Origin of the sequence: Amycolatopsis orientalis DSM 43388 (assembly GCF_000411975.1) — a bacterium.
GTDB classification, from domain to species: Bacteria; Actinomycetota; Actinomycetes; order Mycobacteriales; family Pseudonocardiaceae; genus Amycolatopsis; species Amycolatopsis orientalis_D.
Genome location: NZ_ASXG01000073.1, coordinates 1 through 57300, shown reverse-complemented (window position 1 = coordinate 57300; position 57300 = coordinate 1). Strand labels below are relative to the sequence as shown.

Below are 57300 nucleotides of genomic sequence, written 5' to 3'. Positions count from 1 at the left end.
TGACCGCTCCTTCATCCGCTGTGGTGGAATCATCTTCACCCACGAAGAAGCGGCGCGTCAATCTTATTTTCCAGGAGAGTATTTCCGGGCGGCCTTTCCCGGGAAGCCGGATCGTGCTGTAATGGGCGAGTGCACTTCAACCCTTACGGCGGCGCGGGCGCGCAAGTAGCCGCCGACCTGGCGAGTCTCTCCCAGCGCGACGGCGTCACGGCCGCCGAGGTGCGGGCCGCGGGGCAGGCCCGGGACATGGTGCTGCCGCGCATCACCGCGGACGAGGCGGCGCGGGTTCTCGCCTGGGGGCGGCGGCTGCACGAGGTGTTCGTCGCGGAGACGACCGCCGAACGGATCGCTCTCCTGAACGAGCTGCTGGCCGTCGCCGCGTGCCGGCCGAACATCGCCAGCCACGACGGGAAAGCGCCGCATCTGCATTACTCCAGCGAAGGCGCGGGCGTCGTCGAGCGGTTCTACGCCTACACCGCGGGCGGGCTCGCGCATCTGGTGTGCGAGGAGCCGCACCGCCTCGGCGTCTGTGCGCGCGAAGGGTGCGGCGTCGCGTTCGTGGACACGTCGCGCAACGGACGGCGGCGGTTCTGCTCCACCCGCTGCGGCACGCGGGTCAACGTCGCCGACCATCGCGCGCGGCAGCTCGCGGGCTAGCCGGTCACTCGATCGCGTGCGCGGCTTCCCCGAACGAATGCAGCTCGGGGTACTTCGGCGCGATCGTGTCGCCGGACGATTCGCCGCGCAGGCGGCGGCCGATCCACGGCAGAGCGTGTTCCCGGCCCCAGCGGAGATTCGCGGCGCGCTGTTCCCGCGCGGACATGCGAGGGCGCGGACCCAGCGCGGCGTGCGCCACGCCGTGCTGCACGCCCAGCACGTCGAGGACGGCGATGGCGATTTCGGTGTGCCCGGCGGCATTGAGGTGCAGCCGGTCCGCGGACCACATGCGCCGGTCGCGCAGCTGACGCATCGACCACATGTCCACCAGCAGCGTCTCGTGCCGGGCCGCGATTCCGCGCACGTGCTCGTTGTAGATCGCGACCCGGCCGCGGATCTGCCGGAACAGCGCGTCCTCCACCCCGTCGACGCCGGTGAACAGCAGCACCTGCGCCCCGGCCGCGCGGAACCGGGCCACCGCGCGCTCGTAGGAGTCGGCGAGGCCGTCGATGTCGACCCGCGGCCGCATGAGGTCGTTGCCACCCGCGTAGACCGTGACCAGATCCGGTTTCATCGCCAGCGCCGGTTCGACCTGTTCGTTCAGCACCTGCGGCAGCAGCTTGCCGCGCACCGCCAGATTGGCGTACCGGAACCCCGGCTCCCCCGCGGCCAGCACCTCGGCGACCCGGTCGGCCCACCCGCGCACCCCGTTGCGCGCGGACGGATCGTCGTCCCCGACGCCTTCGGTGAACGAATCGCCAATACAGACTAAGCGGTTGGTCATTGCTTCAGTTTAGGCCCGGCGGCGCCGGCTCAGGCGCGGAGGCCGTCGAACAGGATCGCGATCGTGCGATCGCGCAGCTCCCGGTCGGATCCGACGTGCTCGGCCGCTTTCGCGGTGCCGATGATCACCGGGATCAGCTCGGTCGTGGTGAGGTCGCGCCGCACCGCGCCGCTGTCCTGGGCGCGGCGCAGCAGCACGCCGAGGGATTCGCGGAGCCGCTCCCCGATCACCGAACCCGTGCTGGGGACGCACACGCCGGCCGCGGTGAGCGCTTCGAAGTAGGCGTTCTTGGCGCTGGACATCTCGATCCAGCTGGTGAGGAAGGTGAAGAAGGCGGCTCCGGCGTCTTCGGCGTTCTGCGCGACGACAGCGTCCGCCTCGTCGACGAACCGGTGCAGGCGCGCGTAAAGGACGGCCTCCAGGAGCGCTTCTTTCGTGGGGAAGTGCCGGAATACCGTGCCGATGCCCACACCGGCCTCGCGCGCGACCTCCTCGGTCGGCGCGCCGGTGCCCTTCGCCGCGAAGACCGTCTCGGCGGCTTCGAGCACTTTCGCGCGGTTTCGCCGCGCGTCGGCGCGCAGCGGTTTGTCCTCCGTCACCGTTGCGATGGTAGTCGCGCGTCCTGGCCGCGCGGCGCCCGATCCAGGTCCGTGCGGTGCGGCGGAAGGTCGGAAACAACCCGTCCGGAGCAAGCGTCCGGAATCGTCAAACTTGTGCTGGTCGTTCACACTGTAGTGTGACGACCGTCACGAGAGGTGCACGACCATGACTCTAGGCGACAACGAAGTCACCCAGTCAGTTCAGGCGTCCTCCGGCGACCGCCGGGTGCAGGTACGCCGGGCGGCTCTGGCCGGTTCGATCGGAACCACCATCGAGTGGTACGACTTCTTCCTTTACAACACCGCCGCGGCGCTGGTCTTTCCCCATCTGTTCTTCCCCGCCTCGTCCTCCTACGCCGGGGTTATGCAGTCGTTCGCCACCTACGCGGTCGGCTTCGCGGCCCGCCCGATCGGCGCGGCGATCTTCGGTCATTGGGGCGACCGTCTCGGCCGCAAGGCGACGCTCATCGTGACGCTGCTGCTGATGGGCCTGTCCTCGGCGGTCGTCGGCCTGCTGCCCGGGGCGGCGACAATCGGCATCGCCGCCCCGCTGATCCTAGTGCTGCTGCGCTTGGTGCAGGGCATCGCGATCGGCGGCGAGTGGAGCGGATCGGTGCTGCTCGCGATGGAATGGGGCGACCAGCGACGGCGCGGGCTGCTGGCGAGTTTCGCGCAGGTCGGCGTACCGGTCGGGCTCGTGCTCGGCACCGGCGGGATGACGCTGCTGTCCGCGACGCTGTCGCCGGACGCGTTCTCCTCGTGGGGCTGGCGGATCCCGTTCCTGCTGAGCCTGGTTCTCGTGGCGATCGGTCTGGTGATCCGGCTGCGGATCCTGGAAACGCCGATGTTCGCCGCGGCGGTCGCGGCCAAGCGAACCTCGAAGGCGCCGGTGAAGGACGTCGTGCGGCGCCACTGGCGGGAAATCCTGCTGTCGGCCGGGTTGCGCTTCAGCGAGCAAATGCCGTTCTACCTGTTCACCAGCTACGTCCTCGTGTACGTCGTGCAGCGGCCGGGGTTCAGCAAAACGTTCGTGCTCAACGCGGTTCTGGTCGGCGCCGCTGCGGAACTGCTGCTGATCCCGCTGTTCTCCCAGTTCTCCGACCGCATCGGGCGCAAGCAGGTGTATCTGACCGGCGCGGTGCTGACCGGGGTGCTCGCGTTCCCGTACTTCACCGTGCTGACCCACAGCGGCCACGCGATGATCTTCCTGGCGATCATCGTCTCGCTCGTCGCGCACTCGATGCAGTACGGCCCGCAGGCGGCGCTGATCGGCGAGAGTTTCCCGACGCATCTGCGCTACGGCGGCGCGGGCTTGGGCTACCAGCTGGCGTCGGTCTTCGCCGGCGGTCCCGCTCCCCTGCTGGCGACCTGGTTGCTGCACACCACCGGCACGCCGTATTCGATCTCGATCTACATCGTCGCTTCGGTCGTGGTGACCGTGCTGTGCGTGCTCGCGCTGCCTGACCGTTCGAAGGCCAACATCGACGACGTCGGCGTGTACGCCCGCTGACCGCACGAAAACGGGGCTGCTACGCCGAAAACCGGCGTAGCAGCCCCGTGGTGTGAAGCGATCAGCGCTGCGGCGGAGGTCCGCCCTGCGGTCCGCCGAACGGGCCCTGCTGCGGGAACGGACCGCTTCCCGGTCCGGGTCCCTGCGGGCCGCCGAACTGCTGCGGCGGCGGTCCCTGGTACGGCCCGCCCTGCGGCGGCCCGGCCGGGGGCTGCGGCTGCGGCAACGACTGCTGCTGGGCAGGCGGCGGCGTGCTGGGCTGCGGCCGTTCCGGCGGCGCGGGCGGCTCTTCTTCCCGCACCGGCTCGGGGGTCTCCGGTTTCGCCGTCGCCCCGCCGATCGCCCGGCGGGACTCGCCGGTCGAAGCTCCGAGCGGTCCCTCGACCTCCTTGCGCGCCACGGCTTCCGCCGCGGCCACCGCTTCGGCGACCTTCGGGTCGCTGCTGGTGTCGAACCAGCTGGCGACCTCTTCGTCCTCGAGGTCGGGCTTGGCCGGGGTGTCGTCCTTCGGCGGCTCGTACCGGAACACGCCGTCGTCGCCGGGAGCGCCGAGCGCGCGGGCGAAGCCTTCGAGGGCCTTGCCGTAGTCGCTCGGGATCATCCAGACCTTGTTCGCGTCGCCCTGCGCCATCTGCGGCAGGGTCTGCAGGTACTGGTAGGCGAGGACTTCCGGCGTCGGGCGGCCGGCCTTGATCGCCGCGAACACCTTCTCGATCGCCTTCGCCTGGCCCTGCGCCTGCAGGTAGCGGGCGGCCCGTTCACCCTGTGCGCGCAGGATCCGCGACTGCCGTTCCGCCTCGGCGGCGAGGATCGCGGCCTGCTTCTGGCCTTCCGCGGCCAGGATCTGGCTCTGCTTCTGGCCTTCGGCCGTCTTGATCGACGATTCCCGCTGGCCTTCCGCGGTGAGGATCATCGCGCGCTTCTCCCGGTCGGCGCGCATCTGCTTCTCCATCGAGTCCTGAATGGAGGGCGGCGGCTCGATCGCCTTCAGCTCGACGCGGGCGACGCGGATGCCCCACCGGCCGGTGGCCTCGTCGAGCACGCCGCGCAGCTGGCTGTTGATGGCGTCGCGGGAGGTCAGCGTCTCTTCCAGGCTCATGCCGCCGACCACGTTGCGGAGCGTGGTGGTGGTGAGCTGCTCGACGCCGATGATGTAGTTGGAGATCTCGTACACCGCGGCGCGCGAGTCGGTGACCTGGAAGTACACGACGGTGTCGATGTTCACCGTCAGGTTGTCCTCGGTGATCACCGGCTGCGGCGGGAACGAGACGACCTGCTCGCGCAGGTCGATCCGCGCGCGCACCTTGTCCAGGAACGGGACGAGGAAGGTCAGGCCGGGCGAAGCGACCGTGCGGAACCGGCCGAGCCGCTCGATCACCGCCGACTGGGCCTGTGGCACCACCATGATCGCCTTGACCACGGTGATGATGACGAACAGAGCCAGCAGCGCGACCACGACGATCGCTATTGTCGACAAGAGCGTTTCCCCTTACCTAGTACCGTTTTTCCTCGGACGGCGCCTCACGAGACGATGTCCACCACGGCCGTGGCGCCGGAGATCTCGACGACCGTGACGCTGGTGCCCGGGGCGATCGGCGGCTGGGATTCGTGCACGGCGCGCGCCGACCACACCTCGCCGCCGATTTTGACCTGGCCGGCATCGTAGTCCACAGTGGACACCACGACGGCCCGGGCTCCGACCAGCGCGTCGACGCCGGTGGGGACGCCCGATCCGGCCAGGAAGCGGCGTTTGAGCGCCGGGCGGGCCAGGGCGAGCAGCCCGACCGAGCTGACCGCGAACACCGCGACGTCGAGATAGATGTTGCCGGTCAGCGCTTCCGAGCCGGCTCCGAGCAGCGCGCCGATCCCGAGCATGATCAGCACGAAGTCCCCGGAGATCACCTCCGCGATCATCAGGACGATGCCGACGATCAGCCAGATCAGAGCCGCTGCCATGCCCTCATGCTCTCAGATCGCGGTGGTTCGCACCGGGCAAACTACTCGACGTGACCGACGCGTGACCTTGGATTTTTCCGGCAAAACGGGCACTACGGAGCGTCGTCACCCGGTTCCGTCACGAAGTCGATGAGCCGTTCGACCGCGCCGATCAGCGGCGTTTCGAGATCGCGGAAGCTGCGCACCCCGGCGAGCACGCGCTGCCACCCCTCGTACGGTTCGCCCCAGCCGAGCGCGTCGCAGATGCCGGTCTTCCACTCGACGCCGCGCGGGATCTCCGGCCAGGCGCGGATGCCGACCGACGCCGGTTTCACCGCCTGCCAGACGTCGACGTACGGGTGGCCGGTGACCAGCACGTGCTCGTCGCGGATCTGCCCGACCAGGCGGGATTCCTTGCTGCCTTCGACGAGGTGGTCGACGAGCACGCCGAGGCGGCGGCCGGGTCCGGTTCCGAACTCGGCGATCCGGTCGGCCAGCACGTCGACGCCGTCGAGCGGTTCCACGACGACGCCCTCCACGCGCAGGTCGTGTCCCCAGACGCGTTCGACCAGTTCGGCGTCGTGCTTGCCCTCGACCCAGATCCGGGAGTCGCGCGCGACCCGGGCCTGCAGCCCGTGCACGCGCACCGAGCCGGACGCCGAGACCTGCCTCGCGGGGGCGGCGGCGTTCTTGACCGGCACGAGCGTGACCGGCTTGCCTTCCAGCAGGAACGCGGCGGGCGCGAGCGGGAACACCCGGTGGCGGCCCTTGGCGTCCTCGAGCACGACGAGTTCGCGTTCGATCTTCACCACCGCGCCGCAGTAGCCGCTGGCCGGGTCCTCGACCACGAGCCCGGGCTCGGCGGGGACCTCTGGGATCTTCCGCTTGCGGGGGCCGGAGAGCACGTCGTGATAGCGCACGGTCGGGCACGTTATCGGCGTGGCGGCGGGCAGTCCCGCCGCCACGCCGGGACGGGCGGATCCGCGTGGACGGCTGGCTCGCCTGCCGGGGCGCGTGCTGGCGGCGTTGGGGTCCTCGACGGCCGGTCCTGACCGCGGACTGGTTCAGCTGGCCATCCGCAGCACCGCGTCGGTGAACGGAGTCGGGCCGCCGCGGCGGAGCGGGCCCATCGCGACCAGTGGCGCGAGCGCGACGCACCAGGCGTGCACCCGGTCGCCGTCGAGGTGCGGCAGTTTGGCGATGCCGTCGTCCACGGCGGCGCCGGCGGCCATCGGCAGGACTGCCCAGTCGACCGCGTCGAAGGCCGGGTCTCCGACGCACGGCCGGGGGTCGATCGCGACCGCGCCGCGTTCCGGTCCGGCGTCGAGGACGTTGCCCGGGTGCAGGTCGCCGTGCACCAACGCGATCGGGCCGCTGGCCGCCAGCTTCTCGGACCGGGCCAGTCCGGTGCGCAGCGCGGCGACCGGCAGGTGCGCTTCGGTCGGGGACCCGGCGAGGCGTTGCTCGGCGAGGCCGAACATGAACCGGACGCGCTCGAGCTGCGTCGGGAACGGTCCGGCGGCCGGGACTCCGTGCACCTCGGCGAGCAGTTCGCCGATCTGGTTCCAGGGGACGTCGGCGCCGCGTCCGGTGAACGTGTCGCCGGGTTCGAGGCCTTCGAGCAGCACGGCGCCGTGGTCGAGGTCGGCGTCGAGGATCTGCACGACGCGCGAGAGCCCGGCCCAGGAGCCGAGCGCGGTGGCCTCCGCGGTCGCGATCGCGCGGTCCGGGCAGAGCTTGAGCACCTTCAGCACGCCGTCGCCGTCGCGGCAGAGCAGGGTGCGGCCGGTGTTGCCGGACCGGGCCTCGGACACGGTGAGGCCCCACTGGCGGCAGAGCCGGTCGACGAGCGCGGGCAGCGCGTCGCACCATGCCTGCGCCGCCGGGCCGAAGCGGTCGACGAGCCGGGCCCGGGCGGCCGGGTCCATCAGAGCGTTGTCCATGGGTTCCGCCATCAGAACAGCGGCCAGGGGATCGCGCGCCAGTCGTCGCCGGGCTCGGGGAACACCGCCTCGGCGAGCAGATAGTCGGTGCGCTGCGAGAGCGCCCGGATCTCGAAGCCGGTCAGGTGTTCGCCGAGTTCCGCGCCGAGGCGGCCGTCGAGGTCCGCGCGGAGCTTCCGCAGTTTCTCGACCGCCTCCTCGGGCAGTTCCTCGCCGATCCAGCCCCACAGCACGGTGCGCAGCTTCGGGTCGGTGTGCAGGCAGATGCCGTGGTCCACGCCGTAGACGCGGCCGTCGACGCCGGCCAGCAGGTGCCCGCCCTTGCGGTCGGTGTTGTTGACCACGATGTCGAGGACCGCCAGTTCGCGCAGGTCCGGGTGGTCGGCGTGGACGAGCACCGCCGGTTCGCCGAGCCGGTCGTGCGCGTGCAGCACGGTGCGCCAGCCTTCGGGGACCTCGTCCGGCGCGCAGACGTCGACCACTTCGGCGTCCTCGTCGGTCTCGACCCACAGCTGGACCATGCCCGGTCCGAACGGGCCGTCGCGCAGCACGGTCGGCGGGATCGCGCCGAGGCCGCAGGCGTCGGAGATCATCGCGGTCGCGACCTCGCGGCCGGCGAGGGTGCCGTCCGGGAAGTCCCACAGCGGCCGCTCCCCCGACACCGGCTTGTACACGACGCGGCCGGTGACGCCGTCGAGTTCGATCGCGCAGAACAGCGTCACGTTGGAGGCGTCGACCAGCCTGCCCTCGACGTCGAGCCGGCCGCGGGAGACGAAATCGCGGGCGGCGGGGTCGGCCGGCCCTGGCGCGGTGCTCGCCACGGCCGCCCTCAGTCCTCGGTCACGTCGACGTCGCGCCGGTACCCGTTCTGCCGCGGGCAGATGTGCCCGGCCGGGTCGAGCGGTTCGCCGCACAGCGGGCACGGCTTGCGGCCGGCGTTCACGACGCGGTCGGCGCGTTCGGCGAAGGCGCGGGCGGCGACCGGGGTGAGGAACACGCGGACCGCGTCCGGGCCCTCCTCGGTGTCGTCGAGCACGACGGTCTCGTCGATTTCGCCCTCGGTGATCGCGAGCAGTTCCACGACGACCGCGCCCGAGTCGGCGTCCCAGCCCAGCCCCATCGTGCCGACCCGGAACTCCTCCTCGACGGGCACCGTGAGCGGGTCCACGTCGACCTCGTCGTCGGGGGCGTGGGCGGGCACGTCGGCCCCGAACCGGCTGGCGACCTCCTCCAGGAGCGACCCGAGCCGCTCCGCGAGGACGACGACCTGCTGTTTTTCGATCGTGACGCTGATCGTCCGCACGTCCTCCGTCGCCTGGAGGTAGAAGGTGCGGTCGCCGGGCTCGCCGACCGTGCCGGCCACGAACCGGTCGGGCTTGCGGAAGACGTGGATTACGCGTGACATAGCATCTTCGACCCTAGGCCACGGCGCCATGATCGGCATCCGCCGCCCCGGGTACAGGGGAGTTCGCGCGCGTTTCCTGCGCGGTGCGTGCGGATCCGGACACGCAGCGGATCCTCGTTACGCTTTCCGGGTGCCTCGCATCTCTCCTCATGGAACCTGGACCTCTCCCGTCACCGCGGCCGACGCCGCGGCTGCCGGCGGCGGCGCGCAATGGCTCGCCGCGGTCGACGGCGCGCTCTGGTGGGCGGAGGCGCGGCCGGCCGAAGGCGGCCGGGTCGCGCTCGTGCGCGCGCTTCCCGACGGCGGCGTCGAGGACGTGCTGCCCGCGCCGTGGAACGTCCGGAACCGGGTGCACGAGTACGGCGGCCGGCCGTGGCTGGCGGTCGACGGCGTCGTGGTGTTCACGCACTGGGCCGACCAGCGGGTCTACGCCCTGAAGGACGGCGAGGTCACCGCTTTGACGCCGGAACCGGCTACGCCGCAAGGTGTCCGGTACGGCGACCTCCGGCCCGGCCGCGAGGGCGAGGTGTGGGCGGTGCGCGAGCGCAGCACCGGGCCGCGGCGCACGGACATCTCCCGCGAGCTGGTCGCGATCCCGCTGGACGGCTCCGCCGAACGAGTGCTTGCCGAGGGGCACCGGTTCTTCACCGCGCCGCAGCTGTCGCCGGACGGCGCGCACGCCGCGTGGCTCGCCTGGGACCACCCGGCGATGCCGTGGGACGGGACCGAGCTGTTCGTCGCGCCGGTGGCGGCCGACGGCTCGTTCGGGGAGGCGCGGGTGCTCGCGGGCGGGCCGGAGGTCGCGGTGTGCCAGGTGGCGTGGGAGACCGCGGACCGGCTGCTCGCGCTCGCCGACCCGGACGGCTGGTGGAACCTGCACCGGGTCGGGCTCGACGGTTCGGCCGTCAATCTCGCGCCGGTCGAGCGGGAGCTGGGCGGGCCGATGTGGAAGCTCGGCACGAGCTGGTTTGCTCCGCTGGGCGGCGGGAAACACGCGGTCCTCGACTCCGGCAAGCTGGCGGTTCTCGACGAGAGCGACGGTTCCGTCACGCGCGTCGACACCGAACTGACCGTGTGGTCGGCGAGCGGGCTGGTCCCGACGGCGGACGGGATCGCCGGGATCGCGGGCGGGCCCCGGCACGAGAGCGCGGTCGTGGTGCTGGACCCGGACACCGGGAAGTGGCGCGCCCTGACTCCGCAGCCGGCCTCGCTTCCGCCCGCGGAGTACCTGCCGATCCCGCAGGAGCGCGTGTTCACCGGGCCGGACGGCGCGGAGATCCCGGCGTACGTGTTCCCGCCGGCCAACCCGGACTTCGTCGCGCCGGAAGGCGAACTGCCGCCGTACGTGGTGCACGTCCACGGCGGGCCGACCGGGCACAGCGACGAATCGCTCGACCTGGACTTCGCGTACTTCACCAGCCGCGGCATCGGCGTCGTCGCGATCAACTACGGCGGCTCGACCGGGTACGGACGCGCGTTCCGCGAACGGCTGCGGGAGCAGTGGGGCGTGGTGGACGTGCGCGACTGCGCGGCGGTCGCCGAAGCACTGGTCGCGGAAGGGATCGCCGACCGCGCCCGGCTCGGCATCCGAGGCGGCAGCGCGGGCGGCTTCACCTCGGCCGCGTCGATCACGATGACCCGCACGTACGCGGCGGCGACGGTGAAGTTCCCGATCCTCGACTTCACCGGCTGGACCGGAGAGGGCGGCGAGACGCACGACTTCGAGTCGCAGTACCTGGTCAGCATGGTCGGCCCGTATCCGGAAGCCGCGGAGCGGTACCGGGAGCGCTCGCCGATGACGCACGTCGGGTCGTTGGCCGGTCCGGTGCTGTTCCTGCAGGGCCTGGAGGACGAGATCTGCCCGCCGGAGCAGGCGGACCGGTTCGTCGCCGAGATCGACGGAAGCGGGATCCCGCACGCGTATCTGCGGTTCGAGGGCGAGCAGCACGGGTTCCGGAAGGCGGAGACGATCGTCGCCGCGCTGGAGGCCGAACTTTCCTTCTACGGCCAGGTGTTCGGCTTCGAGACGCCGGACGTGCCGCGGCTGGAGCTGTCCCGATGAGGCCTGCCAGACTTTCCGCCGGGGACACGGTCGCGCTCGTCGCGCCGTCCGGTCCGGTGCCGCAGGATCTGCTCGACGCCGCGTTGCCGGTGCTGCGCGACTGGGGCGTGAAGGTGCGGATCGGCGCGGGGGTGCGCGCTTCGGCCGGGTCCTACCTGTCGGCGCCGGACAAGGCGCGGGCGGCGGAGTTCACCGAGGCGTGGCTGGACCCGGAGGTCCGGTGCGTGCTCGCGGCGCGCGGCGGCTACGGCGCGCAGCGGATGCTCGATCTGGTGGACTGGGCGGCGTTGCGGGCCGCCGGGCCCAAGGTGCTGGCCGGGTCGAGCGACGTGACCGCGCTGCACCGGGCCGTGCACACGCGGCTGGATCTCGCGACGCTGCTTTCGCCGATGCCGGCGAGCGTGCTGTTCGACGAGGCCGCGGCGGAACACTTGCGGCGGACGTTGTTCGAACCGGACCACACCCGGGTGCTGCGGGCCCGGGAGCCGGACGTGATGGTGCCCGGACGCGCGCTGGGCGTGCTGGTGGGCGGGAACCTGTCGCTGCTCGCCTCCGGGATCGGCACGGCCGAGCAGGGTTCCGCGCGCGGCGGGATCGTGCTGCTGGAGGACGTGACCGAGAGCCCGTACCGGATCGACCGGATGGTGACGCAGCTGCTGCGTTCGGGCTGGTTCGACGGCGTGCGCGGGATCGTGCTGGGGTCGTGGGCCGCGTGCGGCGACCCGGCGGAGGTCCGCGAACTGCTGGCGGAACGGTTGTCGCCGCTGGAGGTTCCGGTGCTGAGCGGGTTCGGCTTCGGGCACGTGGCGGGTTCGCCGACGCTGCCGCTCGGGGTTTCGGCCTCGCTGGACACCGAACTGGCCACGCTGACCCTCGACTCCCCCGCGCTGGACTGAGCCCGCATGCGACTGTCCACTGTGGAAACCCGGGCGCGCTTCGCCGCGGCGCGGGTGGCCCGGCTCGCCACAGTGGACAGTCACGGATCCCCGCACCTGGTGCCGGTGACGTTCGCGGTGCGCGACGACACGGTCGTCTTCGCGGTCGACCACAAACCGAAAACCACGACGTCGTTGCGGCGGCTGGCGAATATCGCGGAGAACCCGGCGGTGTCGTTCCTGGTCGACGAGTACGACGAGGACTGGTCGCGATTGTGGTGGGCCCGTGCGGACGGAGTGGCCCGGGTGGCCGCGGATGCCGCGCGAGAGCCGTATGTCGGGTGGTTGGCGGAAAAGTACCCGCAGTACGCGAAGCGGCCGCCGGAGCACGCGGTGGTCGTGACGGAGGTGCGGAAGTGGCGGGGCTGGGCGGGCTCGTAGGGCCGCGCGGCTTTCGACCAGCACTGACGGTGGCGAAAACGGCGCTACATCGGCGGGGTCGTAACGCGAGGCCCGGTACCGGCGATCTTCTCCCGAAATGGGGAGGATCATGCGCATTTCGCTTGCGGTGACCGGTCTTGTCCTGCTGGCAGCGGGCTGTGCGGCCGGGGTTCCCGCGCCTGCTCCGGCACCGAGTTCCGGTCCGCCGTCGAGTTCCGCTGTCTCCGCGACACCGCTGGTCGCGAAAGACCTCACGAAGTATCTGCCGAGCGAAGACGAGTTGACGAAGGCCGGTCTCAGCGGGGGCCGGGCTCGTCTGCCGTACGTCGTCGGCCCGAACACTCCGCTGCACATCGTGCGGGCTTGCGGCTCCGACCAGCCTTGGGATCCCGCCGCGCGGAACGGCGCACAGGCGTACTCCCTCAAGGACACGCTGTCGATCCGGCAACGGCTCGCCGAGTACCAGGGCTACACCGGCGAGCAGGTCGTCTCCGGCCTGGACAAGGCGCTCGCCTGCGGAAAATCGGTGTCCGAGGACCACGACCTGGCGATCGTGACCCGGTTTTCCACGCACGGCAAGGGGCTGCCCGAGGGCTCCGAGCTCACGGTGAAGACCCGCTTCTCGGTTCCCGGCACTGCCGACCCGCAACTCGGGTTCTGCGGGCAGTACGCCGAGGCCCACATGGTCAGCTGCGTCCTGGTCCTCGCCCGCGGCGACCGCGTCCTCGCGGTTACCACCAGCGACAGCCACATGAGCATGCCGAAACAGCAAGCCGAGGTGACGCGGCTGGCTCCCACCTTCCTCGCTGCGTTCGACCAGGGCTGACGGCGGCGAAGCGGCGCTGTGGCCCATTGAGTCATCGGGTCTGCGCTGATCGGCGATTCGGTGGCGGAATTCGGCGCGCATTTCGCGGGCATGCGCCCGGTTCCGACCTCACCGGTGCCGTGGCGCGAGCCTGCGGATGACGCTTGACCGGGTTCGGCAAGACTCTTACCTTTGACCTGCCAGACATCGGATGTACTGCGCCGCCGGCCGATGTGCCCCTTTCGTTCCCTGTTCGGAGAGGACACGCCCTGATGCCGGAATTCCCTGGTTTTTCGCGCCGGACGGCGCTGCGCACGATCGCCGGGTCGGCGCTCGCCGTCCCGTTCCTGACCGGTCCGCCGGCCCGATCCGCCACGGCCGCGAGCCCGTTGTGGCATCCCGATCCGGTGAAGGACGGGCTGAACGCGTTCGAGGGCGTCGAGGCCGATCGAGGCGGTCTGCACCCGGGCCGGAAGTACGTGGTGCCGGAGGGGAATCACTACCGGTTCAGCATCTGGCGCGACGACCGCGACACGACCGGCGGCGGGGATCGGCAGCGGACCGAGACGAAGGGCATGGTGCAGAACGGTTCCGTGCTGAAGATGCGCGACGGCGAGACGTGGACGCTGTCCTACGAGATGTTCATCCCGGCGAGCCTGCACGGGACGAACCGGTTCACGCACATCTTCCAGACGAAGACCCCGGCGACGAACGCCGGTCCGTGGGTGACGCTCGATCTGGTCCGCGACGGCGGCACCGAGCTGATTTCCGCGCGGGCGTACGCGAATCCGGGCTCGCCGTCGATCGCGGCGGCGAAGCTGGCTCCGTTGCGGGAGAAGTGGATCACGGCCGAGTGGACGCTCACTCCGGGTGACGCGGGCGCGGCGGCGTTCGTGCTCCGCAGCGGCGCCGGGGCGGGCGCGCCGATCGCCGCGCAGGGGCGCGAGACCGGGGTGAAGCTGCCGGATCAGGGCGACTACGTGCGGCCGAAGTGGGGCATCTACCGGTCGGTCGAGAGCGATCCGGCGGACATTCTCGACACGTACCTGCTGTTCCGGAATTACCGCGCGGACCGCGGGTAGCCGCGGAGAGCGGTGGTCCCGGCGCGGAACCGGGACCACCGCCTCAGGAGGACTTGGCGGGGGTTTCCGGGAGGAATTCCTCGTCCTTCGGCGTCTTCCGCCACGCGGCGACGAGGCCGAGCGGATCGGGGCGCAGCAGGGACGCGGCGGCGTAGAAGCTGACCACGACGACGATCGCGATGAACCACCAGTCGTAGAGCGCCTGCTCGCCGGTCGGGTAGTACACGAGCGTCACGAACACCGAGATCGCCACGATCGCCGACAGGTTGCGCCGTTCCCACGGGAACGCGGAGATCAGCACGAAGCCCCAGGTGAGGTACCACGGCAGGGTCGGCGGCATGAGGATCGCGACGGCCAGCAGCGTGATCGCGGCGCGGTACACGGCTTCCTTGCCGCCGCCGCGGGCGAGCCACCACTGGCGGACGCCGAACACGACGAGACCGACCATCGCGATGGCGCGGGCGACGGTGACGAACGGCGAGGGCTGGACGTTGGCGATGAGGTGGACGAGGTTGTAGACCGCCTCGCCGATGCCGCTGGGGAAGTTCAGCCAGTTGGTGATGAGCTGCGGGGCCTTGAGGCCGGACCACCAGCCGAGGTTGAGCGAGCCGAGCGAGACCCAGGTGCCGACGACGAACACCGGCAGGAACAGCGCGACCGACGCGGCCCCGGCCTTGAAGAAGTTCTTCGTCTTCGACGGCCCGGCCAGGTCGGCCGCCCACATCCACACCATGAACGGGAGCGCGACGGCGGCGGTCGGCTTGATCAGCATGCCGATGGTGACGAGGACGACCGCGACGACGTGCTTGCGCTCGAGCGCGGCGAGCATCCCGAGGGTGAGGAAGCCGAGCATCATCAGGTCGTTGTGCGGGCCGCCGAAGAGGTGGATGACCATCATCGGGCTGGCGACCGCGACCCACAGCGCGACCGGGAGCTTCCCGCCGAGGTGCTGGACGAGCCGGGGCAGCGCCCACAGCGTCATGCCGAGCCCGACGAGCAGCACGACCCGGGTGAGGATGACGCCGGCGATCATGTGGTCCTGGGTGATCGCGACGATGCCCTTGGAGATCAGCAGGAACAGCGGACCGTACGGGGCGGGCGTAGTCTGCCACAGCGGGTGCACGTTCTGCACGACGTTCGGCAGCACGGCCAGCTCGGCGGGGCCGTTGGCGTACGGGTCGAGCCCGTAGAGCAGCTGCGCGCCCTGGCCGAGGTAGGAGAAGACGTCGCGGGTGAACAGCGGCGGCGACACGAGCAGCGGCGCCATCCAGCACAGCGCGGCGATGAGGATCGGCTTGCTGCCGATGCGCCCGGCGAGCGCGTAGCGGCCGAGCCGGACCCACGCCCACACGACGAGCGCGAAGCCGGTGTAGAGCAGCGCGTTGGCGAGCGCGCGGCCGTGGCCGTAGCGGATCCAGGACAGCGGGCCGTGGCCGAGGACGGGGTCGCGGATGAGGATGCCGCCGGCGCCGAGCGCGGCGAGCATGAGAAGGGCGCTTCCGACCGTGCCCATCGCGATGGTGCGGTAGGGGAAGCGCGCGGGCGTCAGGAACTGCCGGCCGAGACTGCCGGCGTTCGGCTGCGCGTCGTCGATTGTAGTGGCCATTTCGATCCAGAAGATTACCGGGTGCAGTCGGCTGGCCCCGCACGGGCTCCGGGCGCGCTCCGTTCGGCGCGCGCCCGGACGGGACCGCCGTCAGCGGTCGGCCGGAGCCCGCTGCGCGGTGCCCCCGGGGAGCGCCGCGAGCAGCGACTTCGTGTACTCGTGCCGCGGGTCGAGCAGGACTTGTTCGACGGTACCGGTTTCCACGAGTTCGCCGCGGTACATCACCGCGACCCGGTCTGCGATGTTCCAGGCCAGTCCGAGGTCGTGGGTGATGACGAGCGCGGAGAGGCCGAGCTGGCGGCGCAGCCGGAGCAGCAGGGCGAGGATCTCGCCGCGCACCGAGGCGTCCAGCGACGCCACCGGTTCGTCGGCGAGCAGCAGCGACGGTTCGAGCGCCAGCGCTCCGGCGATGACGACGCGCTGGCGCTGGCCGCCGGACAGTTCGTGCGGCAGCCGGTCGAGGTATTTCTCCGGCGGGCGCAGTTCGGCGGCTTCGAGCGCGCGCAGCACGATGTCGCGTTCGCCGCGCAGGCCGTGGATCCGCGGGCCTTCGGCGACCGCCTCGTACACGGTGTGGGCCGGGTTCAGCGCGCTCGTCGGGTCCTGGAGCACGAGCTGCACTTCCCGCCGGTACGCGCGGAGCCCGGCCCCGGCCGAAGGCACCGGTTCGCCCGCGTAGCGGACCGTGCCGGAGTCGGGTTTCTGCAGGCCGAGCAGGGTGCGGGCGAGGGTGGTCTTGCCCGAGCCGGACTGGCCGACCAGCGCGACGATCTCGTCCCGGCGGACCTGGAGGCCGACTCCGTTGACGGCGTGGATCCGCTTGCCCTTGCGGTCACGGAACGTGACGTGCAGGTCCTCGGCGGCGAGCAGCGGCGCGGCGTCGGAGCTGGCGCGTTCCTCCGGTTCCGGGGGCAGCGGCGTGGCGGTGGCCGGGGCGTAGCGCGAGACCGGGTCGCCGACGGTCGGGAACGCGGCGGCGAGCGCTTTGCTGTGTTCGTGCCGCGGCGAGGACATCAGCTCGGCGCTGGGGCGTTCTTCGACGAGTTCGCCGTCGTACATCACCGCGATGCGTTCGCAGGTGGCGGCGAGGACGGACAGGTCGTGGCTGATCATGATCAGCCCGATGCCGCGTTCGGCGACCAGTTTCGACAGCACCGACAGCACCTGGGCCTGCACGATGACGTCGAGCGCCGTCGTCGGTTCGTCGGCGATGACCAGGCGCGGCTCGCAGGCCAGCGCCATCGCGATCATCACGCGCTGCTTCTGCCCGCCGGACAGCTCGTGCGGGTACGCGCTCGCCCGCGAGCGCGGCAGGTCGACCTGTTCGAGCAGTTCCGTGACGCGGGCCTGCACCTGCGCTTCGGACGGCGCCTTGCCTTCGGGCGCGTGCAGCCGGATCGGCTCGGCGATCTGCTCGCCGATGCGGCGGACCGGGTTGAGCGCGTGCATCGCGCCCTGGAACACCACGGACGCTTCGGCCCAGCGGACCGCGCGCAGCCGGCCCCAGCGCATGTCGTTGACGTTCTCGCCGTCGAGCAGGACCTCGCCGGTGATTTTCGCGCTGCGCGGCAGGAGCCGGAGCACGCTCATCGCGACGGTGGACTTGCCGGAGCCGGACTCCCCCGCGACGCCGAGCGTGCCGCCCGCGTCGAGGCGCAGGTCGACGCCGCGGACCGCGGGCACGTCGCCGCCGCCGGTGCGGTAGGTGACGCCGAGGTTTTTCAGTTCGAGCAGCGCGGTCACGAGTGCCGTCCTTTGAGCCGCGGGTTCAGCACGGTTTCCAGCCCGCGGCCGACGAGGGTGAACATCAGGACGACGGCCACGATCGCGATGCCCGGCGGGAGCAGGTTCCACCAGGCGCCGCGGGTGACCGCGCCGTTGTTGAGCGCGGTTTCGAGCATCCCGCCCCAGGAGATCGCGGTGGGGTCGCCGACGCCGAGGAACGACAGGGTGGCGTCGGCGATGACCGCGTTGCCGACCACGAGGGTGGTGTTGGCGAGCACGAGCGGGGCGACGCCGGGCAGCACGTGTTTGGCGATCACGTGCAGGTGGCCGCCGCCGAGCGCGCGGGCGCGTTCGATGTAGGGGCGGGACTCGATGGTGAGCGTCTGGGCGCGGACCAGGCGGGCGGTGCTGGGCCAGGCGGTGACGCCGATGGCGAGCACGATGGTCCAGATCCCGCGCGGCAGCACGGCCGACAGCGCGATCGCCAGCACCAGCGACGGCAGCACCAGGAAGAAATCGGTGAACCGCAGCAGGATCGCCGACACCCAGCCGCCGAAGTGCGCGGCGGTGATGCCGATCAGGGTGCCGATGAACACGCTGAGCACGGTCGCGCAGAACCCGACGAGCAGCGAGATCCGGGTGCCCCACAAGGTCATCAGCAGCACTGAGCGGCCGTCGATGTCGGTGCCGAGCCAGAACTGGCCGTCCGGCGGGCTGAGCGGTTTGCCGGTGACGCGGGTGACGTCGAGGCCGCTCGGGTCGCTGAGCACCGGCAGCAGCACGGCGAGCAGCACGGTGAGCGCGAGCAGGAAGAGCCCGGCGAGCGCGGCTTTCTGCGTCGCGAATTCGTGCCAGGTGCGGGCGATTCCGGCGCGGCGGCGGCGCCACGCGATCGCGCGGGCGCTTTCGGCGGCGGTGGCCGCGGGGGTTGTCATGCGGTACGCACCCTCGGGTCGAGCACGCGGTAGAGCAGCTCCGCGAACAGGTTCATCAGGACGACGGCACCGGCGAGGACGATGAAAACCCCTTGCAGCACCGGCAGGTCCGGGCCGTGCAGCGCGTCGTAGGTGAGCTGGCCGAGCCCGGGCCAGCTGAACACCGCTTCGACGGTGACCGCGCCGGCGACCACCATGCCGAACTGCATGAAGATCAGCGTCACCGTCGGCAGCAGCGCGTTCGGGACCGCGTGCCGGCGCCGGACGAGGTCGTCGCGCAGTCCTTTCGCGCGGGCGGTGGTGAGGTAGTCGGCGTTCATCTCCCCCAGCAGCGACGAGCGCATCACCAGCATGTACTGCGCGTAGAACACCGCGAGCAGCGTCAGGCACGGCAGGAACAGGTGGTGCAGCACGTCGAGGCTCTGGGCGAAGAACCCGGGCCCGGCGTCGGGCGAGTGCATGCCGCGGCTGGGGAACAGCCCGTTCGTCGCGACGAGCAGCAGCAGGCCGAGCCAGAACTGCGGGACCGACCAGAAGGTCAGCGCGACGCCGGTCTGCGCGCGGTCGAAGAAGCTGTCGCGCTTCCACGCCGCGCGGACGCCGAGCCACAGCCCGAGCGCGACGGCCAGGACGGTCGCGCTGCCGACGAGCAGCACGGTCGGCCACAGCCGTTCGCCGATCATGTCCAGCACCGGGCGGCGCTCGATGTAGGACTCGCCGAAGTCGCCGCGGAAGAGCCCGGCGAAGTAGTCGCCGAACTGCGCCAGGATCGGCTTGTCGAGGCCGAGCCGTTCGCGCAGTTCGGCGATCTGGCCGGGGTCGGTGGGGCGTTCGCGGGCCATGAACGCGACCGGGTCGCCGGGCAGCAGCCGGAAGAGGAAGAACCCGAGGACGATCACGAGGAACACGCTGGCCGCGGCTTCGGCGATCTTGGTCAGGACGAACCGGAGGGTCCCGGTGCCGCCTCGGTGCTCGTCGGGGTCGGCGAGCACCGAGGCCTGGTCGGGCGCGAGGGCTTGGCTCACGTTCTCCTACTCCCGGTCGTCGGCGGACTTGCCGCGGCGGGACAGCGCGACGCCGCCGCCCACGAGCACGACGAGCACCACCGCGCCGACGACGATCCACACGACCGGGCTGGAGCCGCTGTCCGACGAGGCGGCCGAGGCGTCGGCCGGGACCGCGCCGTAGACGCCCCAGTAGGCGGTCTGCTCGAGGATCGAGCCCTCCGGCTGCGGCTGCTTGCCGAACGACGAGAACTTGTCCGAGCGGTAGGCCTCGAGCGCGTTGTCGTAGTCGTAGACGACGTTCACCGCCTGGCTGTACAGCCGCGCCTGGGCCTGCTTCACGTAGCCGGCGCGGACGGCCGGGTCGGTTTCGGCGAGCTGCTTGGCGTAGAGCGCGTCGTACTGCGGGTCGCAGAAGAACGTGTCGGTGGTGGCGCCCTTGCCCTCGGCGTTCGGCCGCGCGGCGCAGGTGTGCAGGGCCAGCGAGTAGTCCGGGTCCGGGTTGTTCGCGTAGCCGGAGATCGCGAGGTCGTAGTTGCCCGCGTTGGTGCGGTCGTTCAGCTCGTCGTCGGAGACGAGTTCCTGTTTCACCGAGATGCCGATGTCGTGCAGCCAGCCGGTGAGGTATTGCGCGAGCCGCTGGTCGCCCGCGCGGTTCGCGTGCCCGGTGAGGCGCAGTTCCAGGCGCGCGCCGCCGGGCGCGGTGCGGATGCCGTCCTGGCCCTTCGGATAGCCGGCCGCGTCGAGCGCGGCGTTGGCCGCGGCGAGGTCGAACTTGCGGGCCTCCCCCGGAGCCGGATCCCAGTGGTAGGCCGAGTAGATCGGCGGGATGACGCCGCCGCCGGGCTGGGCGTAGCCGCCGGCGACCTTGTCCACGATCGTCTTGATGTCGATCGACTGCGCGATCGCCTGGCGCACCCGGATGTCCTTGAGCACCGGGTTGCCGTTGCCGATCGGCTTGTTCTCGGAGTTCTCGACGCCGAAGTTGAGGTTGAGCGCGTTGTAGCGGCGGCCGGGGGCCTTGTTCAGCTCGATGTTCGGCTGGCCCTTGAGCGCGTCGAACTGCGTCGGGGTGAGCCGGTTGATCACGTCGACCTCGCCCTGCTTGAGGGCGTTCACCGCGGCCTCGACGTCCTTGAACACCAGCAGCTGCAGCTCGTCGACCTTGGGCGCGCCGCGCCAGTAGTTCTTGTTGGCCTTGAATTTGACGTACTCGTTCTGCTTGTACTCGGTGATCTGGAACGGCCCGTCGTCGACGCCGACGACCGGGATCGTGTCGGTCTTCGGGTCGTTGAGGTCCTTGATCCGCGACCACACGTGCTCGGGCACGATCGGGACGTCGAGCAGGGTCATCGACGACTGCACGGTCTTGGTCTTGATCACCAGCGTGCGGTCGTCCGGCGCGTTCACCGACTCGAAGCTCGCGACGTAGTTGCCGTTCGCGGTGCGCGCGGTGGAGTCGGTGAGCATCCGGTTGAAGGTGAACGCGGCGTCCTTGGCGGTGACCGGCTGCCCGTCGGACCACTTCGCGCCCTGGCGGATCTTGAACGTCCAGGTCAGCTTGTCCGGCGACGTCGACCACGATTCGGCGAGCGCGGGCGCGGCCTCGGCCTTGTCCTGCGACGGGATCGTCAGGAACTCGTAGATGAACCGGCCGACCTGGGTCGACGCGGCGAGCCCGGCGGTGAACGGGTTCAAGTGGTCGATACCAGTGGTCAGCGCCACCCGCAGCACCTTCGGCTGCCCCTGCGGTTGTGCCGCCTGTGCCGCTCCGGTGCCTGCCAACGGCAGAATCGCCAGCGTTCCTGCCGTCAGGACACCGAAAACGCGGCGCAGCGCGTGCCGCCTGTGCTTATTTCGCACTTGAGAACCACCCCATCGTCCATCCCCGACCCCAGAGACGAAAAGTAACCACATACGGCGGGAAGCGCGCAATATGTGACAGCACCGGTGCGTGTCCGATCGTTATGGTCGCGGCGCGGATCACTAGAGTGCCCGGCATGCGGATCCTGATCTCGGCCGACATGGAAGGCGCCACGGGAGTCACCTGGACCGACGACGTCGTGCCCGGGAGCCCGCAGTGGCAGCGGTTCCGGCGCCTGTTCACCGGCGACGTCAACGCGGTGCTGGCCGGCTTGTACGCGGCGGGCGCGACCGATGTGCTCGTCAACGAGGCCCATTCGTCGCAGCGCAACCTGCTGCTGGAAGACCTCGACGAACGCGCGCGGATGCTGACCGGGCGGCACAAGCCGCTGTCGATGATGCAGGGCATCGATTCCGGTGTGGACGGTGTGGTGTTCCTCGGCTACCACGCCGGGGCCGGCTTCGACGGCGTCCTGTCGCACACCTACCTGGAAAACCAGATCACCGGCGTGTGGCTGGACGACGTGCCGGCGAGCGAGGGCAGGCTGAACGCGGCGATGGCCGGCGAGTACGGCGTGCCGGTGCTGCTGGTCAGCGGCGACGACCAGACCTGCGACGACGCCCGCGACTACGCGCCGGACGCGGAATTGGTGCAGGTCAAGGAATGCGTGAGCCGGTACGCGGCGATCTGCCTGCCGCCCGCGCGCACCGCGCGGTTGCTGGAAACGGGCGCGCGCGAGGCGATGGCGCGCGCCGGAAGCGTCGAGCGGACGCCGGGGCGGCACCGGATCGAGGTCGAGTTCGACGCGAGCCATCTGGCCCAGGCGACCGCGGTGATCCCGACCGTGGAGCAGACCGGGACGCGCCGGGTCGCGTTCGAGGCGCCGAGCATGACCGAGGCGATGAAGGCGTTCAAGGTGGTCACGGCCATCGCGGCGGGGGCGGTGCAGGGCATTTATGGCTGAGGTCGACGTCGTTTCGCTGTGCGCGGACCTGATCCGGTTCGACACCACCAACTACGGCGGCGGAGAGGCCGCGGGCGAACGGCTCGCCGCCGAGTACGTCGCCGAATTCCTTGACCGGCACGGGGTTTCCGCGCGGATCCTGGAGTCCGAGCCGCAGCGGGCGAACGTGCTCGCGCGGATCCCGGGCGCCGATCCGACGCTGCCCGCGCTCCTCGTGCAGGGGCATCTGGACGTGGTGCCCGCGGCCGCGGCCGATTGGTCTGTACCGCCGTTCTCCGGCGAGGTGCGCGACGGGTTCCTGTGGGGCCGGGGCGCGGTCGACATGAAGGATTTCTGCGCGATGGTGCTGGCCGCCGTCGCGTCCGGGCTGCGGCCGCGGCGGGATCTCGTGCTGGCGTTCGTGGCCGACGAGGAGGACCGCGGCGACTACGGCGCGCACTGGCTGGTCAAGGAGCACGCGCACCTGTTCGAGGGCTGCGCGGCGGCGATCAGCGAGTCCGGCGGGTACAGCTACCACGTGCCCGCCGCGGACGGCCGGAAGGTGCGGTTGTATCCGGTCGCCACCGCCGAGCGCGGGACCGCGCACCTGCGGCTCACCGCGCGCGGGCGGGCCGGGCATGGGTCGCGGCCGAACGCGGAGAACGCGGTCGTGCGGCTGGTCGGAGCGCTGCAGCGGATCGCGGAGCACCGCTGGCCGGTGCAGCTCACGCCGACCGTGCGGGCGTTCCTGAAGCGGACCGGTGCGGCGCTCGGCGTGCCGGTGGACCTGTCGTCGGGCGACGCGGTCGACGCGACCGTGGCGCGGCTGGGTGCGGCCGGATCGCTGGTGGTGCCGACGGTGCGCAACAGCACCACGCCGACGATGCTCGACGCCGGCTACAAGGTGAACGTCATCCCGTCGACCGCCACCGCGCAGGTCGACGTCCGGGTGCTGCCGGGGACCGAAGACGAACTGTTCGCGGTGGTGGATTCGCTGCTGGGCGAGGGGGTCACGCGGGAGTTCGTCGCGCATCAGCCGCCGGTGCAGGCTCCGGTCGACTCGCCGTGGTTCGACGCGATGGCCGGCGCGCTGCGGGCGGAGGACCCGGAAGCGGTCGTGGTGCCGTACTGCATGGGCGGCGGGACGGACGCGAAGGCGTTCAGCCAGCTGGGAATGGCGTGCTACGGCTTCGCTCCCCTGGCGTTGCCGGAAGGCTTCCCGTACCGGGCCATGGCGCACGGCGTGGACGAACGGGTGCCGGTGGACGGACTCCGATTCGGGACGCGCGTGCTGACGCGGTTCCTGGAGTCCTGCTGAGCGGTCAGGCGTCGACGCGCCGGATCGTCGAGAGCCAGGCGGGAAGGCCGTCCGGCGCGAACCTCGCGACGATCCGGCTGTCCCGCATTGTCTCGATCCGCCAACCGGTTTCGGGATGGAACGGTGCTTCGAATTCGGCGCGGGTGACGGGATGCGGCCCGGATTCGGCTCCCGCGTCGCGGAAGCACAGGATGTGCACCATCGCGCCCGGTCCGGTGACGGACGCGAGGCTGGCGACGTAGGCCTGGCGTTCCCGGGCGTCGAAGGTGTGGAACAGGCCGCAGTCGAGGACCGTGTCGAAGGTCCGGTCCAGATCGGACAGCCGGAACGCGTCGCCGACGAAGAACTCGGCCGCCAGACCGCGGTCGCGGGCCTTCTCTTGTGCCTGCGCGACCGCGGTTTCCGCGACGTCGATGCCCACAATGGACAGTCCGGCGGCAGCGAGGTGCAGCGCGTTCTCCCCGGTGCCGCAGCCGGCGTCGAGCACCCTGCCGCGGAACGCGCCCTCGGCGGCGAGTTCGACGATCGCCGGCTGCGGGCGTCCGAGGTCCCACGGCGCCGGACCGTCCTGATAGGACTCGTCCCACGGACGCCCGGCTTCGCGTTCGTGGCTGGTGGCGGGACGGTCCTCGGGGGTCATCGGGTGAACTCCGCCCACCAGCGGCTGTCGTCGCGGACCCGCCGCAGCGAGGTCAGGGCGACCCCGTCGCGGGCGAAGGATTCGACCTCGGCTTTGCTGAGCGGCCACGGCGGACCCTCCCAGGTGTCGAGGTCGATGCTTTCCTCGGCGACCGCGCCGACGACGAGCGTGCCGCCCGGCGCGACGAATCCGGACACCGAGGCGATGGCCGGGTCGTGGACGTCCTTGGGCATCGACTGGACGGTCATGATCTCCACGACCAGGTCGAACGCGTAGTGGAATTCCGCGGGCGGGGTGAGCAGGTCCGCGGTGCGGTAGGAGACGACGGTGTCCGGGAAGCGGTTGAGCACGGCTTTGATCGCGCTGGGCGAGACGTCGAAGGCGGAGGTCTCGTAGCCGGCCGCGGCGAGGAGTTCGGCGTCGTCGGCCATCCCGCAGCCGACGACGAGCGCGCGCCGGCCGTTGCCGGGCCGCTCGGCGACCCACGCGGCGAGTTCCGGCGAGGGCTCGCCGCGGTACCACGGCAGGACGGCCTCGCCCGCTTCCGCCGCGGCGTACAGGGGCTCGAACCACCCGGTGGGGTCGCCGTTGGCGAGCGCGAGTCCGGCCCGGCGGCGGGCGTCCTCGTCGGGGTCGATGGCGTCGTCTGGCATGGACTCCGTTATACCCGCCGGGCCTGGGCTCCGGTGCGTTCGACTGGCCGAGGGTTGGGCGCTCCGGCTCGGAACGCGCCCCTGCGGCATCGAGCGAAGCCGGCCGCGACGGAGCCGCCACCCGGTTGCCGTAGCGGGGCCGCCGAGGGTTGTCCGTTTCCGGTCAGGTTTGCGGAGCGGCCTTGACATCGATGTCACCCGCGAGTTGAGCTTCCGGGGCCCCGGGATTCCTCCGAGCCCCGGGCCCCCGATCCCCTGACGAACTGGGAGCAATGATGCCCCGAAGCGCCAGACCGTTGCACGCCGTGCTCGCCGCGGCGGTGGCGGCGGCGGGCCTGGTCGTCCTGCCCGCCGCGGCCGGTGCCGCGCCGGGCGAGGCCGCCCCGCCGGACTTCGTTTCGTCGTTCGAGCCGAACGACCCGCAACCGATCCAGGACGCCGTCGACACCGATGCCGCCGGGAAGCCGCGCGCTTCGGGAGTCAACGGCGCGAACGGGACCACCATCCCCGGCGACATCCGGGGCAAGATCACCGACATCACCGCGACCAGCGAGAACACCGGCGGCGGCGAGGTCGCCGCGAACCTGGTCGACGGCAGCACCGCCACGAAGTGGCTCTCGTGGGATCCGACCGCGTCGGTGACGTTCACGCTCTCCGCGCCCACCTCGATCACGCACTACGCGGTCAGTTCGGCCAACGACTTCCCCGGCCGGGACCCGCGGGACTGGACGCTGCAGGGCTCGAACGACGCGCAGCAGTGGACGGATCTGGACAAGCAGTCCGGGCAGTCGTTCGCCAACCGCTTCCAGCAGAACGACTACAAGCTGACCGCGCCGAGCGCCGCCTACACGTATTACCGGCTGAACGTCACGCGCAACAACGGCGACGACATCATGCAGATGTCCGAGCTGCTGCTGGCCAACGACGATCCGGCTCCGCCGCCGCTGCCGAACATGCGAAGCGTCGTCGACTCCGGCCCGACGTCGGGCTACACCAACAAGAACCGCGTCGGGTTCACCGGGAAGAAGGCGTTCCGGTACTCCGGCAGCCAGCCCAGCGCCGGACACGGCTACTCCTACAACAAGATCTACGACGTCGACCTCCCGGTGACCGGGACGACCGAGCTGTCGTACAAGGTGCAGCCGCAGTTCGTCGAGGGCGACCTGAAGTACCCGAGCACGAACGTCGCGGTCGACCTGGACTTCACCGACGGCACGCACCTGCGCGATCTCGGCGCGACCGACCAGTACGGGTTCCCGCTGACGCCGGAGGGCCAGGGCGCGAGCAAGGTCCTCTACGCCAACCAGTGGAACCTCGTGCGCTCGGCGATCGGGCGGGTCGCCGCGGGCAAGACGATCGACCGGATCGCGATCGGCTACGACAACCCGAACGGCCCGGCGCAGTTCGCCGGCTGGCTGGACGATCTGAAGATCTCCGCGACGCCGACGCCGCCGGCCAGCACCCGGCCCAGCGACAACGTGCTCACCACGCGCGGCACCATGGCGAACGGCACGTTCTCGCGCGGCAACAACTTCCCGGCGACCGCGGTGCCGCACGGGTTCAACTTCTGGACGCCGGTGACCGACGCGGGGTCGGCGAGCTGGCTGTACAACTACCACTCGCAGAACAACGCGGACAATCTTCCCGCATTGCAGGCGTTCAGCGTGAGCCACGAGCCGAGCCCGTGGATGGGCGACCGGCAGAGCTTCCAGGTGATGCCGTCAGCCGCCAGCGGGGTGCCGGACGCGAACCGCGACAAGCGGGCGCTGCCGTTCACGCACGACAACGAGGTCGCGCGGGCGCACTACTACGGCGTCACGTTCCAGAACGGGATCAAGACCGAGATCGCGCCGACCGACCACGCGGCGATGATGCGGTTCTCCTTCCCGGGCGCTGATTCGAGCCTGATCTTCGACAACGTCAACAACTCCGGCGGGCTCACGCTCGACCCGGCGCACGGCACGCTGAGCGGGTACTCCGACGCCAAGAGCGGCCTGTCCGCGGGCGCCGGGCGGATGTTCGTGTACGCGACGTTCGACAAGCCCGTCACCGCCGGCGGCAAGCTGACCGGGCAGAACCGGGACAACGTGACCGGTTACCTCCGGTTCGACGCGGGCGCGGACAAGACCGTGACGATGCGGATCGCGACGTCGCTGATCAGCGTGGACCAGGCGAAGAAGAACCTGGAGCAGGAGATCGCCCCGAACGCCGGGTTCGACCAGGTGCGGGACGCGGCGCAGCAGGCGTGGGACAAGCAGCTCGGCGTGATCGAGGTCGAGGGCGCGTCGAAGGACCAGCTGGAGACGCTGTACTCCAACCTGTACCGGCTGTTCCTGTACCCGAACGAGGGTTTCGAGAACGTCGGCACGAAGGAAGCGCCGAAGTACCAGTACGCCAGCCCGGTGTCGCCGAAGACCGGCGCCGACACCGCGACGCGGACCGGGTCGAAGATCGTCGACGGCCAGACCTACGTCAACAACGGGTTCTGGGACACCTACCGCACCACCTGGCCGGCGTATTCGCTGCTCACGCCGGACATGGCGGGCAAGATGGCGGACGGGTTCGTGCAGCAGTACCGCGACGGCGGCTGGATCGCGCGCTGGTCCTCCCCCGGTTACGCGGACCTGATGACCGGCACCAGCTCCGACGTCGCGTTCGCCGACGCGTACCAGAAAGGCGTCACGAACTTCGACGTCAAGTCGGCCTACGACGCGGCGCTCAAGAACGCGACGGTGACGCCGCCGAACTCGGCGGTCGGCCGCAAGGGTCTGGACCAGTCGATTTTCCTCGGCTACACGCCGAATTCGACCGGCGAGGGCTTCTCGTGGGCGATCGAGGGCTACGTCAACGACTTCGGCATCGCGAACATGTCGAAGAAGCTCTACGACACGGCCGCGGCGAACGATCCGCGCAAGGCGGAGTACCTGGAGAACTACCAGTACTTCACGAGCCGGGCGCAGCAGTACGTGAACCTGTTCGACCCGAGCGCCGGGTTCTTCCAGGGCAAGGACGCGAGCGGGAGGTTCACGAAGGACAAGGCGTCCTACGACCCGCGGGTGTGGGGCGGGGACTACACCGAGACCGACGGCTGGAACATGGCCTTCACCGTGCCGCAGGACGGGCAGGGGCTGGCGGATCTCTACGGCGGCAAGGACAAGCTGGGCGCCAAGCTCGACGCGTTCTTCGCCGACCAGGAGACCGCGAACTACCCGGGCAGCTACGGCGGCACGATCCACGAGATGCGGGAGGCGCGGGACGTGCGGATGGGCCAGTACGGCCACTCCAACCAGCCTTCGCACCACATCCTCTACATGTACGACTACGCGGGCCAGCCGGCGAAGACGCAGGCGAAGGTGCGCGAAGCGGTGTCGCGGCTGTACACCGGCAGCGAACTGGGCCAGGGCTATCCGGGCGACGAGGACAACGGCGAGATGTCCGCGTGGTACGTGTTCAGCTCGCTGGGCTTCTACCCGCTGCAGATGGGCAGCCCGAACTACGCGATCGGGTCGCCGCTGTTCACGAAGGCGACCGTGCACCTGCCCGGCGGGGACCTGGTGATCAACGCGCCGAAGAACTCGGCGAAGAACGTCTACGTGCAGGGCCTGAAGGTCAACGGGAAGAACTGGACGTCGACGTCGCTGCCGCACGACGTGCTCGCCCACGGCGCCACGCTCGATTTCGACATGGGCCCGAACCCGTCGGCGTGGGGCACCGGCCCGGACGACGCGCCGAAGTCGATCACCACGGGCGACGCGGCGCCGACGCCGCTGCACGACGAGACCGGGCCGGGGCTGGGCACGCTGTCCACTTCGGACGGTTCGGACGCGTCGGCGTTGCTGGACAACACCTCGCGCACGCAGGCGAAGGTGACCGGTGCGGTGCAGTACCAGCTGAAGTCGACGGACGAGGCGGTCACGCACTACACGCTCACTTCCGGCACCGGAGCGGGCGACGCGAAGAGCTGGACGCTGAAGGGTTCGTATGACGGGAAGAACTGGACGGTCGCCGATCAGCAGACCGACCAGACCTTCCCGTGGCGGCAGCAGACCCGGGCGTTCGCGGTGAAGAACCCGGCGCACTACGCCTACTACCGGCTGGAGATCACCGCGACCACCGGCGGCCCGGCGACCCTGTCGGAGCTCGAGCTGCTGGGCCGTCCGGACGCGTCGTGCACGAAGACGCTGACCGGTGTGCAGAACGGTCCGCTGACCGTGTCGAGCGGGGTGGTCTGCCTGAACGGCGCGACGGTGTCGGGTCCGGTGAACGTGGCGCGCGGCGCTTCGCTGATCGTGCGCGGCGGCCAGATCACCGGCCCGGTCGCGGCGGCGGGTGCGGCACAGGTGGTGCTGAACCGGACGAAGGTGGCCGGCCCGGTGTCGATCACCGGCAGCACCGGTCCGGTGTCGATCGAGCTGACCGACATCTCCGGCCCGGTGAACCTGACCGGCAACCAGGGGCCGCTGATCACGAGCAGCACCGTGGGCGGGCCGCTGGCCTGCACGGGCAACTCCCCCGCCCCGACCGATCACGACCTCGCCAACACCGTCCGCGGTCCGTCCGCCGGGCAGTGCGCGCAGCTCTGATCGATTGTCCGTGAAGGGCTCCTTGAGGGAATCAGATTCCCTCAAGGAGCCCTTCACGGCTTTATTGGGTCGCTCGCGGGTGCGGTCCCGTGAGAGCGTCGGGCGATGAAGATCAACTACGCCTGGCGCGCCGACCTCACCGACGCGCAGCTCGTCGCCCTCACCGAAGCGCACGGCGGGAACGCGGAACCCGGCTGGTGGGACCGGGCGCGGCGGCACAGCCTCGGCTGGGTCAGCGCGCACGACGGCGACGCGCTGGTCGGGTTCGCGAACGTGGCGTGGGACGGCGCGGACCACGCGTTCCTGCTCGACCCGAAGGTGCACGCGGACTGGCAGCACCGCGGCATCGGCGCCGAACTCGTCCGCCGCGCGCGGGACGCCGCCCGGGACGCGGGCTGCGAGTGGCTGCACGTGGACTTCGAACCGCGCCTGCGCCCGTTCTACTTCGACGCCTGCGGGTTCGCCTCCACCGACGCGGGGTTGATCCGGCTCACCGCGAGCTGATCCGGCACGGCCGGTGCGGGAGCGATTACCGTGGGGGCGTGACCACGGCTGCGTTCTTCTCCTCGTTCGAAGCGGGCGATCCGCAGCCGGTCGCCTCTGGAGTGCGGGTGGACAGCGGGCCGCGCCGGTCGCCGACCGCGAAGACCGGCGTCGGGTTCACCGGGGCGAAGGCCTTGCGCTACCGGGCCGGGCCGCCGGTCGTGCTGTTCGAGGTGGACATTCCGGTCACTGACCACAGTGCACTGTCGTATGTGGTCTTCCCGGCGTCGGACGGTCCGTTGCCGAGCTACCGCAGCACGCGCGTCGCGCTCGACGTCGAGTTCGCCGACGGTAGCCGCGCCGCGTTCTCCCCGGATCCGGAGACGCTCTACGTCGACCAATGGAACCTGGTGCGCCGTCCGCTGAAAGCGTTCGAGGGACGGCGGGTGCGGAAGATCCTGCTGGTGACCGCGTTCGACGGCGACGGGACGGGCTGGCTGGACGACGTCCGGATCGCCGAGCATCCGCCGGAGCGCAAGGACCCCGTCGACTGGGTCCGGACGACTCGCGGCACGCATTCCAGCGCCGAGTTCTCGCGCGGCAACACCTTCCCGGCCACCGCGGTGCCGCACGGGTTCAACTTCTGGACCCCGGTCACCGACGCGCGAGCGCTGAACTGGTTCTACTCCTACCACCGGCACAACGACGCCCGGAACGAACCGCGGCTGCAGGCGTTCGGGCTCAGCCACCAGCCGAGCCCGTGGATGGGCGACCGGCACACCTTCCACCTGATGCCCGGCACCGGTCCGGTCGAGTCCGATCGCGTGCGGCGTTCGCTGGAGTTCAGCCACGACGACGAGACCGACCGGCCGCACCATTACCGCGTCCGGTTTCGCGGCGGGATCACCGCCGAGGTCGCGCCGGCCGAGCACGCGGCGATGGTCCGGTTCGCGTTCCCGCCGGGCCGCGGCTGGGTGCTGTTCGACAACGCCCGCAACCGCGGCGGTGTCCGGATCGACGCCGAGCGCGGGATCGTCACCGGGCACACGTGGGTGCGCAGCGGGCTGTCGGCCGGTGCGCGGCGGATGTTCGTCTACGCCGAGGCGGACCAGCGGCCGTCCGGCGGCGGACGGATCCGGCGGCCGTTCTGGCGGACGGTGACCGGGCGCCTGGAGTTCGCCGCGCCCGAGGTCACGCTGCGGATCGCGACGTCGCTGATCAGCCTCGCACAGGCGAAACGCAACCTGGCGCTGGAAATCCCGGCGGGCACGACGTTCGACCGGGTCCGGCAGCGGGCGCGGGAACGCTGGCAGGAGGTGCTCGGCCGGGTCGAACTGGAGGGCGCGTCCGAGGACGAGCTGACCACCTTCTACTCGTGCCTCTACCGGCTGTTCCTGTACCCGAACGTCGCACACGAGAACACGCCGCGCGGCATCCGGCACGCGAGCCCGGTCGTGCGGAGTCTCCGGCCGAGCACCCGGCGGCGCACCGGCGCGAAAGTCGTGGACGGCGAGTTGTACGTCAACAACGGCTTCTGGGACACCTACCGCACCGCATGGCCCGCGTACGCGCTGCTCGCGCCGCGCCAGTGCGGCCGGATGATCGACGGTTTCGTGCAGCAGTACCGCGAAGGCGGCTGGATCGCCCGCTGGTCCTCCCCCGGCTACGCCGACCTGATGACCGGCACCAGCTCCGACGTCGCGTTCGCCGACGCGTACCTGAAGGGCGTCACGAACTTCGACGTCGAGGCCGCCTACGACGCCGCGCTCAAGAACGCCACCGTCACGCCGCCGCGCAAGGGCGTGGGCCGCAAGGGACTCGACCGGTCCGCGTTCCTCGGCTACACGCCGACCTCGACGCGCGGCGGCCTGTCCTGGGCGCTCGAAGGCTGCCTCAACGACTTCGGTCTCGCCAACCTGTCCGACGCGCTCGCCCGGGAAAGCAGCGGCGCGCGAGCCCGCCGGTTCGCCGACAACGCCGTCTACTTCCGCCAGCGCGCCCAGCACTACGCCCACCACTTCGACGCGCGGATCGGCTTCTTCCAGGGCCGCACCCTCGACGGCGGCTGGCGGCGTCCCGCCGCCGGATTCGACCCGACCGAGTGGGGCCCGGATTACGTCGAGACCAACGCCTGGAACACGGCGTTCTCCGTGCCGCACGACGGTCCCGGTCTCGCCGCGCTGCACGGCGGACCGGCGGGTCTCGAGGCGAAGCTCGACGAGTTCTTCCGGCTCCCGGAGACCGGCCACGGCGGCCGGATCCACGAGATGACCGAGGCCAGGGACGTGCGGATGGGCCAGTACGGGCATTCCAACCAGCCCTCGCACCACATCCCGTTCGTCTACGCGTTCGCCGGGGCGCAGGCGAAACTCCAGCGGACCGTCCGCGAGGTGCTGCGCCGGCTGTACCTCGGCGGCGAACTCGGCCAGGGCTACCCCGGGGACGAGGACAACGGGGAAATGTCGGCCTGGTATGTCTTCACCGCCCTCGGTCTCTACCCGCTGACCGTCGGCAGCCCGCGGTACGCGATGTGCGCGCCGCTGTTCCGCTCCGCCACCGTGCACCTCGAGAACGGAAAGGACCTGGTGATCCGAGCACCCCGCGCCGCGACCGCCGACAGCGCGACCGACACGCCGTACGTGCACGGGCTGACAGTCGACGGCGAACCGCACCCTTCGGCCACGCTCGCGCACGCGGTCCTGGCCCGCGGCGCCGTGCTGGAGTTCGACGTCCGCGCCGAACCCGGCGACTGGGGCGCCCAACCGGTCACCCCGGTCGCCCCCGCGCCGCTGAAAGACCTCGCCGGCACCGGCATCGCCGCGCTGACGGACAACACCAGCCGCACCCAAGCCGTCTTCCGCACGCCAACGCCGACCATCGCCTTCACCGCCGACGGCGAGCCGCGTGAAGTCGTCCTCTACACGCTGACCTCCGGCAGCCGCGAAGGCGATCCGCGGGACTGGGTGCTCGAGGGATCCGACGACGGCCGGCAGTGGCGGACCCTGGACGAACGCTCCGGCGAGGTGTTCCGCTGGCGGCGCCAGACCCGGCCGTTCGTGCTCGCCGAACCCGCCGCCTGCCGGCACTACCGGCTGCGGGTCCGCGCCTCGACCCGGCGGCGCGTCGCCCTCGCCCAGTGGGAGCTGCTGGCCCGATGATCACCGATGTGCGCAACGCCTTCCTGGACCGGCTGGCGGCAGCCGACCCCGGTCTCGTCCGGCTGCGGCTCGCCGCGTCGGCGGTGCTCGGCATCGTGCTCGCGGTCCTCGCGCTGCAGCCGCTGCATTTCCCGCTCACCACCACGCTCGTCGCGGCGATCGCGGCGATGATGAGCGCGTTCACCGTCAACGACGCGACCAGCGGCGGCCAGGCCGTCACACTGCTCCTCGCCCTGGTGGTGGGGACCGCGTCGATTACCGCCGCCTGTTTCGGCTCCGCCTACGCGCCGCTCGACAGCGTCGTGTTTGTGCTGCTGATCTTCGTCGCGGTGTACGTCCAGCGGTTCGGCCCGCGCGGCACCGCGCTCGGGTCGATGGCGTTCTTCCTGTTCTTCTTCCCGATGTTCCTGCAAGCGCACCTCGCGCAGGTGCCGCATCTGCTGATCGCGCTGGCGATCGGCGTCGCGGCGAACGCGGTCGTGCGGTTCCTTCTGCTGCGCCGCAACGCCGAAAGCGAGCTGATCCGCTACCGGCAGGCGTTCCGGGCCCGGCTCGGCGCGGCGGTGCGGGCCAGCGAGGCCTACATCTCGTCCGGCGGTTCGGACCGCAGCAACCGGCAGATCCGCACCGCGGTGGAGCGGCTGCACGAGGTGGTCCTGCTGATCGAGGACCACGCCCCGGACGTGGTCGACGACCGCCGCGCCGACCAGCTGCGCCGCCGGGTGATCGAGGTGGAGCTGGCCGTGCAGTGGCTGGTGATCACCGTCCGGCGGACGTGCTCGCGGCCGCTGCCCGAGGGCGTCGCCGACGATCTGGTGGCCCGGCTGGCGCGGTTCCGGTCGCTGATGGAGCGCGACCCGCGCGACCTGCCCCTGATCAGCCAGACCGGCGAGTACAGCCGGATGCTCGTCGAAGGCAGCCGGATCGACGAACGCGCCCACCCCGGCGACGGGGTCCGCCGCGCGATCGCCGAACTGGCCGTCGCGGACGACCGGGCGCAGCGGATCGCGAACCGCCAGGCGGGAGCGGAGCTGCCGGCCGAAGAGGACGAGGAAGACGAACCGACCAAGGCGTTCGCCTACGACAACCAGACGCGCGGCGCGATCCAGGCCGTGCTCGGCGGCGGGCTCGCCGTGCTGGCCGGGCAGCTGATCTCGCCGCAGCGCTGGTACTGGGCGGTGCTGACGGTGTTCGTCGTGTTCATCGGCACGTCCAGCGCGGGCGCGCGGTTCGTGAAGGGCATGCGCCGCACCGGCGGGACCCTGCTGGGCATCGTCGGCGGCGTCGCGCTGGCGCTCCTGGTCAGCGGCAACACCCCGGCGATCCTCGCGCTGCTGCTGGTCTGCGTGTTCGGCATGGTCTACACCGCGCGGGTTTCGCAGTTCCTGATGGCCTTTTTCGTGACCAGCATGCTGGGATTGCTCTACAGCCTGCTCGGCACGTTCAGCATCGAGGTGCTGTGGATCCGGGTCGCCGAGACCGCGGTCGGCGCGGCGTGCGGCCTGCTCGCCGCCGTCGTGGTGCTGCCGGTCCGCACGCGCGCGGTGATGCTCGACGACATCGCGGTCGCGCTCGACGAACTGCACGAGTTCGTGGAGTCGGCCGCGAAGCTGCTGTCCGGCCGCGAGAACGTGAACATCATCGAGATGTCCCGCGACCTCGACCGCGCGGTCGAGCAGGTGCGGCTGACCATCGAACCGCTCACCCACCCGATCAACCTGCGCAGCGCCCGCCGCGACTACGGCTGGCACGTCCTGACCACGTTGGAGGGCATCGCCTTCCGCGCCCGGCACGTGGCCGCCCGCGCCCAGCCCGGCCAGCTCGCCGGACCGGTATCCGAGCGGCTGGACCAGTTCGCCGGCCGGATCATCGCGAACGTCGACCTCGTGCACGAGGCGGTCAGCAACCCGGGCACGCGCACGCGCAAACTCGTCCGCGACGACGGGACGCCGGTCGCCGACCGGATCGACGAGGCCGAGACCCGCGCCGTGCTGTCCAGCCTGAGCCACCTCGACGAGGGCCTCATCGCGCTCGGCCGCGTGCTGGGCGTCGGCGCGCAGGACCCGCCGCGGCACAGCTGACCTACGCGGACGCGGCGTCGAGTACGCGCAGCTCGTCGTCGCTCAGCTCCACGTCGTGCAGCGCGACCAGCGCAGGCACCTGCTCGACGGTGCGCGCGGACGCGATCGGCGCGGTCACCGTCGGCTGCTGCGCGAGCCAGGCCAGCGCGACAGTCGCCATCTCCGCACCGCGCGCCTTCGCGACCTCCTCCAGCGCCGCGAGCACCTTCACGCCGCGCTCGGTGTCCGCGTACCCGCCCGCGAGCCCGGGCAGGTTGCGGATGCTGTCCACCTGCTGGCCAGGACGGTACTTGCCGGTCAGGAACCCGGAGGCGAGACCGAAATACGGCACGCACGCCAGCCCGTGCCGCTGCACGATCCCCCGCCGCTCGCTCTCGTACTCCCGCTCGACCAGGTTGTACTTCGGCTGCAGCGCGACGTATTTAGCCAGCCCCTCTCGATCGGAGAACTCCAGCGACGCGGCCAGCCGCTGCGGGCTGATGTTCGACGCCCCGATCGCCCGCACCTTGCCTTCCCGCACCAGCTCGTCCAGCGCGGCGACGATGTCCTCGACCGGGACCGACTCGTCGTCGAAATGCGTGTAGCACAGATCGATCCGCTCGATCCCCAGCCGTCGCAACGATTCCTCGGCCGCGGCCTTGAAGTTCGCCGGCGCGAGCCCCTTGAACCGCGGGTGGTCGCCGACCTTCGTGGCCACGACCACCTCGTCCCGGTTCCCGCGCGCGGCGAGCCACTTGCCGATGATGCGCTCGGACTGCCCGGCTTCGTTGCCCGGGAAGTGGTACATGTACGAATCCGACGTGTCGAGGAAGTTGCCGCCCGCCTCGGCATAGGCGTCCAGCACCGCGAACAACGCCGGTTCGTCGGCCGTCCAGCCGAACACGTTCCCGCCGAGGCACAACGGGGAGACGGACAGTTCGGAAGAGCCCAGCAGGCGAAGTGCGACCATGATCGCATTCAAGCACTGCCCGGCGCCGCGATGCCCGCGCCGACGAGAGATTCTGCCCGCTCGTACCTTTTCCGGCCGCACCCCTGGCAGGATCTTCCTTCTCGGACAGCTACTGGGGAGGCAGCTGATGAGAAGACCCGCGGTCGGCGACCCGCTGTGGATCGGGCAGTACCGGGTGCTCGCGGAACTGAGCCGGGGCGAGACGACCCGGGTGCTGCTCGGCAGCGGACCCGGCGACCGCCTGGTCGCGCTCACGCTCCCGCTCTCGGCCGAGAACGCCGGATTCCGCGCCGAGACCGCCGCCTTGAGCGCGGTGCTCGAAGCCGACCCGGACGCGTCCACACCGTGGCGTGCTTCGGAATTCCAGCCCGGGCCCACACTGCACGAGGTGTCCGCCCCGCTCCCCGAACCGGCGAGGCTTCGACTGGCCGCCGGAATCTCGGCCGACTTGACCCAGCTCCACAGCGCCGGCGTGGCTCACGGCAACCTGGACGCCTCCCACGTCCGGCTCACCAGCAGTCGAGCAAGGCTCGTCGCCCGCGCGACCGGCACTGCCCCGGCCGACGACCTGCTCGCGCTCGGCACGCTTCTCGCCGGGGAGACCTCGCTGCCCGAGGCACTCCGCCGATGCCTCGCGGAAAACCCGGCAGACCGGCCCACCGCCGCGGAACTCGTCGAAGCACTCGGCCCAGCCGCGGCACCGTGGCCGCCCTCTGTCGACAAGCTCATCGCGGAACACACCGCCGAAACCGCCCAGTTCCTCGACAACCAGCCGGTAACGCCGGACCAGACCGATCCGGTGATCTACCAGGTCTCCGACGCACCAACCGCCTCGCCACGCAGCCCGATCTCGCGTCGGCGGGTCCTGATCGGCGCGCTCGCCCTCGTGATCGCCGGACTCGCCGCCTGGCTCGCCTGGCCGAACTCTCCCGCGCCGGACGCCCTGCCGCCCGCACCGCAGCCGCCGCTCGTCGAATCCGGATTCCTCGTCGCCCACGGGCACCCGGAGGGTCTTCAATTCAGCCACGACGGCCGCCTGCTCGCCACCCTGAACGCCGACTTCACCATCGACGTCCTCGACGTCGGCACGCGCAAACCGGCCGGCCCGCGCCTCGGCCCCTTCCCCCGGGCCCGCCCAGCCGGCCTGACGTTCCGCCCCGACGGCAGCGCCTTGGTGGTCGCATGGATCGACTCCAAGCAGTTCACGGCCCAAACCTGGGACCCGCGAACCGGCCAGGAAATCGGCGCACCCCTCGTGCTCGACGACATCGACTTCGACAGCACCTGGGCCACGCTCAGCCCCGACGGAACCATCGCGGTGGTACCGATGGCCTCCCCGCGCAGACTGGAACTGTGGCGGGTCGCCGACCGTACCCGCGTCGGCAGCATCGAAACGCCGGCCGCCTTCCGGGGTTCGCAGTTCAGCCCGGACGGACACACGCTCGCCGTCTACCAATGGGACGGCCACTCCGCCCACACCAGCCAGGTCGCCCTGTGGGACGCGGCTTCGCTCAAGCCGATGGGCGGCCCCGTCGTCTGGGGCGACGACGAGCAGATCAGCTCCTTCTCTTTCACCCCGGACAGCCGGACGCTGATCACCACCTCCGGCGGCGACGCCCGCAAACCAGTCAAGGTGCAACAGTGGGATGCCGCTACCCGGAAGGAACTCCGGCCGCGCTTTTTCCTGCCGCCAGCGCAGTTCGACGCGCAACCCAGCGACGCCCTGTACACGATGGCCATTGCCGGGCTGGACGACCAGCACCTTCTCGCGCTCTCGGCGGGCAGGCTCGCGGTCGTCGGCCTCGACGGGAAACAGCAGGGCGCGGGCCTGCCCGGAATCGCCTCGCTCGCCGTCAGCCCGGACCGCGGGACCGTCGCCACCGCCTCCGCCTCGTCTGCGGAAACCACCATCCACCTGTGGCGCAAACCCTGACCCGCGTCGCGGGCCGCCGGTTCAGCGGGCGAACGCAGGCGGCGCACCCATCGGGCTGAGGTGCATCCCCGCGATCTGCCAGCCGTCGTCGCCGCGGACGAGGACGTGCGTCGCCCGGAACGTGCCGTCCACGCGCTTGCCCTGATGCGTCGCTTCCTGCTCGTGCACGCCGATCGCGATCGCCGTGTCGCCCCGCACCCGCACGTCGACGTCGCGCCAGTCGAGCCGCTCCGTCACGAGCGCGCCGGACCGATAGCGGTCCAACCACTGCTCCCGGTCGAGCACGAAACCGAGCGGCCCGACGAGCCGGAACTCGTCGGCGACCAGGCCGCCCAGCGTGTCCAGGTCGCCCGCGACCTCCGCGGCAGCCCAGCGTTTCCCCAAGTCAGCGATCTCCGTGGAACTCATGATTCCCTCCAGTGCCAGTCCATGCGACACCACAAACGTTAGAGACCAAACCGTTCGACGTCAAATGATTAGAGTTCGACGATCCTGCGGTACCGTCCTCCCCGTGCCCCGACCCGCCACCCCGCCGCTCGGCGTCCTCCTCGCCCGCACCGCCAAGACCGCGGGCCAGGCATTCGACCGCGCTCTCGCCGAGGTCGGCGGATCGCAGCCGGTCTGGCAGATCCTCATCGCGCTCAAAACGCGCCGGCACGCCAGCCAGCGCGAACTCGCCGACGCCGTCGGCATCCAGGGCGCGACACTCACCCACCACCTCAACGGCATGGAGACCGCGGGCCTGCTCACCCGCACCCGCGACCCGGAAAACCGGCGCGTGCACCAGGTCGAACTCACCGACTACGGCGAGCAGACCTTCCACCGCCTCGCCGACGCCGCGATCGCCCACGACAAGCGGATGCGGCGCGGGTTCACCGACGACGAAATAGCGACCCTGGCGGCATTGCTCACCCGGCTCGCAGACAATGTGACGCGAACGGACCCGTGAGCGTCCGAGGAAACGGGTCCGAGCCGTGCGGCTACCGGGTCGGCGGGCAGGTCTTCCGAGCGAAGCGGTAAACCGTCTGGACGCTGCCGTCGGTCGAGTCCATCGCCAGGAAGCTCGTCCTGGCCGCACGGTTCGTAGACAATCGCGTCCGAGCCCCCCCCAATGAATGGAGCAACGTGTTCACAAATCGTTGACAAAAGCTGTTATGGACAATTGACGAATCAACACAAATGATGCACAAAAATCAACCAGGCAAAACCACCGGCCCGGCGGCTTCGCCCACGCATCGCAGGCGGCCCGAACGTGATCCTGGCTACCGTGACTGGACGCACCCGGACGACGCCCGCCGGTAGGGCTAGCATCCTCGGTACTAGCCAAAGTCGTCTCAAGCTGGAGAAGCGCAATGACCCAAGCCCCTGTCAACGTCACCGTCACCGGTGCGGCCGGCCAGATCGGCTACGCGCTGCTGTTCCGCATCGCGTCCGGTCAGCTGCTCGGCGCCGACACCCCGGTGAAGCTGCGGCTCCTGGAGATCCCCCAGGCGGTCAAGGCGGCTGAGGGCACCGCGATGGAGCTGGACGACGGCGCGTTCCCGCTGCTGGCCGGCATCGACATCTTCGACGACCCGAAGCAGGCCTTCTCCGGCGCGAACATCGGCCTCCTGGTCGGCGCCCGCCCGCGCAGCAAGGGCATGGAGCGCGGCGACCTGCTCGAGGCCAACGGCGGCATCTTCAAGCCCCAGGGCGAGGCCATCAACGCCGGTGCGGCCGACGACATCAAGGTGCTGGTGGTCGGCAACCCGGCCAACACCAACGCCCTGATCGCCCAGTCGCACGCCCCCGACGTGCCCGCCGAGCGCTTCACCGCGATGACCCGCCTCGACCACAACCGCGCGCTGGCCCAGCTGGCCAAGAAGCTCGGCGTCGCGGTGACCGACCTCAAGAAGGTCGCGATCTGGGGCAACCACTCCGCCACCCAGTACCCGTCGGTCCAGCACGCCGAGGTCAACGGCAAGAGCGTCGCCGAGGCCATCAACGACCAGGCGTGGCTCGCCGACACCTTCATCCCGACCGTTGCCAAGCGCGGCGCCGCGATCATCGAGGCCCGCGGCCTGTCCTCGGCCGCGTCCGCCGCCTCCGCCGCGATCGACCACGTCTACACGTGGGTCAACGGCACGCCGGAGGGCGACTGGACCTCGGCCGGCGTCGTCTCCGACGGCTCCTACGGCGTCCCGGAGGGCCTCATCTCCTCCTTCCCGGTCACCGCGAAGAACGGCAAGTACGAGATCGTGCAGGGCCTGGAGATCGACGACTTCTCCCGCCCGCGCATCGACGCCTCCGTGGCCGAACTGGTCGAGGAGCGCGACGCGGTCCGCAAGCTGGGCCTGATCTGAGGTTCGTTGTCCGCGATGGCCGCCCCGGTTTCGGGGCGGCCATCGCTGCTGTTCGGGTCTTTAGCCTTGTTTTGGGGTTGGTTAGCGGTCAGCTAGGAGCCGAACGTGGCTTGCATCTGTCAAACCGGCTGCCGTATAGGTCGTTATACAGTTGAAAGCAGCTCATGCAGCCGGCTGGCGACGGCGAAGTCGGGCACCGTGTGGGCCCCGTCGCGAAGGTCCGCGGCCAGCTGCTCGTAAAGCCGGCCCACATTCGCCGCCTGAACCGGCAGGGCACTCGGATCGCTCACTGGAACCACCGTCCACTCCGGACTTCCGGGCCGCGACCGGCGAAGGTCCAGCCGGCCGATCTGCAGTTGCGCCGCCCAGGGATCGGTCTCCGGCGCGGAAGTCAGCGTGAGACTTCCTTCCGTGCCCGCGATCTCGATCCGAGTCCGGGGCAGCACCGCTTCCCCGTCGTGCAGATGGACCGACACCACTGCCCCACCGTCGAGTTCGGCGTGCGCCAGGAAGTGATCCGGCGCGGTGACGTCGATCCGCTCCCCTGTTTCAGCGACCTGATGAGAGCCGTACCGGATCGAGGTCCGCGCGGTCAATTCCCGGACCGGACCGAGCAGGTGCTGCACCAGATCGAGCGCGTGCCCGCCGAGGACCTCGACCAGCCCGACCCCGGTGCCGCGGTCGTAGGTGTAGGCCGTCCAGCCAGGGACGTCGCGGGTGTTTCCCTTGCTGCGCGAGCTGTAGACGGTCGCGGACTGCACGGTTCCGATCTCCCCGGCGGCGATCATCGAGCGGGCCCGGCGGACGGTCGGCGAGAACCGCGCCTGCAGACCCACCGCCGTGTGCATCCCGGCCCGCTCCCCCGCGTCCGCCAGCGCGGCGGCTTCCTCCGCGGTCGTCGCCAATGGCCACTCGCAGTAGACGTGCTTGCCCGCCTCCAGCGCCGCGGTCACCAGCTCGGCATGCGCGGGCACCTTCACCGTGACGACCACCAGGTCCACGTCCGGATGCTCGGCGAGACTCCGGACGTCCGTGAAGGCGTGTTGTGCTCCAAAGCGGGCGCGTGCCGCTTCGGAGCTGCTGCTGCGCGTGGTCGCGACGGCGGCGAGCGAGAACTCGGGCGACGCGGCGATGGCGGGAAGGTGCGCCCGCACCGCCCAGCCCCGGCCCGGGTTCGCGCCGACGATTCCGACGCCGATCGGCTTGGTCAAGCCCCACCTCCAGTAAACGGGTCACCTTGTTCCGCTTGTGCCCAAGCTACCAGAACCGGAACAAGCTGACCCGCTTCGTTAGACTGCGGGAATGCCGGACTCCGCCGTCGCCGCATTGCTCGCCCAAGGCCGCCCGCGTGCCGACGCCCAACGCAACGTCGAACGACTGGTCGCAGCGGCCCGGGAAGCACTCGACGAGCTGGGGCTCGCGGTCACGACCCGCGACATCGCGCAGCGGGCGGGCGTCGGACTCGGGACGCTATACCGGCGGGTCCCGTCGCTGGACGCACTCCTCGCCGCCATCCTCGTCGACACCATCGACGAGATGACCGGCCGCGCCGCGCACGCCCTCGACTCCCCCGACCCTTGGCAGGGATTCGCCGAGTTCGCCGAGGCCTACGTCCAGCTTCGCGCGTCGAGCTGCGGTCTGCACGACGCCTTGTCCGGCCGCGGCGAACGGCTTGACCTCGACGGACACATCAACCGCCTGCAGAAAGCGGTGCGTCAGCTGGTCCAGCGCGCACAGAAAGCCGGCGTGCTGCGTACCGACCTCGACTGGCGGGATGTCCCGTTCGCGCTCGCCACGGCGATCCCAACGGACCACACGATCGGCCTCGTCCCGGACGACGACCAGTGGCACCGGAACCTCCGAATCATCCTCGACGGCCTGCGCCCGGCACGATCGCCCGCTCCAGCAACCCCTGCAGAACCCGCTGCTCCTTCGGACTGAGCCCGGCCAGCGGCGATTCCCGGGCCAGCAGTTCGAGCAACCGCTCGCGCAGCGATCGCCTGAGGTTCGTCACGCTCCCATCCTAGCAACTCCATCAAGCCAGAATAGTTATAGATTGAATGTTTCTAGCTTGATGCTTTATCGTCGAGGCGGACCGAGGGAAGGAAACGAGATCGTGCTCGACGACCGACTGCGCCGACCCGCGACTCTGCGCTCCGTCCACCTGGGAGCGACAACGGTGACCTACGTGCCGGACGGGGCGGTGCAAGGGAATCCGCACCGCTGGCTACCCGACAGCACAGCCGAGACGTGGGCTACGCACCCCGAGTACTTGGACGACGACGAGTTCCTCGTCGCGAGCATCGGCGGGCTCCTGGTGGAACGGGACAGCCGGGCGTTGCTGATCGACGCCGGATTCGGACCGCAGTCGGTACCCGCCGAGCCCGACGCACCGAACGGCGTGCTGTACGGCGGCGCGTTGCTCGACAACCTGGCCGCGCTCGGGCGCAAACCGGAAGACCTTCAGGCGGTGGCGTTCACGCACCTGCACTCCGACCACATCGACTGGGCAGCGCAGGCGGCATTCACTCAGGCCGAATACCTGATTCCGGTGCCCGAGTGGGAACAACGCGCGCTGTCCGGCGAAACCGAGGCGATGGCACCGCGGGTCCGCATGATCGAGGACGGCCAGGAGGTGTTCCCCCGGCGTCCGGGTGCGCTTCGCCGCCGGGCACACCCCAGGGCACGCCGAGTACGTCATCACCGACGGCGGCCAACGGCTGATCACGTTCGGCGACGCCGTGCATTCGCCGGTGCAGATCGAAAACCCCGGCTGGTCCTGCGGGTACAACCACGATCCGGTCGAGGCGGCCAGCCATCGCCGGAAGCTCGTCGCCGAACTGGCCGAACCCGGCACGATCGGCTTCGGAAATCACTTCGCCGACGTGGTCTTCGGGCACGTCCGCGACGGGCGCTGGCATCCGCTGCACCGCTAGGGTCGGCGCATGGCCCGGCTGATCCACCTCAACGGCCCCAGCGGCATCGGGAAATCCACCGTCGCTCGGCGGTACGCCGATCTTCACCCGGGAGTACTCGATCTCGACGCCGACCAGGTGGTGACGATGATCGGCGGCTGGCGGACCGCGTTCTGGGACACGCTGCCCGCCATGGCGACGGCTCGCCCTCGCCATGGCGGAAACACACCTGGCCGGGCACGACGTCGTCCTGCCGCAGCTGGTGACCCGCGTCGAGCAGGCCGAGCGGTTCGAGGAGGCGGCCCGCGCGGCCGGTGGCGAGTATGTCGAGATCATGCTCGCCGCACCCCGGCCGCAGGCGAAGGCGCGTGTTCGCCGCGCGCGGCGAACACGCGGCGTCCGACGCGATGGCCGAACTGGGCGGTCCGGTCCTGCTCGACCGGATTCACGACCACGTCGCGGAGTACCTGCCGCTCCGTCCACAGTGCACGGTGCTCGACACCGAACACCTCGACCCGGACGAAACGTGCGCGAAGGTCGCGGACGTCGTTGCCCGCCACGCGGCGGCGGAGGCACCGAGTGCACGGACCGGCGACGAGCCTGCCCTCGGCACCTCCTGAGCTCTTTGCCTGGGACCGAAAGTTGGGCTCGAGGCGAGCAAATCGCCTCGAGCCCAACTGTATACGTCGTTATACACTAATCAGCTGACCGAAATGTCGTCCGCATAGATCGGGCTTTGGCCGTACCAGCCGTGGACGTACACCGTCACCGCGCCGGACGAGCCGGTCGTGAACGGGATGGTCAGTTTGGTCCAGCTGGAGTTGGAGGTCCACGAACTGGCTGTCGCTCCCCCGCGGACGCCCGCGTAGGCGTATCCGCCCTGGACCCACGCCGTCAGCGTGTACGCGTGGTTCGGCGCGAGCGTCAGGTTCTGCGCCGCTTCCCCAGTGGTCGACGCCGTCGGCGACACCTGCAGCGCGTGGTTGCCCGAGTGCACTGGCGAGGACACGATCGTCCCGCCGGTCCACGGGCTCAGTGCCCCGGTCTCGAAGTTGCCGTTGACGACGCTGCCGGTCGGGCTGGTTCCGTTGACAGTCAACGTATACGTCGCCGAGTGACTCCCGCCTCCCGCGACCGAGCCGGTGATGGTCAGCGGGTACACGCCGGGCTGCGTCGCGGCGGTCGTCGTGATCGACAGGTTCGCGCTCTCCCCTGCCTTGACCGTCGCCGGGCTGACCGACGCGGTCACGCCACCCGGCGCGCCGCTCACCGAGAGCGAAATCTGTTGCGCGGCACCGGAAGTCACCGCGGTGGTCACCTTGCCGGTCGCCGAACCGCCCGGGTCGACCGAAGCCGAGGCCGGGCTCGCCGACACCGAGAAGTCGTTGCCCGGCTGCGGGGTTCCGCCGGTGAACGGGGCGAAGGTGTGGCTGAAGTACCAGGTGTCCTGCGGAATGCCGGAACAGGTGTCCTGCGCTCCGGTGCCCGGGCAGCTGCCGTTGTCTCGTTGGAGCGCCCAGAACGACAGCAGGTTGATGCCCTTGGACACGGCCCAGTTGTAGACCGCCACCGCGTCCGCCGTGGTGAACGTTTCGGCCGCGCCGAAGTCGTCGATGCCCGGCATCTCGGTGATGCCGACCATCCCCCACAGCTGTTGCTGCGTCTTGTCCGGATACAGCGACGCCAGCTGCGACACCAGTCCGGCCGCGGCCGTCTGGGTGTCCTGCGCCATCTCGTGGCTGGCGTTGTCGTAGTAGTCGAAGGTCATCAGATTGACCACGTCGACCTTGGCCCCGTTGGAAACCGCGTTCCGCAGCACGTCCAGCGCGCTGGCCAGGCCGGTCGTGGTGGTCGGCAGGGTGTAGGAGATCTGCAGCTGGCGCCCGTTGGCCGCGGCCCAGTCCTGGACCTTCTTGATCGCCTTGTTGCGGCGGTCGATGCCGGCCGAGTTGGTCAGCGAGTTGTCCTCGATGTCCATGTCCAGGCGCGGCACGTCGTAGGTGGTGATCAGCGATTCGTACGCGGCCGCGATCTGGTCGACGTTCGCGCAGCTGTCGGCGATCTCGGTGCCGTCGTGGTCCGCGGTGTAGCCGCCGAACGACGGGATCACGTCCCCGCCGCGCGAGCGGATGGTGCGGAAGTCCGCGCCGAACGTCGAATCCGCCACCGGCATGCCGGCGTCGCCGTTCCAGAGCACGGTGCACGAACCCGACGACGCGGTCTGCAGGAACGCCATCGTCAGATGCTTGACGCCGGCCTCCTGGGCCATCGCCGCCGGGCTCTGCCCGTTCCAGGACTCGAAGTAGGGCGCGAACACGTGGTTCGGCAGCGGGGTCGCGGCGTGCGCGGGCGCCGCAGTGACGACCAGCACCCCGAGCGGAGCCGCCGCGGCGGCCAGGACAGCGGACAATCGGGACAAGCGGCTTCTTCGTCGCATGCGGGCTCCAGTGCCGGGAAAAGGGGGCCGTGCGGCGCGGCGGCGCACGGCCGGAACCTTCCCAGAATTGGACTGGACCAGTCACCTGTCAAGGTCTAGACCACTAATGCGGCCGAACGGCCGGGTCGGATCGTCGGGCGCCGCTGGGGGCTGGCGGACCACCAGCCCCCAGCGGATCAGCCCACCTGCTCCTTCGCCGGAGCCGGCGCGCCGAGCGAAAGCTTCGTCGACCGGGTGGTCAGCGAGATCGCCGCGGCGGCCAGCGTCGACACCGCCAGGAAGCCGAACGCCGCGGCGAACCCGAACCGGTCCGCCAGCCAGCCCATCACCAGCGGCGCGAGCACGCCGGCGAGCTGGCCGCCGGTGTTGACCAGGCCCATCCCCGCGCCGACGAGGTCGCGCGGCAGCACCCGCAGCGGGAGTCCGACGATGCCGATCGAGGCGAGGCCGCTGATGAACATCGCGACCGTCTGCAGCACGGTGAACCCGGTCGCCGAATCCGACAGCAGCATCGCGACGAGCACCCCGGCCGCGGCGACGAGCGCGGGCACCACGAGCCAGCGCGGGCGGTGGTCGAAGTACCGGCTCATCAGCCAGCCGCCGATCAGCACCGCCGCCGCGCTGACCAGCTGCGGGATCGCCGCCGAGACCCCCGCCGCGACCAGCGACAGGCCCTTGGTCTCGACCAGGTACGACGGGACCCAGGTGATCATCCCGTAAGCCAGCATGTTGAAGCAGGCGAACATCACCGCACAGCGGATCACCAGCCGGTTCCGCAGCACCCGCGACACGGGCACCTTCACCGGGGCGACGCGCGCTTCGGGTTCGGTCAGCTCGCGCGGCAGCGGCGCCGGCAGCAGCCGCCACAACGCCAGCCCGACGAGCAGCCCGGCCACCGCGACGATCCAGAACGTGTGCCGCCAGCCCACGGCCACCACGAGCGGCGCGACCAGCAGCGGGCCGAGCCCGGCCCCGACCGAGTTGGACGCCAGCAGCAGTCCCGCGCCGCGGCTGCGGCCCTCCTGCGTCGTGCGCTCGGCCAGCGCCTTGAACGCCGCGCCGGGAAACAGCGCCTGCGCGAACCCGAACGCCGCCCGCAGCACCAGCAGCACGACCAGCCCGGGCGCGAACCCGGTGGCCGCGGTGAACACCGACCAGGCCGCCAGGGAAATCACCAGCAACGGCCGCGCGCCCACGCGGTCGGCGAGCAGTCCGCCGGGCATCTGCCCGACCAGGTAGGCGATCGCGAACGCGGAAACGACCAGCCCCTGCGTGGTCTTGGACAGCCCGAATTCCGCGCCGATCAACGGCAGCGCGACCGCGATCATCACGCGGTCGATGTAGTCGATGATGAAGACGCCGACCAGCAGCGCCAACGTGGTCCGTTCGGTCCGCCGCACGCCCGCCGCGGAACTGCCCATGCTCACCGTCGGATCCTCCTTGATTCGGCGACGCCGCATTGTGCGGTCAGGCACCCCCTCCGCGGCTTCGTCGGATCCACCGAATCCCGGGCCCGCACGTCAGCGGATTCGACGAAGAAGCAGGTTCGCGCAGGTCAGCGGCGCGCGTCAGCGAGGTTCTCCGGCCGGACGCCACACGGCGGGGCCGGTCAATCCAGCCCCGCCGTATAGGTCGTTATACACTCGGCTTACGCGCCCGACAGCCCCCGCCGCTTCAGCAGCGGCTCGATTTCCGGCGCGCGGCCGCGGAAGGTCGCGAAGGCCTCCATCGGGTCGACGCTGCCGCCGCGGCCGAGCAGGGTCGCGCGGAAGTGGTCGCCGTTCTCCCGCTTCAGGCCGCCGTTCTCGGTGAACCACTCGACGGTGTCCGCGTCGAGCACCTCGCTCCAGATGTAGGAGTAGTACCCGGCGCTGTAGCCGCCCGCGAAAACGTGGTTGAAGTATGTCGTCCGGTAGCGCGGCGGGACGCTTTCCAGTGCCACGCCCGCCTTTTCCAGCGCCTCGGCCTCGAACCGCTGCACGTCCTCCACCCGGTCGTCCGGGCCGAGCCGGTGCCACGCGAGGTCGAGCAGCGCCGCGGCGAGGTACTCGGTGGTGCGGAAGCCTTCGCCGTACTGCTGCGCGGCCTCCAGCAGCTCGACCTGGCCGGCCGGCAACGGCTCCCCCGTCTCGTGGTGCTTGGCGTAGTTGGCCAGGATTTCCGGCCACAGCATCCACATCTCGTTGACCTGCGACGGGTACTCGACGAAGTCGCGCGGCACGTTGGTGCCGGTGAAGGTCGGGAACTCGACGCTGGACAGCAGCGAGTGCAGCGCGTGCCCGAATTCGTGGAACGCGGTGCGCACCTCGTCGAGCGAGAGCAGCGTCGGCTCTCCCTCGCGCGGTTTGGTCACGTTCAGCACGTTGACCACCACCGTGCGCCGCCCCAGCAGCCGCGACTGGTCCACGAAGTTGTTCATCCACGCGCCGCCGCGCTTGGAATCGCGGGTGTAGTAGTCCATCAGGAACAGGCCGAGCCCGCTGCCGTCGGCGTCGAAGACCTCGAAGATCCGCACCTGCGGGTGGTACTTCGGCAGGTCGTGCCGTTCGGTGAAAGTCAAGCCGTACAACCGGTTCGCGGCCGTGAACACGCCGTCGTGCAGTACTCGGTCCAGTTCGAAGTACGGCCGCAGCGCCGCGGTGTCCAGCTGGAACCGCTCGCGCTCCACCTTCGAGGCGTAGTACGCCCAGTCCCACGGCTGCAGCGTCGCTCCCGGCACGTCCGCTTCCAGCAGCTGCTGCAGTTCCGCCGCCTCGGTGCGCGCGTTCGCCACCGCCACCGGCGCGAGCCGCTCCAGCAGTCCGCCGGCGGCCTCGACGGTCTTGGCCGTCTCGTCCGCGATCACGTACGCCGCGTGGTTCGGGTAGCCCAGCAGCGCGGCCCGTTCCGCGCGCAGCCGCGTGATCTCCTCGACGATCGCGTTGTTGTCGTATTCGTTGCCGCGGTTGCCACGCGACACCGAAGCGGTGAAGACGCGCTCGCGCACCGCGCGGTTTTCCAGCGACGCCACGGCCGCCTGCGCGGTGGGCAGCGTCAGGGTCAGCACGTACTTGCCTTCGAGACCGCGTTCGGCCGCCGTCTGCGCCGCCGCCGCGATCGCGCTTTCGCCGAGCCCGGCCAGCTCCGAGGCGTCGTCGAGCACGACCGCGAGATCGTTGGTGTCCCGCAGCAAGTTCTGGGAGAAACGGGTCTGCAGCGTCGAAAGCTGCTCGTTGAGCGCGCGCAGCTTCGCCTGGTCCTCCTCGGGCAGCCCGGCGCCCGCGCGGCTGAAGTCGGTGTACCGGCGCTCCAGCAACCGCAGCTCCTCCGGGTTCAAGCCCAGCTCCGCGCGATTGCGGTACAGCGCGTCGATGCGGGCGAACAGCCGCGGGTTGAGGTGGATCGCGTCCGCGTGCGCGGCCAGCTTCGGGGCCAGCTCGGCCTGGATCTCCTGGATCTCGTCCGTCGCGTTCGAGCTCGAGATGTTGAAGAAGGTTCCGGACACCCGGGTCAGCAACGCGCCGGCCCGCTCGAGCGCCGCGATCGTGTTCTCGAAGGTCGGCTCGGCCGGGTCGTCGGCGATCCGCTCCACGTCGGCGGCGTGCTCGGCGAGCCCGGCCTCGAAGGCGGGCCGGTAGTGCTCGTCGGAGATGCGGTCGAACGGCGGCAGCTCGTACGGCAGGTCGCTGGGGACGGCGAACGGGTTGTCCGGGGAAATCATTCGGGTTTGCGCTCCTGGTTCTCCACAGGGTTTTCCACGTGGTTCCGCCCACCCTACGGGGTCCGGCACCCGACGGAAGGACTGTCGGCCGTCAGCGCCCCGTGCTTCCGCCGACGACCGCGTCGCTCGAAGCCTTCTTGCCGCGGCCGCGTTTCTTCGGCGGGGGCGGCACGATCCCGGCCAGGTCGCCGCCGTGCTCGTTCACCCGGAGCACGAACGGCCGCGTTTCGGTGTAGCGCACGACCGACACCGCGGCCGGGTCCACCACGATCCGCTGGAAGGCGTCGAGGTGCTGGCCCAGCGCGTCGGCCAGGATCGACTTGATCACGTCGCCGTGGCTGCACACCACCCACACCGCGTGCTCGCCGTGCTCGGCGGTGATCCGGGCGTCGTGCGCGCGGATCGCGGCGACGGCGCGCGCCTGCATCTCGGCGAGCCCCTCCCCGCCCGGGAAGACCGCCGCCGACGGGTGCGCCTGCACCACGCGCCACAGCGGTTCCTTGACGAGGTTCTTGAGTTCCCGGCCGGTCCACTCGCCGTAGTCCACTTCGGACAGCCGAGGCTCGACGACCTTCGTCAGGCCCTGCGCGGCGGCCAGCGGCGCGACGGTCTGCTTGCAGCGCAGCATCGGCGACACCACCAGCTCGGCGACCGGCACCCCGGCGAAGCGCTCGACGAGGGCGGCGGCCTGCGCGCGGCCGGTGTCGTCCAGCCCGACCTTCGGGGTGCGCCCGGCGAGGACGCCCGAGCCGTTGGCCGTGGACTTCCCGTGCCGGAGCAAGATGACCGTACTCACGACGCCACCCTAACCGGTGATCGGCGGGGTCAGCCCCCGGCGGGTCCCGCGTTCGGGTCGAGCACGCCGCCGAAGACCAGGCCGAACAGCACCGCGCCGAGCACCACCCGGTAGACCACGAAGGGCACGAAGCTGCGCTTCTTGATGTAGGCCATCAGCCACGCGATCACCAGGTAGCCGACGCCGAAGGCGACCAGCGTGGCCAGGATCGTCGGCCCCCACTGCGCGTCCTCGCCGTTCTTGCCGATGTCGGTCAGCTTGTACAGCCCCGAGCCGAACACCGCGGGCACCGCGAGCAGGAAGGAGTACTCCGCGGCTTCCGACCGGGTGTAGCCCATCAGCAGGCCGGCGCTCGTCGTGCCGCCCGAGCGCGAGACGCCCGGGATCAGCGCGAGCGCCTGCGCGAAGCCGTACGCCAGGCCGTGCGGCACGTTCAGGTGGTCCAGCGTCCGCTGCTGCTTCGCGGTCCGGTCGGCGAACAGCAGGATCAGGCCGAACACGATCAGCGTCGTCGCGGTGATCCGCAGGTCGCGGAACGCCCGGTCGATCTCGTCCTGCAGCAGCAGGCCGAGCACCACGATCGGCAGCGAGCCGACGATGATCAGCCAGCCCAGCCGCGCGTCCGGGTCGCGCCGCCAGCCGGGGCGGTACAGCGAGAAGAACCAGGCGCGCAGGATCCGGCCGATCTTCGGCCCGAAGTAGAGGATCACCGCCAGCTCGGTGCCGATCTGGGTGACCGCGGTGAACGCCGCGCCCGGGTCGCCCCAGCCCGCCAGGGCCGCGACGATCCGCACGTGCGCGCTCGAGGAGATCGGCAGGAACTCCGTGAGCCCCTGCACCAGCCCCAGGACCAGGGCCTCGAACCATCCCATCAGGCCGCTCCCGCCGGTTCGCCCGCCCGCACGGGGCGCAGTCCGATTCGCACGGTCGCGAACCTATCGGGTGGTTCGGCAGGACCGCCGCGAGGGCCCCGGTCCGACACGGGGCCACCTTGATCGGGCCGGGGCGGGTCCGACGGCTACGCTCGGCGGTCGTGGAAAAGCGACAGCTCGGCCGGTCGGGACTGCGGATATCGCGGATGGCCCTCGGCACCATGACGTGGGGCGGCGACACCGATCCGGACGAGGCGGCCAGCCAGCTGGTCGCGTTCGTCGACGCGGGCGGCACGCTCGTGGACACCGCCGACCTCTACGCCGGCGGCGAGGCCGAGCGGATGCTGGGCGAACTGCTGTCGGACCTGGTGCCGCGCGAGGACGTGGTGCTGGCCACCAAGACTGTCGCCCGCCGCAGCGACGGCCCGTTCGGCGGCGGTGCCTCGCGCGGCGCGCTGCTGTCCGCGCTCGAGGGGTCGCTGCAGCGGCTGCGCACCGACCACATCGACCTGTGGCAGCTGCACGCGTGGGATTCCGGCGTGCCGATCGAGGAAACGCTGTCCGCGCTCGACTACGCGGTGACGAGCGGCAAGGTCCGCTACGTGGGCGTGTCCAACTACGCGGGCTGGCAGCTCGCCACCGCCGCCTCGCACGCCACGGTGCCGTTCGTGTCCGGGCAGTTCGAGTACTCGCTGCTGGAACGCGGCATCGAACGCGAAGTCGTCCCGGCCGCGGCGCACCACGGGATCGGCCTCCTGCCGTGGGCCCCGCTCGGCCGCGGCGTGCTCACCGGCAAGTACCGCACCGGAACGCCCGCCGACTCGCGCGGCGCCTCCGCCGAGTACGCCGGGTACGTCGAACACCACCGCACCGAGCGGGCGGCGCGGATCGTGCAGGCGGTCACGACCGCTGCCGAGGGCCTCGGCACCTCGCCGCTCGCGGTGGCGCTCGCCTGGGTCCGCGACCGGCCCGGGGTCGCCGCGCCGGTCGTCGGCGCGCGCGACACCGGCCAGCTCACCGGCTCGCTCGCCGCTGAGGACCTGACGCTCCCGCCCGCCATCCGCAGCGCGCTGGACGACGTCAGCGGCATCGAGTTCGGCTATCCGGAACGGGGCACCCGGTGAGCCGCAGGTGTCGGGTCGGTGACACGGGCGTGACGGTTCGGCGATCGTGGAGGATGCTGGAAGGATCTGCTCGCCGGAGCTTTGCTGGAGGTTTCAAGGTGCGTCGGCTCACCGCCGCCTCGCGGATCGCGATCCCGCTGGCCGGTGCGCTCGCGCTGTCCGCCTGTTCGTCGTCGGCGCAGCCGAAGGACGACCTGCAGGTCGTGGCCAATCCGACCGCCGCGAAACCGGCGGTCTCCCCCGCCCGCGCGACGCCGCCGGCCGGGCAGGTGCTGCCGATGCCGGTGGTCTCCGCGATCGCCGCCGACCAGCAGAGCCGCACCCTCGTCGTCGCCCTCAAGCAACCCGCTGAGCTGCGACTTTACGACCTCGGCTCGCTCGGCGCGCCGAAGAAGACCGTCCCGCTGCCCGGTCCGGCGGAATCGCTCAGCGTGTCCGCGGGCCAGGCGCTCGCCGGGATCCCGGGCAAAGGCGTGCTCGCCCGCGTCGCGCTGCCGGGCGGGCAGCTGACCGCCGAGAAGGTCGCCGGGCAGCCGGCCGCCGGGGTCGCCGACGGACCGGACACGCTCGTCGCGGTCCGCGACCGCAAGGCCGTCGAGGTGCTGGCGAACGGCTCGGTGGCGAAGACGATCACCGGCCAGCTCTACAGCGCCGACGACGTGGTCAACACCGGCAACGGCGTCGTGGTCCTCGACCGGCTGCGCACCGCCGTGTTCAGTGTGGACGTGCAAGGCGGGACCATGGACGAAGGCCTGCGCGCGGGCGACGGCGCCGCCAACGCGGTCGCCGACTCCTACGGCCGCGTCCTGGTCACCGACACGCGCGCGGGCGCGCTGCTCGCGTTCTCGACCAACCCCCTGATCCTCCGCCAACGCTACCCGGTGCCGGGCAGCCCGTACGGCCTCGCCTACGACGCGAAGCGCAGCCTGGCGTGGATCACCCTGACCGCCCGCAACGAGGTCGTCGGCTACGACGTCCGCGGCGGAGAGCCCGTCGAGAAGTACCGATTCCCGACCGTGCGCCAGCCGGACACGGTGGGCGTCGACGACCAGAGCGGCCGCGTGTTCGTCGGCTCGGCCGCCGGAGAAGGGACCCAGGTGATCCAGCCATGACGACAGTCGACGAGGCGGTGGTCGAAGGGGATTGGGAGTATCGCCGCCTGCGCCTCCCCCCGGCGGTGTCCCGGCGCGCGGCGATGATCCAGCTCTCCATCCACGCGGAGTTCGCGGGCTGGGAACTGCGCACAGTCCGGCTGTACGCCGACGGGACGCGACGAATCTGGCTGCGGCGGAAACGCACGGCGGCGGACCACTCGACGGGCCTCCCGACCTGACCTGCCTGCTGTCCGTTGCGCGGAAGGTGGTCTGGCTCGTCAGCCGAGCGCGGTGATCCACTCCGCCCACTTGGCTTCCTCGGCCGCCGCGTCGACGTCCGGTCCGACGATGTGGTGCGTCGCCACCAGCGGGCCGCGGAAGCCTTGCAGGAAGCAGAAAAGTCCCTGTTCGGTACGGATCCCGACGGTCTGGCTGTTCACCGCGTACACCACGCCGTCCGCCCCGTCGAGCCGGACTTCCGCGCCCACGGTCAGCTGTTCGACGCCCAGCTCCTTCGCCAACGCAGCCCACAACGCCGGCCAGTCCGTGACGGCCGCCGATCCGAACGCGGTGACCGGTGTCGCCGTCCGGCCCGGGAAATGCCGCACGAACTCCACCAGGTTGCGGAAGAACAACGCGCCGCCCGCCTGCATCGCCTCGAATTCGTCCGCCCAGTCGTCGCCGGGCAGGAAGCCGCTCGTGACGCAGCGGATCACCGAACTGCCGCCGTCTCGTCCCTCGACGAGGAATTCGTACGCGATCCGTCGTCCGTCCGGCTCCGGTTCGCCGCCGTAGGCCAGCCGGTGCGGCGGGTCCCACGCGGTGATCGCGTGCGTCGGCTCGTACGCGGCGAACGCTCCGCGCACCGCGCCGCCGACCCCGCCCTCGACCTCGTTGCGGCCCATGAACCACGAGTCGATGCCCGGCCCGGTCGCGATCGCCGCCCAGACCTCTTCCGGTTCGACCGGGACCTCGGCGACGTCGACCTCGCGGAATTCCTTACCCATGCCCGTTTTCCTCCCCCGTCGGCACGCTCGGGTGCACCGCCAGCACCACCCGGTGCGCGCGGCCGTTCTCGGCTTTCTCGTCGTGGTACTTCGCCACCAGCGTCGTCACCGCCGTCGCCAGTTCCTCCGCGAACGCCGCCCGGTCGGCGGCCGAAGCGAACCGGACTTCGCCGTCGAGCGCGAAGGTGGCTACGCGCTTCTTCGCTTTCGCCGCCCCGGTGATCAGGATTCCGACGTCGCGCACCAGCCGTCCGGCGACCGCCAGCAGCCAGCGCGCGGAGAGCCGGTCCGGCGACTGCGCCGGATCGGGCTGCACGGCGGCGAGCGCGGACGGCGAAATCACGTAGGACGCCGCGGTCGCCTGCATCATCCGCTCGGTGACGTTGCCCTTGCGCCGCTCCTCGACCAGCTCCACGAGGCCGTGCTTCTCCAGCGCGCGCAGGTGGTAATTGACCTTCTGCCTCGGCAGGTCGACGCGGGCGGCCAGCATCGTCGCCGAGGCCGGCTGGGCCAGTTCGGCCAGCAGCCGGGCCCGGACCGGATCCAGCGACACCTCGGCCGCGGCCGCGTCCTCGATCACCGCAACGGGAAACATGCGTCCCATCGTCGCGCCTGAACACTTAGCTTGTCAAGACAGGTTTTCTTGTCGGTAGACCTCGTGCACCACCGAGGCGATCCGCGGAACGACCTGCGCGGCGGCCTCCAGCGGCACCACGTGCCCGACGCCGGGCAGCACCACGGCGTAGCCCTGGGCGAGCCCGCCGACGAACTGCTCGACGTCCGCGGGCGCGACGATCCGGTCCCGCTCTCCCACGATCGCTGTCACCGGCAGGTCGCCGGCCAGCGACAACGCGGCCTCGCGCGCGTAGGCGTCGAGCGCCGGCCGGAACTGCGCGACGGTGTGCGGCCAGTTGCCGCGGATCATCTTGACGGTCAGCTCGACCAGCTCGGGATCGGGATCGTCGCCGAACAGCCACCAGCGCAGCCCGGCGCTCACCGCGCGGCTGGTGTGTTCGCGGAACACGCCGTACAGCTTCGCGCCCAGCACCATTTCCAGGTCTTGGGCGACCTTGCCGAGCGCGTTGGGCCAGGCCGCAGACGCCTCGGTGGCCAGCCGCCCGGACGAGGTCGACAGCAGCACCAGCCCGCCGACGCGCGCGGCGAACAGCTCCGGATGCCGCTGGGTCAGCGACATGACCGCGAGCCCGCCCATGTCGTGGCCGACGAGCACCGCCCGGCCGTCCGGGACCTCCCGCTCGAGCACCTCGGCGAGGTCGTCGGCGAGCTGGCCCATGGTCGCGGTGCCGCGCGCGGCCCGGCCGGATTCGCCGTGCCCGCGGTGGTCGTAGCTGACCACCGCGAGCGGATGCTCGACCGCGTCCGGCAGCAGCGGCGCGATCCGGCCCCAGCTCCGCTGGTCGAGCGCGTAGCCGTGCAGCAGCACGACGGTCACGGCCGCCGCCGGGTCGCCCCTGCGCACGAGGTGCAGGGGCGTGCCGTCGGCGAGCCGGAAGGCGGACATCAGGACGAGCGGAGGAACCGGTCCAGCACCCGGACGCCGAACTTCAGCGCGTCGACCGGGACGCGCTCGTCGACGCCGTGGAACAGCCCGGAGAAGTCGAGGTCGGCGGGCAGTTTCAGCGGCGCGAAGCCGAAATTGCGGATGCCGAGCTGCTGGAAGGATTTCGCGTCGGTGCCGCCGGACAGCATGTAGGGCAGGGTGCGCGCGCCCGGGTCCTCGGCGAGCACCGCGGCGGTCATGGCGTCGACGAGCGCGCCGTCGAACGTCGTCTCGACCGGCGGCAGCTCCATCCATTCCTTCTCGATGTCCGGGCCGAGCAGCTCGTCCAGCTCGCGGTCGAACGCCTCGATCCGCCCCGGGAGGATGCGGCAGTCGACCGCCGCCTCGGCGACCGAGGGGATCACGTTCGACTTGTAGCCCGCGGTGAGCATCGTCGGGTTCGCGGTGTCGCGCAGGGTCGCGCCGATCATCCGGGAGATGTTGCCCAGCTTGGCGACCGCGCCCTCGAGGTCGTCCTCGGGAAAGTCCCAGCCGGTGATCTCGGTGACGCCGGCGAGGAACTCGCGCACGGAATCGGTCAGCACCAGCGGGAACTGGTGCTGCCCCAGCTTCGCCACCGCCTCGGACAGCTTGGTGACCGCGTTGTCGCGGTGGATCATCGACCCGTGGCCGGCTGTGCCGCGCACGCGCAGCTTCATCCAGCGGATGCCCTTCTCGGCCGTCTCGATCACGTACGCGCGGACGTTGTCCTTCAACGTGATCGAGAAGCCGCCGACCTCGCTGATCGCCTCCGTGACGCCCTCGAACAGCTCCGGCCGGTGCTCCACCAGCCACTGCGCCCCGTACTTGCCGCCCGCCTCTTCGTCGGCGACGAACAAGAACACCAGGTCGCGCGGGGGGACGATATTGTTGATCTTGTAGTGCCGGGCGAGGGCCAGCGTCATGCCGACCATGTCCTTCATGTCGACCGCGCCGCGCCCCCAGACATACCCGTCCTGGACCGCGCCGGAGAACGGGTGCACCGACCATTCGGCCGGGTCCGCGGGAACCACGTCGAGGTGCCCGTGGATCAGCAACGCCCCGCGACTGGGGTCGGCCCCCGGCAGCCGCACGACGACGTTGTGCCGGTCCTTGCCGCCGGACTCGACGTAGGTGATCTCGTACCCGGCGTCGGTCAGCTTCTCCGCGACGTACTCCGCCGCGACCCGCTCGCCCACGAGGGTCTCGGGGTCGCCGGTATTGGTGGTGTCGATGCGGATCAGCTCGCTGGTGAGCGTGACAGCCTCGTCCGCGGCGGCGTCGATCAAGTTCGGTTGGGTCACCGGCCATTCCTATCATCCGCCACGCGCCCACGCCGCCGTCCCGGCGAGTGGAACCCGCATCGGGCGCGGCGAGCAGGAGTCCGCGAGGGCAACCCTCACGACCAGCCACCCCACCCACCCGCGAACCGCACCGCCGCACCCACCCATCGAGGCACCCAGCCCCCGCCCTGCACCCCGATACGAAGCCTCCCTGCGG

General features: G+C 70.8%; 49 protein-coding genes and 1 pseudogene. 23 read left to right on the top strand and 27 right to left on the bottom strand.

The features are described 5' to 3' along the window. Nucleotides 1–129: 129 nt before the first annotated feature. Complete coding sequence (locus L942_RS13020; RefSeq protein WP_037359528.1) at nucleotides 130–657, top strand: CGNR zinc finger domain-containing protein; 528 nt, start codon at nucleotides 130–132, stop codon at nucleotides 655–657. 4 nt (nucleotides 658–661) lie between these two features. Here the strand turns inward: L942_RS13020 and L942_RS13015 are convergent, their stop codons facing one another. Both L942_RS13015 and L942_RS13010 read right to left on the bottom strand, forming a co-directional pair. Continuing rightward, nucleotides 662–1441: an SGNH/GDSL hydrolase family protein gene (locus tag L942_RS13015; RefSeq protein ID WP_037359525.1), complete on the bottom strand. Its 780-nt coding sequence runs from the start codon at nucleotides 1439–1441 to the stop codon at nucleotides 662–664. 29 nt (nucleotides 1442–1470) lie between these two features. Next, nucleotides 1471–2040, bottom strand: a complete 570-nt coding sequence (locus tag L942_RS13010; RefSeq protein ID WP_037359522.1) for a TetR/AcrR family transcriptional regulator — start codon at nucleotides 2038–2040, stop codon at nucleotides 1471–1473. A gap of 166 nt (nucleotides 2041–2206) precedes the next feature. Here L942_RS13010 and L942_RS13005 point away from each other — a divergent pair, with 166 nt between their 5' ends. Next, nucleotides 2207–3550, top strand: a complete 1344-nt coding sequence (locus L942_RS13005) for an MFS transporter (protein ID WP_037359519.1) — start codon at nucleotides 2207–2209, stop codon at nucleotides 3548–3550. Between the two features lie 61 nt (nucleotides 3551–3611). Here the strand turns inward: L942_RS13005 and L942_RS13000 are convergent, their stop codons facing one another. The 6 genes from L942_RS13000 to L942_RS12975 form a co-directional block, all read right to left on the bottom strand. Beyond that, on the bottom strand, nucleotides 3612–4955 hold the full coding sequence (locus L942_RS13000) for an SPFH domain-containing protein (protein WP_440201316.1): 1344 nt from the start codon (nucleotides 4953–4955) through the stop codon (nucleotides 3612–3614). A gap of 116 nt (nucleotides 4956–5071) precedes the next feature. Continuing rightward, a complete protein-coding gene (locus tag L942_RS12995; RefSeq protein WP_037359514.1) occupies nucleotides 5072–5506 on the bottom strand; it encodes an NfeD family protein in 435 nt (144 codons plus the stop codon). Between the two features lie 92 nt (nucleotides 5507–5598). Further along, a complete protein-coding gene (locus L942_RS12990) occupies nucleotides 5599–6405 on the bottom strand; it encodes a DUF3097 domain-containing protein (protein ID WP_037359674.1) in 807 nt (268 codons plus the stop codon). A 144-nt stretch (nucleotides 6406–6549) separates the two neighbouring features. Further along, nucleotides 6550–7428 (bottom strand): phosphotransferase, encoded by an 879-nt coding sequence (locus tag L942_RS12985; protein ID WP_037359511.1) that lies wholly within the window; start codon nucleotides 7426–7428, stop codon nucleotides 6550–6552. A gap of 11 nt (nucleotides 7429–7439) precedes the next feature. Further along, the gene (locus L942_RS12980) at nucleotides 7440–8249 is read right to left on the bottom strand and encodes an SCO1664 family protein (RefSeq protein WP_037359508.1); all 810 of its coding nucleotides are present in this window, start codon (nucleotides 8247–8249) and stop codon (nucleotides 7440–7442) included. Nucleotides 8250–8257: 8 nt separating this feature from the next. Then, complete coding sequence (locus L942_RS12975; RefSeq protein ID WP_037359506.1) at nucleotides 8258–8833, bottom strand: DUF3090 domain-containing protein; 576 nt, start codon at nucleotides 8831–8833, stop codon at nucleotides 8258–8260. Nucleotides 8834–8963: 130 nt separating this feature from the next. Here L942_RS12975 and L942_RS12970 point away from each other — a divergent pair, with 130 nt between their 5' ends. The 5 genes from L942_RS12970 to L942_RS12950 all read left to right on the top strand — a co-directional run bounded on the left by L942_RS12970 (nucleotide 8964) and on the right by L942_RS12950 (nucleotide 14098). Then, entirely contained in the window at nucleotides 8964–10895 is a 1932-nt protein-coding gene (locus L942_RS12970; RefSeq protein ID WP_037359503.1) for a S9 family peptidase, read from the top strand. Continuing rightward, nucleotides 10892–11791, top strand: a complete 900-nt coding sequence (locus L942_RS12965; RefSeq protein ID WP_037359501.1) for a S66 peptidase family protein — start codon at nucleotides 10892–10894, stop codon at nucleotides 11789–11791. The genes L942_RS12970 and L942_RS12965 overlap by 4 nt, the downstream gene beginning before the upstream one ends. 6 nt (nucleotides 11792–11797) lie before the next feature. Beyond that, a complete protein-coding gene (locus tag L942_RS12960) occupies nucleotides 11798–12211 on the top strand; it encodes a TIGR03668 family PPOX class F420-dependent oxidoreductase (protein WP_037359499.1) in 414 nt (137 codons plus the stop codon). Nucleotides 12212–12320: 109 nt separating this feature from the next. Continuing rightward, entirely contained in the window at nucleotides 12321–13037 is a 717-nt protein-coding gene (locus tag L942_RS12955) for a hypothetical protein (RefSeq protein ID WP_037359497.1), read from the top strand. Between the two features lie 251 nt (nucleotides 13038–13288). After that, on the top strand, nucleotides 13289–14098 hold the full coding sequence (locus L942_RS12950) for a hypothetical protein (RefSeq protein WP_037359495.1): 810 nt from the start codon (nucleotides 13289–13291) through the stop codon (nucleotides 14096–14098). A 43-nt stretch (nucleotides 14099–14141) separates the two neighbouring features. On the opposite strand, the gene mptB is transcribed toward L942_RS12950, so the two are convergent. From mptB to L942_RS12925, 5 genes are all read right to left on the bottom strand, one after another. Next, nucleotides 14142–15704 (bottom strand): polyprenol phosphomannose-dependent alpha 1,6 mannosyltransferase MptB, encoded by a 1563-nt coding sequence (gene mptB, locus L942_RS12945; protein ID WP_037359493.1) that lies wholly within the window; start codon nucleotides 15702–15704, stop codon nucleotides 14142–14144. Nucleotides 15705–15794: 90 nt separating this feature from the next. Then, nucleotides 15795–17447, bottom strand: a complete 1653-nt coding sequence (nikE, locus tag L942_RS12940; protein ID WP_037359491.1) for a nickel ABC transporter ATP-binding protein NikE — start codon at nucleotides 17445–17447, stop codon at nucleotides 15795–15797. Beyond that, the gene (locus L942_RS12935) at nucleotides 17444–18364 is read right to left on the bottom strand and encodes an ABC transporter permease (protein WP_051165912.1); all 921 of its coding nucleotides are present in this window, start codon (nucleotides 18362–18364) and stop codon (nucleotides 17444–17446) included. Before L942_RS12935 ends, nikE begins: the two co-directional genes overlap by 4 nt. Further along, nucleotides 18361–19356 (bottom strand): ABC transporter permease, encoded by a 996-nt coding sequence (locus L942_RS12930; protein ID WP_440201315.1) that lies wholly within the window; start codon nucleotides 19354–19356, stop codon nucleotides 18361–18363. Before L942_RS12930 ends, L942_RS12935 begins: the two co-directional genes overlap by 4 nt. Nucleotides 19357–19395: 39 nt before the next feature. Then, nucleotides 19396–21285 carry an ABC transporter substrate-binding protein gene (locus L942_RS12925; protein ID WP_440201314.1) on the bottom strand — a complete coding sequence of 630 codons (1890 nt, stop codon included), beginning with the start codon at nucleotides 21283–21285 and terminating at the stop codon, nucleotides 19396–19398. Between the two features lie 83 nt (nucleotides 21286–21368). On the opposite strand from L942_RS12925, the gene L942_RS12920 reads away from it, so the two are divergent. Then, entirely contained in the window at nucleotides 21369–22196 is an 828-nt protein-coding gene (locus L942_RS12920) for a M55 family metallopeptidase (RefSeq protein ID WP_037359486.1), read from the top strand. After that, nucleotides 22189–23493: a M20/M25/M40 family metallo-hydrolase gene (locus L942_RS12915; protein ID WP_037359483.1), complete on the top strand. Its 1305-nt coding sequence runs from the start codon at nucleotides 22189–22191 to the stop codon at nucleotides 23491–23493. Before L942_RS12920 ends, L942_RS12915 begins: the two co-directional genes overlap by 8 nt. 4 nt (nucleotides 23494–23497) lie before the next feature. Here L942_RS12915 and L942_RS12910 read toward each other — a convergent pair whose 3' ends face one another. Together L942_RS12910 and L942_RS12905 are read right to left on the bottom strand one after the other, a co-directional pair. Then, a complete protein-coding gene (locus L942_RS12910) occupies nucleotides 23498–24133 on the bottom strand; it encodes a class I SAM-dependent methyltransferase (protein ID WP_037359480.1) in 636 nt (211 codons plus the stop codon). Beyond that, nucleotides 24130–24786: a class I SAM-dependent methyltransferase gene (locus L942_RS12905; RefSeq protein WP_037359478.1), complete on the bottom strand. Its 657-nt coding sequence runs from the start codon at nucleotides 24784–24786 to the stop codon at nucleotides 24130–24132. Before L942_RS12905 ends, L942_RS12910 begins: the two co-directional genes overlap by 4 nt. A 275-nt stretch (nucleotides 24787–25061) precedes the next feature. Here L942_RS12905 and L942_RS12900 point away from each other — a divergent pair, with 275 nt between their 5' ends. The 4 genes from L942_RS12900 (at nucleotide 25062) to L942_RS12885 (ending at nucleotide 35091) form a co-directional block, all read left to right on the top strand. Further along, complete coding sequence (locus tag L942_RS12900; RefSeq protein WP_037359663.1) at nucleotides 25062–29369, top strand: GH92 family glycosyl hydrolase; 4308 nt, start codon at nucleotides 25062–25064, stop codon at nucleotides 29367–29369. Between the two features lie 105 nt (nucleotides 29370–29474). Then, on the top strand, nucleotides 29475–29873 hold the full coding sequence (locus tag L942_RS12895) for a GNAT family N-acetyltransferase (protein WP_037359475.1): 399 nt from the start codon (nucleotides 29475–29477) through the stop codon (nucleotides 29871–29873). Nucleotides 29874–29911: 38 nt separating this feature from the next. Beyond that, nucleotides 29912–33010 (top strand): GH92 family glycosyl hydrolase, encoded by a 3099-nt coding sequence (locus tag L942_RS12890; RefSeq protein ID WP_037359472.1) that lies wholly within the window; start codon nucleotides 29912–29914, stop codon nucleotides 33008–33010. Beyond that, nucleotides 33007–35091, top strand: a complete 2085-nt coding sequence (locus tag L942_RS12885) for an FUSC family protein (protein WP_037359468.1) — start codon at nucleotides 33007–33009, stop codon at nucleotides 35089–35091. The genes L942_RS12890 and L942_RS12885 overlap by 4 nt, the downstream gene beginning before the upstream one ends. Before the next feature lies 1 nt (nucleotide 35092). Here the strand turns inward: L942_RS12885 and L942_RS12880 are convergent, their stop codons facing one another. Further along, entirely contained in the window at nucleotides 35093–36040 is a 948-nt protein-coding gene (locus tag L942_RS12880; RefSeq protein ID WP_037359465.1) for an aldo/keto reductase, read from the bottom strand. A gap of 127 nt (nucleotides 36041–36167) precedes the next feature. Between L942_RS12880 and L942_RS12875 the strand changes: the two genes are divergently transcribed. Further along, a complete protein-coding gene (locus L942_RS12875; RefSeq protein ID WP_037359462.1) occupies nucleotides 36168–37973 on the top strand; it encodes a protein kinase family protein in 1806 nt (601 codons plus the stop codon). 21 nt (nucleotides 37974–37994) lie between these two features. Here the strand turns inward: L942_RS12875 and L942_RS12870 are convergent, their stop codons facing one another. Beyond that, on the bottom strand, nucleotides 37995–38381 hold the full coding sequence (locus L942_RS12870; RefSeq protein ID WP_051165911.1) for a nuclear transport factor 2 family protein: 387 nt from the start codon (nucleotides 38379–38381) through the stop codon (nucleotides 37995–37997). 64 nt (nucleotides 38382–38445) lie between these two features. On the opposite strand from L942_RS12870, the gene L942_RS12865 reads away from it, so the two are divergent. After that, the gene (locus tag L942_RS12865) at nucleotides 38446–38922 is read left to right on the top strand and encodes a MarR family winged helix-turn-helix transcriptional regulator (protein ID WP_440201313.1); all 477 of its coding nucleotides are present in this window, start codon (nucleotides 38446–38448) and stop codon (nucleotides 38920–38922) included. A gap of 403 nt (nucleotides 38923–39325) precedes the next feature. After that, nucleotides 39326–40315, top strand: coding sequence for a malate dehydrogenase (locus L942_RS12860; RefSeq protein ID WP_037359456.1), 990 nt, complete (start codon nucleotides 39326–39328; stop codon nucleotides 40313–40315). Nucleotides 40316–40458: 143 nt separating this feature from the next. Here the strand turns inward: L942_RS12860 and L942_RS12855 are convergent, their stop codons facing one another. Continuing rightward, the gene (locus L942_RS12855; RefSeq protein WP_037359452.1) at nucleotides 40459–41526 is read right to left on the bottom strand and encodes a Gfo/Idh/MocA family protein; all 1068 of its coding nucleotides are present in this window, start codon (nucleotides 41524–41526) and stop codon (nucleotides 40459–40461) included. Between the two features lie 91 nt (nucleotides 41527–41617). Between L942_RS12855 and L942_RS12850 the strand changes: the two genes are divergently transcribed. The 4 genes and pseudogenes from L942_RS12850 to L942_RS12840 all read left to right on the top strand — a co-directional run bounded on the left by L942_RS12850 (nucleotide 41618) and on the right by L942_RS12840 (nucleotide 43850). Continuing rightward, a complete protein-coding gene (locus L942_RS12850; protein WP_037359449.1) occupies nucleotides 41618–42256 on the top strand; it encodes a TetR/AcrR family transcriptional regulator in 639 nt (212 codons plus the stop codon). Between the two features lie 133 nt (nucleotides 42257–42389). After that, nucleotides 42390–42779: pseudogene (locus L942_RS45340) on the top strand (hypothetical protein); the annotation flags it as partial. Nucleotides 42780–42969: 190 nt separating this feature from the next. Next, nucleotides 42970–43251: a hypothetical protein gene (locus tag L942_RS45335; protein WP_235079080.1), complete on the top strand. Its 282-nt coding sequence runs from the start codon at nucleotides 42970–42972 to the stop codon at nucleotides 43249–43251. Between the two features lie 347 nt (nucleotides 43252–43598). Beyond that, nucleotides 43599–43850: a hypothetical protein gene (locus L942_RS12840; protein WP_037359447.1), complete on the top strand. Its 252-nt coding sequence runs from the start codon at nucleotides 43599–43601 to the stop codon at nucleotides 43848–43850. An 80-nt stretch (nucleotides 43851–43930) separates the two neighbouring features. Here L942_RS12840 and L942_RS12835 read toward each other — a convergent pair whose 3' ends face one another. The 5 genes from L942_RS12835 to L942_RS12815 all read right to left on the bottom strand — a co-directional run bounded on the left by L942_RS12835 (nucleotide 43931) and on the right by L942_RS12815 (nucleotide 51035). After that, nucleotides 43931–45667 (bottom strand): glycosyl hydrolase family 18 protein, encoded by a 1737-nt coding sequence (locus tag L942_RS12835; protein WP_051165910.1) that lies wholly within the window; start codon nucleotides 45665–45667, stop codon nucleotides 43931–43933. Nucleotides 45668–45843: 176 nt separating this feature from the next. Next, nucleotides 45844–47088, bottom strand: coding sequence for an MFS transporter (locus L942_RS12830; protein ID WP_235079072.1), 1245 nt, complete (start codon nucleotides 47086–47088; stop codon nucleotides 45844–45846). 227 nt (nucleotides 47089–47315) lie between these two features. Beyond that, the gene (locus tag L942_RS12825) at nucleotides 47316–49367 is read right to left on the bottom strand and encodes a M3 family metallopeptidase (RefSeq protein ID WP_037359438.1); all 2052 of its coding nucleotides are present in this window, start codon (nucleotides 49365–49367) and stop codon (nucleotides 47316–47318) included. Nucleotides 49368–49458: 91 nt separating this feature from the next. Next, nucleotides 49459–50163 carry a histidine phosphatase family protein gene (locus L942_RS12820; RefSeq protein WP_037359436.1) on the bottom strand — a complete coding sequence of 235 codons (705 nt, stop codon included), beginning with the start codon at nucleotides 50161–50163 and terminating at the stop codon, nucleotides 49459–49461. A gap of 29 nt (nucleotides 50164–50192) precedes the next feature. After that, complete coding sequence (locus tag L942_RS12815) at nucleotides 50193–51035, bottom strand: undecaprenyl-diphosphate phosphatase (RefSeq protein WP_037359433.1); 843 nt, start codon at nucleotides 51033–51035, stop codon at nucleotides 50193–50195. 161 nt (nucleotides 51036–51196) lie between these two features. Between L942_RS12815 and L942_RS12810 the strand changes: the two genes are divergently transcribed. The 3 genes from L942_RS12810 to L942_RS12800 all read left to right on the top strand — a co-directional run bounded on the left by L942_RS12810 (nucleotide 51197) and on the right by L942_RS12800 (nucleotide 53492). Continuing rightward, a complete protein-coding gene (locus L942_RS12810; protein WP_037359430.1) occupies nucleotides 51197–52159 on the top strand; it encodes an aldo/keto reductase in 963 nt (320 codons plus the stop codon). A gap of 98 nt (nucleotides 52160–52257) precedes the next feature. After that, a complete protein-coding gene (locus L942_RS12805) occupies nucleotides 52258–53271 on the top strand; it encodes a YncE family protein (RefSeq protein WP_037359427.1) in 1014 nt (337 codons plus the stop codon). Next, entirely contained in the window at nucleotides 53268–53492 is a 225-nt protein-coding gene (locus L942_RS12800; RefSeq protein WP_037359424.1) for a DUF5703 family protein, read from the top strand. Before L942_RS12805 ends, L942_RS12800 begins: the two co-directional genes overlap by 4 nt. Nucleotides 53493–53531: 39 nt before the next feature. Here the strand turns inward: L942_RS12800 and L942_RS12795 are convergent, their stop codons facing one another. Genes L942_RS12795 through L942_RS12780 form a run of 4 tightly spaced genes read right to left on the bottom strand, consistent with a single transcriptional unit; the run spans nucleotide 53532 to nucleotide 57104 of the window. Further along, entirely contained in the window at nucleotides 53532–54260 is a 729-nt protein-coding gene (locus L942_RS12795; protein ID WP_037359421.1) for an SRPBCC family protein, read from the bottom strand. Beyond that, complete coding sequence (locus tag L942_RS12790; RefSeq protein ID WP_037359418.1) at nucleotides 54253–54855, bottom strand: ArsR/SmtB family transcription factor; 603 nt, start codon at nucleotides 54853–54855, stop codon at nucleotides 54253–54255. The genes L942_RS12795 and L942_RS12790 overlap by 8 nt, the downstream gene beginning before the upstream one ends. 33 nt (nucleotides 54856–54888) lie before the next feature. Beyond that, complete coding sequence (locus L942_RS12785) at nucleotides 54889–55782, bottom strand: alpha/beta fold hydrolase (protein WP_037359416.1); 894 nt, start codon at nucleotides 55780–55782, stop codon at nucleotides 54889–54891. After that, nucleotides 55782–57104, bottom strand: a complete 1323-nt coding sequence (locus L942_RS12780) for a M20/M25/M40 family metallo-hydrolase (RefSeq protein WP_037359413.1) — start codon at nucleotides 57102–57104, stop codon at nucleotides 55782–55784. Before L942_RS12780 ends, L942_RS12785 begins: the two co-directional genes overlap by 1 nt. Between the last annotated feature and the right edge of the window lie 196 nt (nucleotides 57105–57300).

What these genes read in the sequence shown, in the direction of transcription:
- L942_RS13015 (WP_037359525.1), bottom strand. Translation starts at nt 1,441, where the DNA reads ATGACCAACCGCTTAGTCTGTATTGGCGATTCGTTCACCGAAGGCGTC.
- L942_RS13005 (WP_037359519.1), top strand. Translation starts at nt 2,207, where the DNA reads ATGACTCTAGGCGACAACGAAGTCACCCAGTCAGTTCAGGCGTCCTCC.
- L942_RS13000 (WP_440201316.1), bottom strand. Translation starts at nt 4,955, where the DNA reads ATGGTGGTGCCACAGGCCCAGTCGGCGGTGATCGAGCGGCTCGGCCGG.
- L942_RS12995 (WP_037359514.1), bottom strand. Translation starts at nt 5,506, where the DNA reads ATGGCAGCGGCTCTGATCTGGCTGATCGTCGGCATCGTCCTGATGATC.
- L942_RS12985 (WP_037359511.1), bottom strand. Translation starts at nt 7,428, where the DNA reads ATGGACAACGCTCTGATGGACCCGGCCGCCCGGGCCCGGCTCGTCGAC.
- L942_RS12975 (WP_037359506.1), bottom strand. Translation starts at nt 8,833, where the DNA reads ATGTCACGCGTAATCCACGTCTTCCGCAAGCCCGACCGGTTCGTGGCC.
- L942_RS12965 (WP_037359501.1), top strand. Translation starts at nt 10,892, where the DNA reads ATGAGGCCTGCCAGACTTTCCGCCGGGGACACGGTCGCGCTCGTCGCG.
- L942_RS12960 (WP_037359499.1), top strand. Translation starts at nt 11,798, where the DNA reads ATGCGACTGTCCACTGTGGAAACCCGGGCGCGCTTCGCCGCGGCGCGG.
- L942_RS12955 (WP_037359497.1), top strand. Translation starts at nt 12,321, where the DNA reads ATGCGCATTTCGCTTGCGGTGACCGGTCTTGTCCTGCTGGCAGCGGGC.
- L942_RS12950 (WP_037359495.1), top strand. Translation starts at nt 13,289, where the DNA reads ATGCCGGAATTCCCTGGTTTTTCGCGCCGGACGGCGCTGCGCACGATC.
- mptB (WP_037359493.1), bottom strand. Translation starts at nt 15,704, where the DNA reads ATGGCCACTACAATCGACGACGCGCAGCCGAACGCCGGCAGTCTCGGC.
- L942_RS12935 (WP_051165912.1), bottom strand. Translation starts at nt 18,364, where the DNA reads ATGACAACCCCCGCGGCCACCGCCGCCGAAAGCGCCCGCGCGATCGCG.
- L942_RS12925 (WP_440201314.1), bottom strand. Translation starts at nt 21,285, where the DNA reads ATGTGGTTACTTTTCGTCTCTGGGGTCGGGGATGGACGATGGGGTGGT.
- L942_RS12920 (WP_037359486.1), top strand. Translation starts at nt 21,369, where the DNA reads ATGCGGATCCTGATCTCGGCCGACATGGAAGGCGCCACGGGAGTCACC.
- L942_RS12915 (WP_037359483.1), top strand. Translation starts at nt 22,189, where the DNA reads ATGGCTGAGGTCGACGTCGTTTCGCTGTGCGCGGACCTGATCCGGTTC.
- L942_RS12910 (WP_037359480.1), bottom strand. Translation starts at nt 24,133, where the DNA reads ATGACCCCCGAGGACCGTCCCGCCACCAGCCACGAACGCGAAGCCGGG.
- L942_RS12905 (WP_037359478.1), bottom strand. Translation starts at nt 24,786, where the DNA reads ATGCCAGACGACGCCATCGACCCCGACGAGGACGCCCGCCGCCGGGCC.
- L942_RS12900 (WP_037359663.1), top strand. Translation starts at nt 25,062, where the DNA reads ATGCCCCGAAGCGCCAGACCGTTGCACGCCGTGCTCGCCGCGGCGGTG.
- L942_RS12895 (WP_037359475.1), top strand. Translation starts at nt 29,475, where the DNA reads ATGAAGATCAACTACGCCTGGCGCGCCGACCTCACCGACGCGCAGCTC.
- L942_RS12885 (WP_037359468.1), top strand. Translation starts at nt 33,007, where the DNA reads ATGATCACCGATGTGCGCAACGCCTTCCTGGACCGGCTGGCGGCAGCC.
- L942_RS12880 (WP_037359465.1), bottom strand. Translation starts at nt 36,040, where the DNA reads ATGGTCGCACTTCGCCTGCTGGGCTCTTCCGAACTGTCCGTCTCCCCG.
- L942_RS12875 (WP_037359462.1), top strand. Translation starts at nt 36,168, where the DNA reads ATGAGAAGACCCGCGGTCGGCGACCCGCTGTGGATCGGGCAGTACCGG.
- L942_RS12870 (WP_051165911.1), bottom strand. Translation starts at nt 38,381, where the DNA reads ATGAGTTCCACGGAGATCGCTGACTTGGGGAAACGCTGGGCTGCCGCG.
- L942_RS12865 (WP_440201313.1), top strand. Translation starts at nt 38,446, where the DNA reads ATGATTAGAGTTCGACGATCCTGCGGTACCGTCCTCCCCGTGCCCCGA.
- L942_RS12860 (WP_037359456.1), top strand. Translation starts at nt 39,326, where the DNA reads ATGACCCAAGCCCCTGTCAACGTCACCGTCACCGGTGCGGCCGGCCAG.
- L942_RS12850 (WP_037359449.1), top strand. Translation starts at nt 41,618, where the DNA reads ATGCCGGACTCCGCCGTCGCCGCATTGCTCGCCCAAGGCCGCCCGCGT.
- L942_RS12835 (WP_051165910.1), bottom strand. Translation starts at nt 45,667, where the DNA reads ATGCGACGAAGAAGCCGCTTGTCCCGATTGTCCGCTGTCCTGGCCGCC.
- L942_RS12830 (WP_235079072.1), bottom strand. Translation starts at nt 47,088, where the DNA reads ATGGGCAGTTCCGCGGCGGGCGTGCGGCGGACCGAACGGACCACGTTG.
- L942_RS12825 (WP_037359438.1), bottom strand. Translation starts at nt 49,367, where the DNA reads ATGATTTCCCCGGACAACCCGTTCGCCGTCCCCAGCGACCTGCCGTAC.
- L942_RS12815 (WP_037359433.1), bottom strand. Translation starts at nt 51,035, where the DNA reads ATGGGATGGTTCGAGGCCCTGGTCCTGGGGCTGGTGCAGGGGCTCACG.
- L942_RS12800 (WP_037359424.1), top strand. Translation starts at nt 53,268, where the DNA reads ATGACGACAGTCGACGAGGCGGTGGTCGAAGGGGATTGGGAGTATCGC.
- L942_RS12795 (WP_037359421.1), bottom strand. Translation starts at nt 54,260, where the DNA reads ATGGGTAAGGAATTCCGCGAGGTCGACGTCGCCGAGGTCCCGGTCGAA.
- L942_RS12790 (WP_037359418.1), bottom strand. Translation starts at nt 54,855, where the DNA reads ATGTTTCCCGTTGCGGTGATCGAGGACGCGGCCGCGGCCGAGGTGTCG.
- L942_RS12785 (WP_037359416.1), bottom strand. Translation starts at nt 55,782, where the DNA reads ATGTCCGCCTTCCGGCTCGCCGACGGCACGCCCCTGCACCTCGTGCGC.